The organism is Amycolatopsis sp. NPDC114478 (assembly GCF_055633805.1).
In genome coordinates this window covers 1-55,200 of record NZ_JBVKDO010000036.1, presented here as the reverse complement: position 1 = coordinate 55,200, position 55,200 = coordinate 1, and the positions used below count along the sequence as shown (strand labels likewise).

The 55,200-nt window shown below is 71.1% G+C and carries 51 protein-coding genes, 2 tRNA genes, 1 rRNA gene, 1 other RNA gene and 1 pseudogene (1 of these 56 only partly in view); 20 read left to right on the top strand and 36 right to left on the bottom strand.

The genetic code is table 11. The features are described 5' to 3' along the window. Positions 1–207, bottom strand: partial view of an inorganic phosphate transporter gene (locus ACZ7OH_RS48575; RefSeq protein ID WP_470287149.1) — the beginning only. 918 nt of this gene lie to the left of the window's left edge; 207 of the gene's 1,125 nt are visible here — the first part of the coding sequence; it begins with the start codon at positions 205–207; its stop codon lies beyond the left edge, outside the window. Positions 208–408: 201 nt separating this feature from the next. Here ACZ7OH_RS48575 and ACZ7OH_RS48570 point away from each other — a divergent pair, with 201 nt between their 5' ends. Further along, positions 409–1,818, top strand: coding sequence for an acyltransferase (locus tag ACZ7OH_RS48570; RefSeq protein WP_470287148.1), 1,410 nt, complete (start codon positions 409–411; stop codon positions 1,816–1,818). On the opposite strand, the gene ACZ7OH_RS48565 is transcribed toward ACZ7OH_RS48570, so the two are convergent. Further along, the gene (locus ACZ7OH_RS48565; RefSeq protein ID WP_470287147.1) at positions 1,789–2,589 is read right to left on the bottom strand and encodes a poly(ethylene terephthalate) hydrolase family protein; all 801 of its coding nucleotides are present in this window, start codon (positions 2,587–2,589) and stop codon (positions 1,789–1,791) included. The genes ACZ7OH_RS48570 and ACZ7OH_RS48565 overlap by 30 nt on opposite strands. A gap of 184 nt (positions 2,590–2,773) precedes the next feature. Here ACZ7OH_RS48565 and ACZ7OH_RS48560 point away from each other — a divergent pair, with 184 nt between their 5' ends. Further along, on the top strand, positions 2,774–3,640 hold the full coding sequence (locus tag ACZ7OH_RS48560; RefSeq protein ID WP_470287146.1) for a lipase: 867 nt from the start codon (positions 2,774–2,776) through the stop codon (positions 3,638–3,640). Positions 3,641–3,760: 120 nt separating this feature from the next. Here ACZ7OH_RS48560 and hutI read toward each other — a convergent pair whose 3' ends face one another. The 5 genes from hutI to hutH all read right to left on the bottom strand — a co-directional run bounded on the left by hutI (position 3,761) and on the right by hutH (position 10,599). Further along, entirely contained in the window at positions 3,761–4,906 is a 1,146-nt protein-coding gene (gene hutI, locus ACZ7OH_RS48555) for an imidazolonepropionase (protein WP_470287145.1), read from the bottom strand. Beyond that, positions 4,894–6,126 carry a formimidoylglutamate deiminase gene (locus tag ACZ7OH_RS48550; protein WP_470287144.1) on the bottom strand — a complete coding sequence of 411 codons (1,233 nt, stop codon included), beginning with the start codon at positions 6,124–6,126 and terminating at the stop codon, positions 4,894–4,896. Before ACZ7OH_RS48550 ends, hutI begins: the two co-directional genes overlap by 13 nt. A gap of 101 nt (positions 6,127–6,227) precedes the next feature. After that, on the bottom strand, positions 6,228–7,424 hold the full coding sequence (locus tag ACZ7OH_RS48545) for an allantoate amidohydrolase (RefSeq protein ID WP_470287143.1): 1,197 nt from the start codon (positions 7,422–7,424) through the stop codon (positions 6,228–6,230). After that, complete coding sequence (gene hutU, locus ACZ7OH_RS48540; protein WP_470287142.1) at positions 7,421–9,073, bottom strand: urocanate hydratase; 1,653 nt, start codon at positions 9,071–9,073, stop codon at positions 7,421–7,423. The genes ACZ7OH_RS48545 and hutU overlap by 4 nt, the downstream gene beginning before the upstream one ends. Then, the gene (gene hutH, locus ACZ7OH_RS48535) at positions 9,073–10,599 is read right to left on the bottom strand and encodes a histidine ammonia-lyase (RefSeq protein ID WP_470287141.1); all 1,527 of its coding nucleotides are present in this window, start codon (positions 10,597–10,599) and stop codon (positions 9,073–9,075) included. The genes hutU and hutH overlap by 1 nt, the downstream gene beginning before the upstream one ends. Positions 10,600–10,682: 83 nt before the next feature. Here hutH and ACZ7OH_RS48530 point away from each other — a divergent pair, with 83 nt between their 5' ends. The 3 genes from ACZ7OH_RS48530 (at position 10,683) to ACZ7OH_RS48520 (ending at position 14,234) form a co-directional block, all read left to right on the top strand. Further along, complete coding sequence (locus ACZ7OH_RS48530) at positions 10,683–11,465, top strand: IclR family transcriptional regulator (RefSeq protein WP_470287140.1); 783 nt, start codon at positions 10,683–10,685, stop codon at positions 11,463–11,465. A 176-nt stretch (positions 11,466–11,641) separates the two neighbouring features. Beyond that, positions 11,642–12,859, top strand: coding sequence for an MFS transporter (locus tag ACZ7OH_RS48525; protein WP_470287139.1), 1,218 nt, complete (start codon positions 11,642–11,644; stop codon positions 12,857–12,859). 85 nt (positions 12,860–12,944) lie between these two features. Continuing rightward, a complete protein-coding gene (locus tag ACZ7OH_RS48520) occupies positions 12,945–14,234 on the top strand; it encodes a GGDEF domain-containing protein (protein ID WP_470287172.1) in 1,290 nt (429 codons plus the stop codon). Here the strand turns inward: ACZ7OH_RS48520 and ACZ7OH_RS48515 are convergent, their stop codons facing one another. From ACZ7OH_RS48515 to ssrA, 4 genes are all read right to left on the bottom strand, one after another. After that, on the bottom strand, positions 14,235–14,444 hold the full coding sequence (locus ACZ7OH_RS48515) for a hypothetical protein (protein ID WP_364369526.1): 210 nt from the start codon (positions 14,442–14,444) through the stop codon (positions 14,235–14,237). A 1,074-nt stretch (positions 14,445–15,518) separates the two neighbouring features. Then, a complete protein-coding gene (locus ACZ7OH_RS48510) occupies positions 15,519–15,878 on the bottom strand; it encodes a hypothetical protein (protein ID WP_470287138.1) in 360 nt (119 codons plus the stop codon). Positions 15,879–15,909: 31 nt separating this feature from the next. Further along, entirely contained in the window at positions 15,910–16,128 is a 219-nt protein-coding gene (locus ACZ7OH_RS48505; RefSeq protein WP_470287137.1) for a hypothetical protein, read from the bottom strand. Positions 16,129–16,383: 255 nt separating this feature from the next. Beyond that, positions 16,384–16,752, bottom strand: a transfer-messenger RNA (tmRNA) gene (ssrA, locus tag ACZ7OH_RS48500). Between the two features lie 153 nt (positions 16,753–16,905). Here ssrA and ACZ7OH_RS48495 point away from each other — a divergent pair. The 5 genes from ACZ7OH_RS48495 (at position 16,906) to ACZ7OH_RS48475 (ending at position 21,235) form a co-directional block, all read left to right on the top strand. Beyond that, the gene (locus ACZ7OH_RS48495; protein ID WP_470287136.1) at positions 16,906–17,580 is read left to right on the top strand and encodes a sensor domain-containing protein; all 675 of its coding nucleotides are present in this window, start codon (positions 16,906–16,908) and stop codon (positions 17,578–17,580) included. Then, complete coding sequence (locus ACZ7OH_RS48490) at positions 17,577–18,710, top strand: sensor histidine kinase (RefSeq protein ID WP_470287135.1); 1,134 nt, start codon at positions 17,577–17,579, stop codon at positions 18,708–18,710. The genes ACZ7OH_RS48495 and ACZ7OH_RS48490 overlap by 4 nt, the downstream gene beginning before the upstream one ends. 39 nt (positions 18,711–18,749) lie before the next feature. Continuing rightward, on the top strand, positions 18,750–19,391 hold the full coding sequence (locus ACZ7OH_RS48485; protein WP_470287134.1) for a response regulator transcription factor: 642 nt from the start codon (positions 18,750–18,752) through the stop codon (positions 19,389–19,391). 223 nt (positions 19,392–19,614) lie between these two features. Beyond that, on the top strand, positions 19,615–19,839 hold the full coding sequence (locus ACZ7OH_RS48480; RefSeq protein WP_400902050.1) for a hypothetical protein: 225 nt from the start codon (positions 19,615–19,617) through the stop codon (positions 19,837–19,839). A 94-nt stretch (positions 19,840–19,933) separates the two neighbouring features. Further along, positions 19,934–21,235 (top strand): acyltransferase family protein, encoded by a 1,302-nt coding sequence (locus ACZ7OH_RS48475; RefSeq protein WP_470287133.1) that lies wholly within the window; start codon positions 19,934–19,936, stop codon positions 21,233–21,235. On the opposite strand, the gene ACZ7OH_RS48470 is transcribed toward ACZ7OH_RS48475, so the two are convergent. From ACZ7OH_RS48470 to ACZ7OH_RS48435, 8 genes are all read right to left on the bottom strand, one after another. Next, complete coding sequence (locus tag ACZ7OH_RS48470; protein WP_400902046.1) at positions 21,225–22,121, bottom strand: amidohydrolase family protein; 897 nt, start codon at positions 22,119–22,121, stop codon at positions 21,225–21,227. The two genes, ACZ7OH_RS48475 and ACZ7OH_RS48470, sit on opposite strands and share 11 nt — an antisense overlap. After that, a complete protein-coding gene (smpB, locus tag ACZ7OH_RS48465; protein WP_086683555.1) occupies positions 22,118–22,600 on the bottom strand; it encodes an SsrA-binding protein SmpB in 483 nt (160 codons plus the stop codon). The genes ACZ7OH_RS48470 and smpB overlap by 4 nt, the downstream gene beginning before the upstream one ends. Before the next feature lie 48 nt (positions 22,601–22,648). Then, a complete protein-coding gene (gene ftsX, locus ACZ7OH_RS48460) occupies positions 22,649–23,542 on the bottom strand; it encodes a permease-like cell division protein FtsX (RefSeq protein WP_470287132.1) in 894 nt (297 codons plus the stop codon). Between the two features lie 42 nt (positions 23,543–23,584). Further along, positions 23,585–24,274, bottom strand: coding sequence for a cell division ATP-binding protein FtsE (gene ftsE, locus ACZ7OH_RS48455; protein WP_086683549.1), 690 nt, complete (start codon positions 24,272–24,274; stop codon positions 23,585–23,587). 114 nt (positions 24,275–24,388) lie between these two features. Next, positions 24,389–25,489, bottom strand: coding sequence for a peptide chain release factor 2 (gene prfB, locus ACZ7OH_RS48450; RefSeq protein WP_470287130.1), 1,101 nt, complete (start codon positions 25,487–25,489; stop codon positions 24,389–24,391). Between the two features lie 63 nt (positions 25,490–25,552). Continuing rightward, positions 25,553–26,053, bottom strand: a complete 501-nt coding sequence (locus ACZ7OH_RS48445) for a PadR family transcriptional regulator (RefSeq protein ID WP_400902039.1) — start codon at positions 26,051–26,053, stop codon at positions 25,553–25,555. Between the two features lie 380 nt (positions 26,054–26,433). Further along, positions 26,434–26,510: transfer RNA gene (locus tag ACZ7OH_RS48440), tRNA-Met, on the bottom strand. Between the two features lie 77 nt (positions 26,511–26,587). Then, the gene (locus tag ACZ7OH_RS48435) at positions 26,588–27,172 is read right to left on the bottom strand and encodes a TetR/AcrR family transcriptional regulator C-terminal domain-containing protein (RefSeq protein ID WP_470287129.1); all 585 of its coding nucleotides are present in this window, start codon (positions 27,170–27,172) and stop codon (positions 26,588–26,590) included. A 94-nt stretch (positions 27,173–27,266) separates the two neighbouring features. On the opposite strand from ACZ7OH_RS48435, the pseudogene ACZ7OH_RS48430 reads away from it, so the two are divergent. Together ACZ7OH_RS48430 and ACZ7OH_RS48425 are read left to right on the top strand one after the other, a co-directional pair. Further along, positions 27,267–27,854: pseudogene (locus tag ACZ7OH_RS48430) on the top strand (FAD-dependent monooxygenase); the annotation flags it as partial. A 91-nt stretch (positions 27,855–27,945) separates the two neighbouring features. After that, a complete protein-coding gene (locus ACZ7OH_RS48425) occupies positions 27,946–28,305 on the top strand; it encodes an FAD-dependent monooxygenase (RefSeq protein WP_470287171.1) in 360 nt (119 codons plus the stop codon). A gap of 156 nt (positions 28,306–28,461) precedes the next feature. Here the strand turns inward: ACZ7OH_RS48425 and ACZ7OH_RS48420 are convergent. Further along, positions 28,462–28,535: transfer RNA gene (locus ACZ7OH_RS48420), tRNA-Met, on the bottom strand. A 67-nt stretch (positions 28,536–28,602) separates the two neighbouring features. Then, entirely contained in the window at positions 28,603–31,617 is a 3,015-nt protein-coding gene (locus ACZ7OH_RS48415; RefSeq protein ID WP_470287128.1) for a UPF0182 family protein, read from the bottom strand. Between the two features lie 132 nt (positions 31,618–31,749). On the opposite strand from ACZ7OH_RS48415, the gene ACZ7OH_RS48410 reads away from it, so the two are divergent. Then, entirely contained in the window at positions 31,750–32,280 is a 531-nt protein-coding gene (locus ACZ7OH_RS48410; protein ID WP_470287127.1) for a PPA1309 family protein, read from the top strand. On the opposite strand, the gene ACZ7OH_RS48405 is transcribed toward ACZ7OH_RS48410, so the two are convergent. Next, positions 32,277–33,302, bottom strand: coding sequence for a YlbL family protein (locus ACZ7OH_RS48405; RefSeq protein WP_470287170.1), 1,026 nt, complete (start codon positions 33,300–33,302; stop codon positions 32,277–32,279). The genes ACZ7OH_RS48410 and ACZ7OH_RS48405 overlap by 4 nt on opposite strands. A gap of 182 nt (positions 33,303–33,484) precedes the next feature. Between ACZ7OH_RS48405 and ACZ7OH_RS48400 the strand changes: the two genes are divergently transcribed. Continuing rightward, complete coding sequence (locus ACZ7OH_RS48400; RefSeq protein ID WP_470287126.1) at positions 33,485–34,834, top strand: zinc-dependent metalloprotease; 1,350 nt, start codon at positions 33,485–33,487, stop codon at positions 34,832–34,834. A gap of 132 nt (positions 34,835–34,966) precedes the next feature. Here ACZ7OH_RS48400 and ACZ7OH_RS48395 read toward each other — a convergent pair whose 3' ends face one another. Next, on the bottom strand, positions 34,967–35,476 hold the full coding sequence (locus ACZ7OH_RS48395; RefSeq protein ID WP_470287125.1) for a M48 metallopeptidase family protein: 510 nt from the start codon (positions 35,474–35,476) through the stop codon (positions 34,967–34,969). Between the two features lie 230 nt (positions 35,477–35,706). Between ACZ7OH_RS48395 and ACZ7OH_RS48390 the strand changes: the two genes are divergently transcribed. The 3 genes from ACZ7OH_RS48390 (at position 35,707) to ACZ7OH_RS48380 (ending at position 39,201) form a co-directional block, all read left to right on the top strand. After that, positions 35,707–36,753 carry a hypothetical protein gene (locus ACZ7OH_RS48390; RefSeq protein ID WP_470287124.1) on the top strand — a complete coding sequence of 349 codons (1,047 nt, stop codon included), beginning with the start codon at positions 35,707–35,709 and terminating at the stop codon, positions 36,751–36,753. A 60-nt stretch (positions 36,754–36,813) separates the two neighbouring features. Next, positions 36,814–38,154 carry an ABC1 kinase family protein gene (locus ACZ7OH_RS48385; protein WP_470287123.1) on the top strand — a complete coding sequence of 447 codons (1,341 nt, stop codon included), beginning with the start codon at positions 36,814–36,816 and terminating at the stop codon, positions 38,152–38,154. Between the two features lie 162 nt (positions 38,155–38,316). Beyond that, positions 38,317–39,201: a hypothetical protein gene (locus ACZ7OH_RS48380; RefSeq protein ID WP_470287169.1), complete on the top strand. Its 885-nt coding sequence runs from the start codon at positions 38,317–38,319 to the stop codon at positions 39,199–39,201. Positions 39,202–39,386: 185 nt separating this feature from the next. On the opposite strand, the gene ACZ7OH_RS48375 is transcribed toward ACZ7OH_RS48380, so the two are convergent. From ACZ7OH_RS48375 to ACZ7OH_RS48350, 6 genes are all read right to left on the bottom strand, one after another. After that, entirely contained in the window at positions 39,387–39,572 is a 186-nt protein-coding gene (locus tag ACZ7OH_RS48375; RefSeq protein WP_470287122.1) for a hypothetical protein, read from the bottom strand. After that, positions 39,569–40,441, bottom strand: coding sequence for a class I SAM-dependent methyltransferase (locus tag ACZ7OH_RS48370; RefSeq protein ID WP_470287168.1), 873 nt, complete (start codon positions 40,439–40,441; stop codon positions 39,569–39,571). Before ACZ7OH_RS48370 ends, ACZ7OH_RS48375 begins: the two co-directional genes overlap by 4 nt. Before the next feature lie 898 nt (positions 40,442–41,339). Then, on the bottom strand, positions 41,340–41,597 hold the full coding sequence (locus ACZ7OH_RS48365) for a hypothetical protein (protein WP_470287121.1): 258 nt from the start codon (positions 41,595–41,597) through the stop codon (positions 41,340–41,342). Next, entirely contained in the window at positions 41,594–41,950 is a 357-nt protein-coding gene (locus tag ACZ7OH_RS48360) for a WhiB family transcriptional regulator (RefSeq protein ID WP_470287120.1), read from the bottom strand. Before ACZ7OH_RS48360 ends, ACZ7OH_RS48365 begins: the two co-directional genes overlap by 4 nt. A 150-nt stretch (positions 41,951–42,100) precedes the next feature. Then, a complete protein-coding gene (locus ACZ7OH_RS48355; RefSeq protein WP_400902016.1) occupies positions 42,101–42,358 on the bottom strand; it encodes a hypothetical protein in 258 nt (85 codons plus the stop codon). 666 nt (positions 42,359–43,024) lie between these two features. Then, positions 43,025–45,118, bottom strand: coding sequence for an ATP-dependent DNA helicase UvrD2 (locus ACZ7OH_RS48350; RefSeq protein ID WP_470287119.1), 2,094 nt, complete (start codon positions 45,116–45,118; stop codon positions 43,025–43,027). A gap of 56 nt (positions 45,119–45,174) precedes the next feature. On the opposite strand from ACZ7OH_RS48350, the gene ACZ7OH_RS48345 reads away from it, so the two are divergent. Next, positions 45,175–45,903, top strand: coding sequence for a DUF4191 domain-containing protein (locus ACZ7OH_RS48345; RefSeq protein ID WP_400902012.1), 729 nt, complete (start codon positions 45,175–45,177; stop codon positions 45,901–45,903). Positions 45,904–45,953: 50 nt separating this feature from the next. Here the strand turns inward: ACZ7OH_RS48345 and ACZ7OH_RS48340 are convergent, their stop codons facing one another. Continuing rightward, positions 45,954–46,343: an RDD family protein gene (locus ACZ7OH_RS48340; protein ID WP_470287167.1), complete on the bottom strand. Its 390-nt coding sequence runs from the start codon at positions 46,341–46,343 to the stop codon at positions 45,954–45,956. A gap of 270 nt (positions 46,344–46,613) precedes the next feature. On the opposite strand from ACZ7OH_RS48340, the gene glnA reads away from it, so the two are divergent. Then, the gene (gene glnA / locus ACZ7OH_RS48335; RefSeq protein WP_470287118.1) at positions 46,614–48,038 is read left to right on the top strand and encodes a type I glutamate--ammonia ligase; all 1,425 of its coding nucleotides are present in this window, start codon (positions 46,614–46,616) and stop codon (positions 48,036–48,038) included. Between the two features lie 554 nt (positions 48,039–48,592). On the opposite strand, the gene ACZ7OH_RS48330 is transcribed toward glnA, so the two are convergent. The 5 genes from ACZ7OH_RS48330 to ACZ7OH_RS48310 form a co-directional block, all read right to left on the bottom strand. Further along, positions 48,593–49,018 (bottom strand): acyl-CoA thioesterase, encoded by a 426-nt coding sequence (locus ACZ7OH_RS48330; RefSeq protein ID WP_400902008.1) that lies wholly within the window; start codon positions 49,016–49,018, stop codon positions 48,593–48,595. Positions 49,019–49,033: 15 nt separating this feature from the next. Further along, on the bottom strand, positions 49,034–52,009 hold the full coding sequence (locus ACZ7OH_RS48325; RefSeq protein ID WP_470287117.1) for a bifunctional [glutamine synthetase] adenylyltransferase/[glutamine synthetase]-adenylyl-L-tyrosine phosphorylase: 2,976 nt from the start codon (positions 52,007–52,009) through the stop codon (positions 49,034–49,036). Between the two features lie 30 nt (positions 52,010–52,039). Next, a complete protein-coding gene (locus tag ACZ7OH_RS48320; RefSeq protein WP_470287116.1) occupies positions 52,040–53,173 on the bottom strand; it encodes an inorganic phosphate transporter in 1,134 nt (377 codons plus the stop codon). A 95-nt stretch (positions 53,174–53,268) separates the two neighbouring features. Next, positions 53,269–54,018, bottom strand: a complete 750-nt coding sequence (locus tag ACZ7OH_RS48315; protein ID WP_470287115.1) for a type 1 glutamine amidotransferase — start codon at positions 54,016–54,018, stop codon at positions 53,269–53,271. Positions 54,019–54,033: 15 nt separating this feature from the next. Continuing rightward, complete coding sequence (locus ACZ7OH_RS48310) at positions 54,034–54,462, bottom strand: rhodanese-like domain-containing protein (RefSeq protein ID WP_470287114.1); 429 nt, start codon at positions 54,460–54,462, stop codon at positions 54,034–54,036. Positions 54,463–54,573: 111 nt separating this feature from the next. Between ACZ7OH_RS48310 and ACZ7OH_RS48305 the strand changes: the two genes are divergently transcribed. Beyond that, a complete protein-coding gene (locus ACZ7OH_RS48305; protein ID WP_470287113.1) occupies positions 54,574–55,017 on the top strand; it encodes an Lrp/AsnC family transcriptional regulator in 444 nt (147 codons plus the stop codon). A 91-nt stretch (positions 55,018–55,108) separates the two neighbouring features. Here ACZ7OH_RS48305 and rrf read toward each other — a convergent pair. Further along, a 5S ribosomal RNA gene (gene rrf / locus ACZ7OH_RS48300) occupies positions 55,109–55,200 on the bottom strand; the annotation flags it as partial.

The following is a 55,200-nucleotide window of genomic DNA, read 5'->3' as shown; positions in this document are numbered from 1 at the left end:
CCCGCCGGAGATCGTCTTCGCGACCTCGACCGAGAGGAACGCGCCGACGAGGTTCAGCACCGCGGACACGGCGACCGCGATCCGCGGTTTCAGCGCGCCGGTGGCGATCGAGGTGGCCATCGCGTTGGCCGTGTCGTGGAAGCCGTTGGTGAAGTCGAAGGCGAGCGCCGCGACGATCACCACCAGCACGATCAGTGAGAAGTCCATGGCGGCCCTCTTCCGAAGCCGGAGACTGTTCGTTAGCAACGCTACTGACCGACAAGACAGCCTCCGATCCCTGTCGTGTGACGGCTGCCTGAACTCTCGATGAACCGGGGTGGGGACAGCCCCACCGCGAACCCGGTGGTCTGGCCCAGTGCCGTGGCCCGGTTCGCCTGGGAGCGTCGATGCCGGTCGAAAGGGGCAGCGATGAACAAGCTGGGCTGGGCGGTCGCCGCGACGGTGGCGTCGGCGGTGTTGTTCTTCTTCGGGACCGGTCTGGACCCCGTCCCCGAGCTGGCCTGGGTGGCGCCGCTGCCGATCCTGCTGCTGGCGCCCCGGGTGCCCGGGGCCGCCGCGCTCGCCTGCGCGTTCGTCGCCTACCTCGCGGGCAGCGCCGGCAGCTGGAGCTACTTCTGGCATTCCCTGGCGGTCCCGCGCCCGGCGGCGCTCGCGATCCTCGGCGGCAGCGCGCTGCTGTTCGCGTTCTCCACCAGCCTCTTCCGGCTCCTGGTCCGCCGCGGGAACCGCTTTCTCGCCGCGCTCGCCGCGCCCGCGTTGTGGACCGTCGTGCTCTACGGCGTCTCGCTGCTCAACCCGACCGGCCTGATGGACACCCTGATGACGACCCAGGCCGACCGGCCGGCCGTGCTGCGGCTCGCCGCGGTCACCGGCGGCTGGGGCGTCGAGTTCCTCGTGCTGTTCGTCCCGGCCGCGGTCGCCGCCGCCCTCTCGCCGGGGGTCCGCGGGACCGCCCGGCTGACCGGGCTGGTCGCCGTCGCCGTCGCGCTCGGCGCGCTGGTGTTCTGGAGCACGCCGGCTCGCACCGGGCCGGCGACCCGGGTCGCTCTGGTCGCGCCCGGGCAGAGCCGCTGGGCGGTCGACGTCGCCACGCCGGACGGCCAGGCGCTCATCCGGTCCTATGTGGACCGGATGAGCCGGCTGCCGGACGGAGTCCAGGCCGTCGTGCTCCCCGAAGCCGCCTTCGCGGTGGACCAGGCCAGCCGGCCCCGGCTCGTCGAAGCCTTCGCCGAGGTGGCCCGCACGCGCGACCTCGACGTCGTGACCGGCGTCCTCGACACCACCCCGGAGGGCCGGTTCAACGCGGCGCTCGCCGTGCCGCCGTCGGGCGCGCCGGTCGAATACCGCAAGTGGCACAACGGGGATTCGCCGAACATCGCCTCCGGCACGCAGCTCGCGCACCTCGCCGGGATCGGGCTGATGGTGTGCATGGACGTCAACTTCGCCGACCCCGGCAGCGATTACGGCGAGGCCGGCACGGGCCTGGTGCTCATCCCGGCCTCCGACGAGGACGCCGACGGCTGGGCGCACAGCCGCACGGCGCTGATCCGCGGCGTCGAAAACGGTTTCTCGGTGGCGTGGAGCGCGGCCCGCGGGACGCCGATGCTGGCGGACGCCCAGGGCCACGTGCTGGCCGACGCCCACACCGGCGGCGGCCCGTTCACGGTGGTCGTCGCCGACGTCCCGATCGGGCCGGGGAAGACGCCGTACGCCCGGTTCGGCGACTGGTTCGCGTGGCTCTGCGGCCTGGTCGCGCTGACGGGGATCGCGGTCGGCGTCCGCAAGGCGTCAGACTTCGAGCGCCTTCGCGTTGCGTAGCACCTTCGACCACGCCGGGTCGGCGCACAACGTGCAGCCCGGCCCGAAGAAGACACCGCGCGCCTGCTCGTCGCCCGCCAGCCAGTAGCGGAACCACGCGGTGATCGCGCCGCGGAAGCCGCCGCCGTCGCCGGCCGGGGTGAAGTGGGTGGCGCCGGCGAGCTCGCCGTAGACCGCGGGGACCTGCGACGCGGCGTTGTAGCGCGGGATCACCAGCAGCGCCGGCGGCACGACGACGTCGAGCTGGCCGCCGAGGAAGAGCACCGGGCCGTGCAGCGCTTCGACGGACCCGAGCGGTCCTGGCTCGATCGGGACGGTGGTGGTGACGAGCGGGTCGGCGCCCGCGGCGATGGCCCCACCACCGCCCTGGGAGTGCCCGGTCGCGCCGATGTGCGCGGTGTCGATCCGGCCGAAGTACGCGCTGCCCGGCCGGGAGTTTTCCGCGACGAGCGTGCGCGCGCCGTCGAGCATCTCGCGGCCGGTGCCGGAGTTCACCGTGTCGGCGGCCGCCACGACGAAGCCGTAGGACGCGAGGTGCCGCAACAGCCCCGCGTAGACGGCGGGCACCGCGCCGGTGCCGTTGCCCCAGACGAGCACCGGGTGCTTGGCGCCGCCGAGATCGGCCGGGCGGAAGACGGTGTGGGTGGCGTCGAGGGCCTCGCTGACGACGGGGTAGGGACCTGGCTGGTCCCAGTGCACCGCCGCGGCTTGCGCGGGTTGCGGAGTCACGAAAAGGACCGTCAAGAGCGCCACGAGCCAGAGCCGTCGCATGTCTTCTCCCCTGTCACGTCGTCGGAACGGTCGAAGAGATGATCGGCCGGGAACGCACTCAGCCTGATTGTGACCTGACACAAAGAACCGATGCCATCTCTGAGCGTTCTCCCAGGTCGCCTCCAACGACATGTGACCGATCATGATCTGCATCACGTACTGACGGGTAACTGGAGGCAACGGAATGCGGGTCACCAACGGCGGTGTCAAGCGAACCCTGGCCGTGCTCGCCGCGGCGCTCACCTTCGGCGCGGTCGCGCCGGCGGTCGCCGACGCGGCGCCGAACAGCGGCTGGAACGACTGGGGGTGCCGCCCGACGGCCGCGCACCCGGAGCCCGTCGTGCTCGTGCATGGGCTCGGCGCGAACGACTCCGTCAACTGGTTCTTCCACGCCCCGAAGATCGCCGCCCAGGGCTACTGCGTCTTCTCGCTGACCTACGGCACCGGCGTCCTCGGCCCCGGCGTCGGCGGGCTTGCGTCCATGCGGGACAGCGCCGCGCAGCTCGGCCGGTTCGTGGACGAGGTCCGGTCCGCCACCGGCGCCGCGAAGGTCGACATCGTCGGCCACTCCGAGGGCAGCACGATGCCCGCGTACTACCTGAAGTTCGGCGGCGGCGCGGCGAAGGTCGCGCACTTCGTCGGCTTCGGCGCGAACTACCGCGGCACCACGCTCGGCGGCCTCGACGCGCTGGCCAAGGCCCTGCTGACGACCGTGCCCGGCCTCGGCGCGATCCTGAAGACGGCATGCGGCGCGTGCACCGAGTACCTGGCGCCCTCGGCGTTCCTCGACGACCTCGCCCGCGGCGGCGTCCACGTGGCCGGACCCACGTACACGAGCATCGTGAGCAAGTACGACGAGGTCGTGACGCCGTACACGAGCGGCATCATGAACGAGCCGGGCACCACGGACATCGTGCTGCAGGACTTCTGCGGCTCGGACGCGTCGGGCCACCTGAGCCAGGCGATCGACCCGAACGTCACCGGGCTGATCCTGCACGCCCTCGACTCGTCCTACTCGCCGAAGTGCACGCCGTTCACGCTCCCGCTCTGAGCGGGTTCCGCCCGAGGAACCGGCGTCCGTCCTCGGCACCCTCGCGCAACGCGGTGCTGGCGCCCGGGTTTCCGGTGTGAGCGGGATCCGGCCGTAGAGGTGCACGAGCCCCGGTAAGCGTTAGCGCACCCGATCTCCGGCGCGCCACACCATTTTCGTCAGTGGCACTCCCGGCCGGTAGGCCAGGTGCGTCACCGAAGGCGCGTCGAGGACGTGGACGTCGGCCCGCGCGCCGGGCCGCAGCACGCCGACGTCGTCGCGCCGCAAGGCCCGCGCCCCGCCCGCCGTTGCCGCCCAGACCGCTTCCTCGATCGTCATCCGCATCTGCAGGACCGCCGTCGCGACGCAGAACGCCATCGACGTCGTGTACGAGCTGCCCGGGTTGGCGTTGCTGGCCAGCGCGACCGTCGCGCCCGCGTCGAGCAGCCGCCGTGCCGGGGCCAACGGCTGCCGCGTCGACAAGTCGCACGCGGGCAGCAAAGTCGCCACGGTCTCCGACGCGGCCAAGGCTTCGACATCGGCGTCGCTCAAGAACGTGCAGTGGTCGACGCTCGCCGCGCCGAGCTCCACCGCCAACCGCACACCCGGGCCTTCGCCGAGCTGGTTGCCGTGCACACGCAGGCCGAGCCCGCGCTCGGCCGCGGCCTTCAGCACCCGCGCCGACTGGGCCTCGTCGAACGCTCCCGTTTCGCAGAAGACGTCGGCCCAGCGCACGCTTCCCGCGACGGCGTCGAGCATCTCACCGCAGACCAGGTCCACATAGGACTCCGCGTCGGCGCCCGGCGGCACCAGGTGCGCGCCGAGGAACGTCACCTCGTCGGCGACCTCCCCGGCGATCCGGGCGCTGCGGGCTTCGTCCGCGACGGTCAGCCCGTAGCCCGTCTTCGTCTCCAGGCACGTCGTGCCCTGCCGGGCCGCCTCGTCGACGTGGCGGCGCAGGTTCGCGGCCAGCTGCTCGTCGGACGCCTCCCGCGTCGCGTCGACCGTTATCGCGATTCCGCCTGCCGTGTAGGGCTTTCCGGCCATTCGCGCTTCGAACTCGGCCGTGCGGTCGCCGGCGAAGACGAGGTGCGTGTGGCTGTCGACCCAGCCGGGGAGCACCGCGCGGCCTTCGACGTCGACGCGCTCGTCGGCGGCCGGCGCCTGACCGGCGGCCCCCACCCAGGCGACGCCCGAGCCGTCCAGCACCAGGGCCGCGTCGGTCAGCCGACCCAGCGCGGGGTCGTTGGTGGTGAGTTCGCCGATGCCCGTGATCAGGACTGCCACAGTGCCTCGATCTCCTTCGCCAGCAGGGTTTCCGGTCGGTCGATGAGCAGGTGCGCGCCGTCCCGCACGACCTCGCGGCCCGCGACGACGACGTGCCGTACGTCGGCGCCCGAAGCCGCGAACAGGACCCCGGACGGCTCGATCCCGGCCGTCCGGACCGAGTCCAGGGCCACGGTGACGAAGTCCGCGCCCGCCCCCTCGGCGAGCGCGCCGACCCCGTCCCACCCGATCGCCGCGTGGTCCGTGCCCGCTTCCAGGAGCTCCTCGGCGGTGAACCGGCCGCGTTCCTCACTGGCCAGCCGGTCGTCCAGCTCCAGCGCGCGCGTTTCTTCGAAGGCGTCGACGACGGCGTTGCTGTCGCTGCCGATGCCCAGTCGCACCCCCGCGTCCCGCAGGGCGCGGGCCGGGCCGATGCCGTCGCCGAGGTCGCGTTCGGTGGTCGGGCAGAAGCACGCCCGCGCGCCACTCAGCCGGTCGATGTCCGACGCGGTGAGGTGCGTGGCGTGCACGGCGACCAGCCGGTCGGTCAGCACCCCGTGCTCGTCGAGCAGTTCGGTGGGCGTGCGGCCGTAGGCGGCCTGGCACTGCTCGTTCTCGGCCCGTTGCTCCGACAGGTGGACGTGCACGACCCGCTTGCTGTCCACAAGCGACAGTTCGGCTGCCGGGACCGCCCGCACCGAGTGGATGGCCGCCCCGACGCGGAACAGGTCGTCTTCCTCGAGCGCGGCGACCCGCGAGGCCCACGCCGAAGCCGAGCCGTCGGAGAACCGGCGCTGCACCTCGTCCGGTTCGACGCCGATGCCGCCCGCGAGGTAGCACGTGTCGAGCAGCGTCAGCCGGATCCCGGCGTCGGCCGCCGCCTGGCGCAGGGCCTCCCCCATCGCGTTCGGGTCGGCGTACGGCTTCCCGCCGGGTGCGTGGTGCAGGTAGTGGAACTCCCCCACGCTCGTGTACCCGCCGAGCACCATCTCGGCGTAGACCCCGCGGGCCAGCCGGTAGTAGGCGTCCGGGTCGAGCCGGGACGCCAGGGCGTACATCCGCTCGCGCCACGTCCAGAACGTGCCGCGCTCGTGGTGCGTCCGGCCCCGCAGCGCCCGGTGGAAGGCGTGCGAGTGCCCGTTCGCGAAGCCGGGCAACGTCAGGCCGTCGAGGACGACGCCGGTCCGCGGTGACCCGGGAGCCACGCCCGTGACCCGGCCGCCGGCGACGTCGATCCGCACGCCGGACGCGATCCCGGCCGGCAGCCAGGCCTGTTCGCACCAGAAAACTGTCGGTGCCGGGCGATAGGCTGGAAACGGGGGGCGCCCCCGCGGGCCGGAGGTCATCGCGCCAGCCGTTCCAGGACCGTGGCCAGCGCCGCCGCGCCGGCCTCGACGTCGTCGGCCTCGGCGAACTCCTCCGGCGAGTGGCTGATCCCCGTCGGGTTGCGCACGTACAGCATCCCGGCCGGGACGAACCCCGCGAGGATCGCGGCGTCGTGCCCGGCGCCGGTCGGCAGCTCCGGCGGCCCGCCGAGCCACCCGCCGAGGTCGTCGCGCAGCCGATCGTCGAACACCACATCGTCCGAATAGGACTCCCGGGTCACCTCGACCCGGCAGCCTTCCTCCTCGGCGGCGGCCGCGGCGGCGCGGCTGATCTCGCCGACCAGCCCGGGCGTGCCCGCGCCCGGCACCCGCGCGTCGAGCCAGAGGTCCACAGTGGACGCGATGACGTTGGTGCCGCCCGGCGTCGGGACCAGCCGGCCGACGGTCGCCCGGGCGTCCGGCACCGCGCGCGCCAGCCGCCGGACGGCGGTGACCGTCGCGGCGGCAGGCAGCATCGGGTCGGCCCGGTCGGCCAGCAGCGTCGCGCCGGCGTGGTTGCCCTGGCCGGTGAAGGAAAACCGCCAGCGGCCGTGCGCGATCACGGTGCTGCCGACGGCCACGGGCGCGCCGAGGTCGATCAGCCCGCGCCCCTGCTCGACGTGCAGTTCGACGAACCGGCCGATCCGGTCGAGCCGCTCCGCGTCCGGCCCGATCCGGGCCGCGTCGAAGCCGGCCTTCTCGGCCGCTTCGGCGAACGTGACGCCGTCGGCGTCCCGCAGGTTGCGCGCTTTGTCGGCGTCGATAGTGCCGGTGAGCAGCCGCGAGCCGAGGCACGGGACGCCGAACCGGCCACCTTCCTCCTCGACGAACACCACGACGGCGAGCGGCTTGCGCGGCCGGAACCCCTTGGCCCGCAAGGCTTCCACCGCGGCCAACGCGCTCGCGACCCCGAGCGGGCCGTCGAACGCACCCCCGCCGGGCACCGAATCGAGGTGGCTGCCGGTGACCACGGCGCTCCGCCCCGGCGGGCCCCACCACGCCCAGATGTTGCCGTTGCGGTCGGTCTCGACGTCGAGTTCGAGGCCCAGCGCGCGCTCGACGAACCACGCGCGCAGGTCCTGTTCCGGCCCGTCGAAGGCGTGCCGGGAGTAGCCGCCCCGCTGGGGGTCGCGCCCGACGTCGCCGATCTCGTCGAGGAACCCGGAAGCGGTCACGCGTCCTCCCGCATCGGCACCCGCACGCCGCGCTCGTCCGCCACTTCGGCCGCGCGGTCGTACCCCGCGTCGACGTGCCGGATGACGCCCATGCCCGGGTCGTTGGTGAGCACGCGCTCCAGCTTCTGCGCGGCCAGCTCCGTCCCGTCGGCGACGCTGACCTGGCCGGCGTGTATGGACCGGCCCATGCCGACGCCGCCACCGTGGTGGATCGACACCCAGCTGGCGCCGGACGAGGTGTTGACCAGCGCGTTGAGCAGCGGCCAGTCGGCGATCGCGTCGGAGCCGTCGGCCATGCCCTCGGTCTCGCGGTACGGCGAGGCGACGCTGCCGGAGTCGAGGTGGTCGCGGCCGATGACGACCGGCGCCTTCAGCTCGCCGCTGGCGACCATCTCGTTGAACCGCAGGCCGGCCAGGTGCCGCTCGCCGTAGCCGAGCCAGCAGATCCGGGCGGGCAGGCCCTGGAACGCCACGCGCTCGCCGGCCAGCCGGATCCAGCGGGCCAGGGATTCGTTCTCCGGGAACAGTTCCAGCATCGCCCGGTCGGTCGCGGCGATGTCCTCGGGGTCGCCCGAGAGCGCGGCCCAGCGGAACGGGCCGTTGCCCTCGCAGAACAGCGGGCGGATGTAGGCGGGCACGAAACCCGGGAAGTCGAACGCGCGCTCGCAGCCGCCGAGCTTGGCCTCGCCGCGCAGCGAGTTGCCGTAGTCGAAGACCTCGGCGCCCTTGTCGAGGAAGCCCAGCATCGCGTCGACGTGCTCGGCCATCGACTCGCGCGAGCGGTCGGTGAACTCGTCGGGCTTCTTGGCCGCGTAGTCGTGCCAGTCGTCGACACTGATGCCCTTGGGCAGGTAGGACAGCGGGTCGTGCGCCGACGTCTGGTCGGTGACGATGTCGACCTCGACGCCCCGGCGCAGCAGCTCCGGCAGCACCTCGGCGGCGTTGCCGACGACACCGACGGACAGCGCCCGCTTCTCCTGCTTGGCCTTCGTGACGCGGGCGATGGCGTCGTCGAGGTCGTCGGCCACCTCGTCGAGGTAGCGCGTCTCGACGCGGCGGTGCGCGCGCTGCGGGTCGCACTCGATGACCAGCGCGACGCCGTCGTTCATGGTCACGGCGAGCGGCTGCGCGCCACCCATGCCGCCGAGGCCCGCGGTGACGGTCAACGTTCCGCGAAGGGACCCGCCGAACTTCTTCTTCGCGACGGCCGCGAAGGTCTCGTAGGTGCCCTGGAGGATGCCCTGCGTGCCGATGTAGATCCACGATCCCGCGGTCATCTGCCCGTACATCGTCAGGCCCTGCTGCTCGAGGCGGCGGAACTCGGGCCAGGTCGCCCAGTCGCCCACGAGGTTCGAGTTGGCGATGAGCACGCGCGGCGCCCACTCGTGCGTGCGGAACACGCCGACCGGCTTGCCGGACTGGACGAGCAGCGTCTCGTCGATGTCCAAAGTGGTCAGTTCGCGGGTGATGGCGTCGAAGCTGGCCCAGTTGCGGGCGGCCTTGCCGGTGCCGCCGTAGACGACCAGGTCTTCGGGGCGCTCGGCGACGTCGGGGTCGAGGTTGTTGTGGAACATCCGCAACGCGGCTTCGGTTTGCCACGACTTGGCGGTGAGCTGGGTGCCGCGGGCGGCACGGACGACGCGGGACATCAGACCTCCAGACGGGCGGCGTCGAGGACGGCGCCGGAGCGGACGAGTTCTTCGGCGGCCGCGATCTCGGGCGCCAGGTGCCGGTCGGGGCCGGGGCCCGCGACCTTCGTGCGGAGCAGGTCCCGGACGCGGCCGGTGACCGGCGACGGCTCCAGCGGCGCCCGGAAGTCCAGCGCCCGGGCCGCCGTCAGCAGCTCGATGGCCAGCACGGTGGTCAAGCCGTCGACGGCCTTGCGCAGCTTCCGCGCGGCCGACCAGCCCATGGAGACGTGGTCCTCCTGCATGGCGCTGCTCGGGATGGAGTCGACGGACGCGGGCACGGCGAGCCGCTTCAGCTCGCTGACCACGGCGGCCTGCGTGTACTGGGCGATCATGTGGCCCGAGTCGACGCCCGGGTCGTGCGCGAGGAACGGCGGCAGGCCGTGCGAGCGCGCCTTGTCGAGCATCCGGTCGGTGCGGCGCTCGGCGATGCTGGCGACGTCGGCGACCGGGATGGCCAGGAAGTCCAGCACGTACGCGACGGGCGCGCCGTGGAAGTTGCCGTTGGACTCGACGCGGCCGTCGGCGAGAACGACGGGATTGTCCACAGCGGACATCAGCTCCCGCTCGCCGACCAGCTCGGCGTGGGCGAGGCTGTCGCGCGCGGCGCCGTGCACCTGCGGGGCGCAGCGCAGCGAATAGGCGTCCTGGACGCGGTTGCAGTCCGGGCCGCGGTGGCTTTCCACGATCTTCGAGCCCTGCAGCGCCTGCCACATCCGGGCGGCGGACGTGGCCTGCCCGGGGTGCGGCCGGAGGGCCTGGAGGTCGGCGGCGAACGCGCGGTCGGTGCCGAGCAGCGCCTCGACGCTCATCGCGGCGGTGAGGTCGGCGATGTCGAAGAGCTTGTGCAGGTCGGCGGCGGCGAGCAGGAGCATCCCGAGCATGCCGTCGGTGCCGTTGGTGAGGGCGAGGCCCTCCTTCTCGGCGAGGACGACCGGCTCGATCCCGGCCTGCTTCAACGCTTCCGCGGCGGGCTTCAGCTGACCGGCGTGGATCACTTCGCCCTCACCCATGAGCGCGAGCGCGACGGCGGCCAAGGGCGCGAGGTCGCCGGAGCAGCCGAGCGAGCCGTACTCGTGGACGATCGGCGTGATGTCGGCGTTGAGCAGGGCCGCAAGCGTTTGCGCGGTGCCCGGGCGGACGCCGGTGTAGCCGCTGGCGAGGGTCCGCAGCCGCAGCAGCATGAGCGCGCGGACGACCTCGGGCTCGACGGCGGGCCCGGCGCCGGCGGCGTGCGAGCGGATCAGGCTGCGCTGCAGCGCGGTCCGGCTCTCGACGGGGATGTGACGGGTGGCGAGGGCGCCGAAGCCGGTCGAGACGCCGTAGGTGGGCGTGACGGCGTGGGCGAGGTTCTCGATGTGCTGGCGGGTCGCGGCGAGGTTCTTCTCGGCGGCGTCCGTGAGCCCGACGGGTGCGTACCCGCGGACGACGTCGACGACCCGGGCGGCGGTCAGCGGTTCCGGGCCCAGGAGCACTTTTTCCGGCATGGGCCCATTGGACATCGTCCTTCCCGCTGGTGGGATGCCCCACGGAGTGGTTCCGTCTGGGATCCCAGACCTAGACTCGGCTCATGGGTGACAGCAGCGAAGTCCCGGCGTTGCGCCGCGGCCTCGCGGTCCTGAGCCTCCTGGCCACGCGTCCCGGTCCGGTGACCGCGGCGGCGATCGCGCGCGAAGCCGGTCTCCCCCGTTCCACGACGTACCACCTGCTCAGCGAGCTGGAAGCGGCCGGTTTCGTCGTCCACCTGCCCGCCGAACGCCGCTACGGCCTGGGCATCGCGGCCTTCGAGCTGGGCTCGGCCTACCTGCGCCACGACCCCCTCGAACGGCTGGCCGGCCCGTTGCTGCGCAAGCTCGTCGACCGCGTCGGCCACACCGCGCACCTGGGCGTCCTGCACGGCAACGAGTCGCTGTACCTCATCAAGGAACGCCCGGCGCGCCCGGAAACGCTCGTCACCGAGGTCGGGGTCCGGTTGCCGGCCCAGCTGACCGCGTCCGGCCGCGCGATCCTGCGGCACCTGCCCGCCCCGCACGTCCGCGCGTTGTTCCCGTCGGCGTCGGCGTTCGTGCTCCGCACCGGTCGCGGTCCGCGCACGCTCGCCGAGCTGCGGCGCGTCCTCACCGCGGAGCGCCGGCTCGGCTGGTCGATCGAGGACGGCCACGTCACGGCCGGGTTCGCGTCGGTGGCGGCGCCGGTCTTCGACCACGGCTCCCGGCCGCTGGCCGCGATCAGCGTGACCCTGCGCCACCACTGCGCGGCCGAGCCGTGCGACGAGACGTGGCCGGAGCTGGCGGCCGAAGTGGCGGCGACGGCGGCCGAGCTGACCAGCCGGATCGGCGGCCACCCGGGCTGACGCGCTGCGGCGATCGGGGCAACTGTCACCGAACGGCTCGATTCCACTCCGCTCGGTTATTACCGTTGCCTGAAGCTCATTCCGGTAAGGCCGCCGCTCGTCGGCCGCCGCACGGCCTAGCCACTGATCGACGGCTGAATGAGCTTCACCGGATAGCGGTTTGAGGGGCGCCGGCGATGGATGACGCACGGGTGACGCGGGTGGGGTTCGGCGCGGTGCTCGCCGTCGCCGAGTTCCGGGCGATGTGGCTAGCCGAGCTGCTGTCCGTCTGCGGCGACCAGCTCGCCCGCGTCGCGCTCGCGGTCCTCGTCTACCAGCGCACTTCGTCGGCGGCGCTGACCGGCCTGACCTACGCCCTGACGTACGTGCCTTCGCTGCTCGGCGGCATCCTCCTGGCCGGCGCGGGCGACCGGTGGCCGCGCCGCGACGTGATGGTCGCGGCCGACGTAGCCCGCGCCGCCCTGGTCGGCGTCATCGCGGTTCCCGGCGTCCCGCTGTGGGTGCTGTGCGTGCTGGTCGCGGTGATGACGGCGCTGGGCGGCCCGTTCAAGGCGGCGCAGCAGGCCCTGCTGCCGACGGTGCTCGAAGGCGAGCGGTACCTGGTCGGGATGGCCCTGCGGAACGTGACGATCCAGGCCGCGCAGCTGGCCGGGTTCGCCGGCGGCGGTCTGCTGATCGCCGCGCTCACGCCGTCCGCCGCACTGGCACTCGACGCCGTGACGTTCGTGCTCTCGGCGTTGTTCCTGGTCACCGGCGTCCGGCGGCGCGCCGCGATCGCCCAAGCGGTGCGGCCGGCCTGGCTGGCGACGACCGGCGTCGGCGTCCGGCTGATCTGGCGCGACCCGGCGTTGCGGACGCTGGTGGCGCTCAACTGGCTGGCGGGGTTCTACGTCGTGCCGGAGGCGCTGGCGGCACCGTACGCGGCGGGGATCGGCGCGGGCGCGACGCTGGTGGGGCTGCTGATGGCGGCCGACCCGGCGGGCAGCGTGCTCGGCGGCGTCGTGTTCGGCAAGTGGATCCCGGAGCACGCGCAGGTCCGCGTGCTCGGCTGGCTGGGGATCGCGGCGGGGCTGCCGCTGGTGGTGTTCGCCTTCCGGCCGGGCCTGGTGGCGTCGGTGCTGCTGCTGGCGGCGTCCGGCCTGCTGGCGACGGGCTACAACATCACCGGCACGGTGACGTTCATGCGGCGCGTGCCGGACGAGCACCGCGCGCAGTGCGCCGGGGTGAACTCGGCCGGGCTGATCACCGTGCAGGGCGTCGGCGCGGCCGCGGCGGGTGCGCTCGCCGACGTGCTGAGCCCGGCGCTCACCATCGCGGTCGCCGGGGCGGCGGGCGCCGCGGTGGCCGTGCCGATCGCGAGGGCGTGGCGCCGGGCCGGGCTGGAGGAACCATGACCTCAGTTGTCGCGTCCGCACATGGCGCGCCTCCCTTCGCCACCTCGGACCGGACCGGTTCCGTCACCGGCCGGACACCATGAGTATGCGGACCGGCGCCGGAGCCCCGCGCGGCGTACCGCACTTTCGTGACGCGCTCGTGCCACGGCGCTGGGCGCTGTGGCGCCAGAGCCCGCGCGTGATCGTCTACTGCCTGCTGACGGAGGCGTCGGCGGTGGCCCTGACGCTGCGCCCGTTCCCGGTGGCGATCGACCGCCGCACGGTGCTGATCCTGCTGGTGCTGCTGCTCCTCGGCGTCGCGCAGTCGGAGACGGGCCGCCGGGTCGAGCGCGTCCGCCGGCGCGTGTCGGGGACGCCGCACATCAACATGACGTCGGTCTGGACGTTCGCCGGCGTGCTGGTGCTCCCGCCGCCGCTGCTGGCCGTGCTGGTCGGCGGCCTGTACGGGCACCTGGCGGTCCGCAGCTGGTACCGCCTGCAGCGGGTGCCGGCGTCGCGGACGGTCAGCAACGCGGCCATCATCCTGCTGTCGTGCTACGCGGCCCAGGCGGTCATGCGCGTTTCGGGCTCCCCCGACGTGCGCGCGGCGCTCTCGCGCGGCTGGGCGGGCACGTTCGCGATCGCGGCCGCGGGAGTGACGTTCTTCGTGGTGAACGCCCTGCTGGTGCTCCCGGCCCGCCCCGAGGTCGGCCGGACCCCGGAGGCGCTGTTCGGCACGTGGTGGGACAACGGCCTGGAGGTCGCGACGCTCTGCCTGGGCGCGCTGAACGCGCTGGCGCTGGCGGTGCTGCCGGGCCTGGTGGTGCTGGTGCTCCCGCCGTTGCTGCTGCTGCACCGGACGGTGCTGGTGAAGCAGCTGGAGGTGGCGGCCCACCGCGACGCGAAGACAGGGTTGTACAACTCCAGCGGCTGGCACGCGCTGGCGGAGCGAACGTTGGCGGCCGCCACCCGCCAGCGGTCGACGTTCGGCCTGCTGATGCTGGATCTGGACCACTTCAAGCAGGTGAACGACACGTACGGCCACTTGGCGGGCGACGCGGTGCTACGGGCAGTAGCGGAAGCGATCATCGCCGCCGTCCGAGGCCGCGGCGACGCGGTCGGGCGCTTCGGCGGCGAAGAGTTCGTGGTGCTGCTGCCGGGCATCGCCCACCCGGACATCGGAGCGGTGGCCGAGCGCATCCGCCGAGCGGTGGCGGCGCTGAAGGTCCCGGTGGGCAAGCTGTCGATCACAGGCCTGTCGACCTCGATCGGCATGGCGGTCTACCCGAACGCGGGGACATCGTTGCAACGCCTGCTCGACGCGGCGGATACGGCGCTGTACCACGCGAAAGCGACGGGCCGGAACAAGGTGGTCCACGCAGCGGACCTGGGGTGATCAGGCGATCTTGTGCCGCCGCCCGGCATCCAGCCCGAGCATGGCAAGCAGTTCAGCGCATTCCCCGACGTTCGAGGAGTGACCGGCAACGGTGATGACGGCTCGATCGTTCTGTTCGGCGAGCCGAACGGCCTCTTCAGCCCGGATAACACCCATCCGGCTGTCTTCGTCGTTGGCGGTGGAACTGCCATTGGAACGGGCCCAGGTCATCTGGCCACCTACTTCCGACTCCACGGGTGCGGAGCCATGGTCGGGGCTTCAGCATGACACTCACGAGAATTTCACCCGCAAGTGGGCCCCATCACTAGCTAAAAGCTGCGGAGAGTAGCAGAGGTTTGGGTGGTGGAGGGGGTTGGAGGCTGGGCCTTCTCTGGACCGTACTTTCGGTACCTGTCGCTGGCGTCCTCTTGCTGCGGGCAGCTTCCCGATTTCGACCCCCATCCGTCCCTGGCCTGCGGTTTGTGCCCGTTGCCGTCGCTCTCTTGCCGTGGGCGGCTCCCCGACTCCGCCCCTGGCTCGCGCCCTGTGCGCCCGTCGCCCTTGCCCTCTTACCGCAGGCGGCTCCCCGACCCCCGCTCCTGGCACGCGCCCTGTGCGCTCGCCTCCTCGCCCCCTCGCCGCGGTCGGTATCTCGATTCCGCACCCGTCAGCCCCTGGCCCGTGGCGAGGCGAGGGCAGTTCCCGTAGCCCCTTTCCGGCACCCGAAGCTGTCATTGTGACTACGGCCGGCCGTGTTCTGGCTTCGGATCGGGGTGGATGGCAGACCGAACAGGCAGGCGACACGACGGTGTATTTCGCCGTTTGCGGTGCCCGGTGCGTTCTCCCGGCTGACGACGAACCCGATCTAGCACGACCCGAACTTGAACGGTGTCCTGAGTGCAGTCAGAGCGCGTGGTGGTAGGCGCCGGACTACCCACCGGCGAGGGCCCGCGCGGTGTCGTTGAGCGTCTTGACGATCTCGCGGGGCGTTCCTGGCGTCACAGCACCGAGGCAGGCAGTGGATTCGGCACCTTCGGAGCACCAGCGAACGGCAACCAGGCGGTTGCGGGTCGCTCATGCCGTCCCTGGTCCCCTCTAGCCCCTCCACCAGCGCCGCGCCCGGGTGATGGGCGCGGCTGAACACGGCATGATCGACTAGACCGACTAGCCGCGCCCTCACCGTAGCCGATCAGTCACCTCGGGTGGAACGAAACACCACAAACGCCCATCGCAAGCACGCGAGCGCAGCAGGGACCGCACCACGTTAAGAGCGGCAGCGACCGTGATCGCGAGTCGCCCGCCTATTCATCGTCCGCTCGGCTGCGGGTACTCCACGGGACCAGTGGTGTCGTAGCGGATCATTGCCGCACGGGTAGCTGCCACGTAACCCCAGGTAACCAATACGAACAGGACCGCAGCGATGGCGAGGGTGATCCATATAGCCGGCCGGCCCCGATCCACGCCGAACGCGATGAGCACCGCGATGCCGCCGGTGGCAAGCACAAAGACGAACAGCGACAACGCCGCCCAGAGCAACTCGACCAGCAAGTCCGGGCCGAAGCCAGTGGGATGGCTGCGGAGAGCCAACTGGAGCGCCCCCAGCCCCCACACGCAACACAGGACGAGCGCGACGACCGTCCACACGGTCCCGGCCATGATGCGCATCCAGACTCGCCGCCCCGACATGGCTCTCTGTCTAGCCGAGGCACCACACGATCACGGCCGGCCTCCGCGTTCGTGATCGATCCGTCATGTCGTCGGCGGCGAGAACCGACAGATGGTTCTCGCCGAGTTTGACCCGCGTCGCCGAGCTGGCCAATGCCGCTAGCGCGAAGACGTCCTCCTCACCTCTCAAGTGACGGACGAACGCATGCCCGCGCACGCCACCGAGAAAGCAGCCCGTCACGGAATCCATCGCGCAATCTGACGGATCCGACGTACGTCCAGCGACGGCGCGTGACGACGTGAGGTGAAACACGGTCCGGATCGGGTGTGGTCCACCCGACACGATGCGCTGGTCGGCCCACCGCCCCCACCGTGTCACAGACGAGCCACCGGCTGGTCGGGCTCGTCTGTGCATCCGTCTTAAGTAACGGGGGTTCGACCCCCAGAGAACACGAGCGAAACCGAAGAGAAGGCCCAAGCTCCGAAGGAGCGAGGGCCTTCTCGAAGGTGGAGGTGCCGGGAATTGAACCCGGGTCCTCTGGCGTATCAACAGGACTTCTCCGTGCGCAGTCCGCTACGTCTCTACTTGGCTCCCTCAGTCACGCGAACAAGCTGAGGTGACGAGCCCAGCCACTGTTTGCTTCACGACAGTTCCCCGTGGCCGGGACTGCCGCTGAGCCTCCTAGCTGATGCCGGTACCCGGGCCGGAGGCGAACCCGGGCCGACAGAGACGCACTCGCTCAGGCGGCGAGGGCGTACTCGCGCTGACTGGAGTCGGCGCTTATTTGGTTGCGATGACGCTTAACGGTGGTCTCTCGCCTGCACCGGCACGCTTCTCCTGAATCAACGTCCAAAGTCGAAACCGTTCACCCCCTCGGTGGGAACACAACCTGTACATCATAACGCGGGGGGCCACCGCTTTACTCCAGGTGGGTAGGGCCAGCCCTACCGCGGGGATGCCCGCGCGCACCATGTCGTCCGCGGCCCCGAACGACGACCCTGGACTCCAGCAGAAGGGAGCCCGGTGATGGGTAGCGTGAGGCGGGATCCGCCGTTCGGTGGCTCGGTGGTGTTCTTGCTGATGAACCTGCCGGTGGGGGTGCTGGCGTTCGTCTTCTTGACGGCGTTCTCGGCGGCCGGGCTGGGAACCGCCGTCGTGTGGGTTGGCGTCGGCTTGCTCGCGCTGATGGTCTTGGCCGTGAGGGGGGCCGGACGGCTGGAACGGGCCCGGGTCTACGCCCTGCTGGACCGGTACATCGACCTCCCCTACCTGCCGCTGCCCGCGCACGGGCAGAAGGACCGGTGGAAGGCCCGGCTGAAGGACCCCTCGACGTGGCGGGACCTCGCCTACTTCTTCTTGCTCTTCCCGCTCGGCATCATCGAGTTCGTGCTGGTGACGACGTTCTGGTCGACGAGCCTGGCGCTGGCCGGCCTGCCGATCTACTTCCGGTGGCTGCCGGGTGGTGCGTACTACTTCCCGTCGGACGACCTGCGGTGGCTGACCGTGGATTCGACGGTGGAAGCGCTACCGTGGGCAGCGCTGGGGGTGTTGTTCATCGCGTTGTCGGTGGCGCTGACCAAGGCGCTCGCCGGGATGCACGCCCGGCTGGCGAACGCGCTGCTGGGGACGACCGTGGCCCAGCGCCGTCGGATGGAGCGCTGGTGGGAAGACGCGGAAGAGAAGAACCTGGTGGCGGGATGACCGAGGCGCAACCCCTGGAGCACCCGCGGCCGCACCCGGCTCGCACGATCGTGTACATGATCGTCAGCTTCTTCTTCCGGATCCTGCAGTTCGTGCTGATCGTGACGGGCATCGCGGTGGGGGTCGCGACGGCGGTGGTGTGGATCGGGTTCCCGATCCTGCTGGCGACGACGAGCTTCATCCGCTGGTCGGGCGATCGCGAGCGGAACTGGCTGGGGACGATGCTGCTGGTGCCGCTGCCGCCGGTGCAGCGGCGGCCCTACGAAGAGGGCCAGCCGCTGCTGCGGCGGTGGATGGTGCGGCTGAGCGATGCGACGACGTGGCGTGACCTCGCGTACCTGATGGCGGCGTTCCCGCTGGCGTGCGCCGAGGTCGGGATCGCGCTGGCGTCGATCGTGCTGCTGCCGATGGCGGTCTGGGTGACGCCGTGGCTGGGCTGGCTGCACGGCGAGCTGGGTATCGCGCTGCTGGGCCCGGACCGCACGAAACGGCTCGAGCAGAAGGCCGAGCGGCTGCAGGCTTCGCGTGCTCGGGGCGTGGACGCCGCCGAGGCGGAGCGGCGCCGCATCGAGCGTGACCTGCACGACGGCGCGCAGCAGCGGCTGGTCGCGGTCGCGATGAGCCTCGGGCGGGCCAAGTCGAAGTTCGACCACGACCCGGCCGCGGTGCGGGAGCTGATCGACGAGGCGCATTCGGACGCGAAGCTCGCCGTGTCGGAGCTGCGGGACCTCGCGCGCGGCATCTACCCGGCCGTGCTCGGCGACCGCGGGCTGGACGCGGCGCTGTCGGCGCAGGCGGCGAAGTCGCCGATCCCGGTGGACGTCCACGTGGACGTCGAGCCGCGGCCGCCGGCGGCGGTGGAGACGACGGCGTACTTCATCGTCGGCGAGACGCTGACGAACATCGCGAAGCACTCCGGAGCGTCCGAAGCGGGTGTGAAGGTGTGGCGGACCGACGACCACGTCGTCGTCGAGATCACCGACAACGGTCACGGCGGCGCCGAGGTGCGTCCGGGCGGCGGCCTGGCCGGCCTGGCCGACCGCGCCGCGACGATCGACGGCGTGATCACCGTCGTCAGCCCGGTCGGCGGGCCGACCGTGATCCGGGCTGACCTCCCCTGCCAGTGGTGAATAGGCTGGACCCCGTTCATCCACGAGCTTGGGGGCCGGATGCGGGTAGTCATCGCCGAAGACGCCGTGCTGTTGCGGGCCGGGGTGACCCGCCTGCTCGCCGACGAGGGCATCGAGACGGCCGCGGCCGTCGACAACGGGGACGACCTGCTCGGCGCGATCAAAGAACACCGTCCCGACCTGGCCATCGTGGACGTCCGGATGCCCCCGACGTTCACCGACGAGGGCCTGCGCGCGGCCCTGGCGGCCCGCAAGGAGGTTCCCGGGCTGCCGGTGCTGGTGCTGTCGCAGTACGTCGAGGAGTCGTACGCGGTGGAGCTGCTCTCGGGCGGCGCCGGTGGGGTCGGCTACCTGCTGAAGGAGCGCGTGGCGGACGTCGACGAGTTCCTGGACGCGGTCCGCCGCGTGGCGAACGGCGGCACGGCGATCGACCCGGACGTGATCGCCCAGCTGATGGCCCGCGGCCGCCGCAACCCGCTGGACGCGCTGACGGCGCGCGAGTCCGAGGTGCTGGGCCTGATGGCGCAGGGTCTGTCGAACACGGCGATCGCGAACTCCCTGGTCGTTTCGCACGGCGCGGTGGAGAAGCACATCGGCAACATCTTCTCGAAGCTCGGCCTCGAAGCGAGCGCGGAGGAACACCGCCGCGTCCGGGCCGTGCTGACGTACCTGGGCCGCTGAGCCCGCCACTGCTCGACGGCGGCCTGCTCGTCTTCACGCGCGTGCGCGCGGTGCGGGCCTTGGCCACGGCGATCCGGCTGGTCATGGGCATCATGGAACCGAGACCAGCGACGGAAAGTGACCGCAAGTCCCGTAGGGTGGACGTAGGGTCACCCGTTCCGCGGGCGGCACCTCGCACATCGCTCACCTACCATGAGCGGACCCGTCGGGAAGGAGCGCGCAGATGACCGACGAGACCCGCTGCGTCCGCTTCTTCGGCGGCCCGCTCGACGGCCGCGTCCAGGAGCTCGGGGACGCCGAACCGGTGCCCGGCACCGTCATCCGGCACATCCACCTGCACGGTGGCCCGAAGATCGAGACCCGCTACGAACTCGGCCTCACCGAGAACGGCTGGGAGTACCGCGTCGCCGCGACGCAGCACGAACCCGAGCCCGACGGCCTGAGGTAGGGAGAACCCCCGTACCCCCCTGGGGTTGGCAGGACCCCCAAGACGCGGGTCAGCACCGCTGTTCCGGCGGCCCGGAGCCGCCAAGCTCGACAGCATGCAAACGAGCCGGGACCGCTTCCTCGACGTCGTCCGGGCGGGGGCCATCCTCGCCGTCATCGGCCAGCACTGGATCATGCCGGTGCTCTCCTACTCCGACGGCCACCTCGCCACGGGCAACGCGCTCGCGACGCCCGGCTGGTGGGTCGTCACCTGGCTGTCCCAGGTCATGCCGCTCGTATTCTTCGCCGGCGGCGCGGCCAACCTGATCTCCTTCCGCCGCGCGCCATCGACGCGGACCTGGCTCGGCGCGCGGCTCAAGCGCCTGATGCTGCCCGTGCTGCCGCTGATGGCCGTCTGGCTCGTCATGCCGGACTTCCTGCGCGGCCTCGGCGTCCCACCCCAGCCGCTGCAGGTCGGCAGCGCGATCGCCGCGCAGCTGCTGTGGTTCCTCGCCGTCTACGTCCTGGTCGTGCTCCTCACCCCGCTGATGGTCGCCGCGCACCGGCGCTGGGGCCTCAAGGTCCCACTCGTCATGGGGGTCGCCGGGGTCCTCGTCGACGTCGCCCGCTTCAACGACCTCGGCTACATCGGTTACGCCAACGCGATCTTCGTCTGGGTCGCCGTCCACCAGCTCGGCTTCCACTACGTCGAAGGCCGCCTCGGCACGCTCACCCGCCGCGCCGCCCTTTCGCTCTCGGCCGCCGGTTTCGGCGTCACCGCGCTGATGGTCGCCTTCGGCCCGTACCCGGCCAGCATGATCGGCATGCCCGGCGCGCCGGTGTCGAACATGAGCCCGCCCACCGTGCTGCTCGCCTTCCTCGCCGTCGGCCAGATCGGCCTGCTTCTCGCCTTCCGCCCGCAGCTCAACGCCCTCGCCGAACGCCCCGGCGTCGGTACCGCGCTCAGCTGGCTCGGCGCGCGGTTCATGAGCGTGTACCTCTGGCACATGCCGGCGCTGATCGTGGTGGCGGGCGTGACCGTCTACGGCCTCGGCTACGAAACGCCCGAGCCCGGCACGCTGCTCTGGCTCGTCATGGCGCCCGCGTGGTTCGCCGTGTGCGGCATGGTGCTGCTGGGCCTGCTGCGGCTGTTCGCGCACTTCGAGATGCAGCGCGACACCGCCGGCGTCACCGCGCGGATGCCGCAGCTCGTCGTCGCCGGCCTGATGATCTCCGGTGGACTGCTCGGCCTGGCCGCCCACGGTTTCGCACCGCTGTCAGACGGCTTCGCGCACGGCCCGGTGCCGTGGGTGGTCCTGGCGACGGCCGGCTTCCTGCTGGCGAGCAAGCCCGTGCCGGTGGTCGACCTGCTGGGCCGCGCGGTCGTCGTGAGCGAGCGGGCAGTCGTCAAGCGTTGAGCAGCCGCAACGGGGTGTCGTGCAGGACGGCTCGCAGGAACGGCTCCCCCAGGCGATCGTCGGCCGCCCAGCCGGCGATCGCCTGCAGCTGCGTCGCGTACGAGTACGGGATGTTGGGGAAGTCCGTGCCGAGCACGACCCGGTCGGCGAACTCCGCCAGCCGCGCGGTCCAGTCCGGCGGCAGCGGCGACATCCGCTCCGCGAACGGGACGCCGACCATCGTCGTGTCCAGGTGCACCCGCGGGTACTTCTCGAGCAGCTCGAACGCCGTCCCGAACTCCGGCATCGCCGCGTGCGCGAGCACCGCCGTCAGGTCCGGGTGCGCGGCGAGGACCTCTTCGAAGACCGACAACCCGGTGAAGTCGCCCCGCAACGGACCGTGTCCACAGTGGACGACTACGGGCACGCCGGCGTCGGCCAGCGCGCCCCACACCGGCTTCAGCAGCTCGTCACGCGGGTCGTACGCGCCGACCTGCACGTGCGCCTTGAACACCCGGGCGCCGGCGCGCAGCGCACCGTCCACAGCGGACCCGGCGCCGGGTTCGGGGTAGAACGTCCCGGTCGGCACCGCGTCCGGAACCCGCGAAGCGAACTCCAGCGCCCAGTCCGTCAGCCACTCGGCCATCCCCGGCTTGTGCGGGTAGACCAGCGGCGCGAAGCGCGTCACGCCCAGCGAACGCAGCGTCGCCAGCCTGTCCTCTTCGGACGTCCGGTAGAACACCGGCCAGTCGGTGCCGTAGTGCGTCGAGGCCCGGTCGAAGTACGCCCAGACCTTGTCCATCACCGGTTTCGGCAGGAAGTGGACGTGCAGGTCGACCAGGCCGGGCAGGCCCAGTGACGCCGTCCAGCGCGCGACATCGCTGTCGGAGGCCGGGCCCGGCGTCACTCCGTGAACCGGCCCTTCAGCGCGCGGCCCATGGCCTTCCTGATGTCGCGGTCCGCGTCGCGCTTGGCGAGCGCCTGCCGCTTGTCGTAGGCCTTCTTGCCCTGGGCCAGCGCGATCTCGACCTTGACCTTGCCGTCCTTGAAGTACATCGACAGCGGGACCAGGGAGAGCCCGCTCTCCTTGGTCTTGCCGATCAGCTTCTCGATCTCGCGCCGGTGCAGCAGCAGCTTCCGGGTCCGCCGCGGCGTGTGGTTGGTCCACGTGCCCTGCGTGTACTCCGGGATGTGCACGTTGCGCAGCCACACTTCGCCGTCGTCGACCGTCGCGAACGCGTCCGCCAGGGACGCCTTGCCCTCGCGCAGGCTCTTCACCTCGGTGCCGACGAGCACGAGACCGCACTCGTAGGTGTCGAGGATGGAGTAATCGTGCCGCGCCTTGCGGTTCGACACGATCACCTTCTGGCCACGTTCCTTGGGCATACGACCACTCTACGTGATTCCGGAAACTACCAGCAGCTGGTTAAACGACTAGTGCCGCACGTACAGGCGCAGCGTGACGTACCCGGTGATGGCGGAAATCACCACGGACACCCCGAGCAGGATCGGCGCGACCGGGAACAGCAGCTCCAGCGTGGTGATCTTCGGGAACACGTCCCCGGTGAACACCGAATCGAGGAAGCCGGCCTTGGTGATGATCAGCATGATGATCCCGATGATCGCACCGAAGGCGCCGGCGACCACCGCCTCCAGCAGGAACGGCAGCTGTGTGTACCACCGCGTCGCGCCGACCAGCCGCATGATGCCGACCTCGGTGCGCCGGGTGAACGCGGACACCTGGATCGTGTTGGCGATCAGCAGCAGCGCCGCGATGGCCATGATGAGCGCGGCGCCGAACGCCATGTTCCGGACACCGTTGAAGGCGTTGAAGACGCGGTCCAGGAACTTCTTCTGGTCGTCGACCTTCCGCACGCCCGGCTTGGTGCTGTACTCCTGCACGATCGACTCGCTGCGGTCCGGGTCCTTCAGCTTCACGTGCAGCGACGCGGGCAGCGACTCCGGGCCCGTCAGCTGGATGAGCTCCGGCTGGCTCTCGAAGATCTTCTTGAAGCGGTCGAAGGCCTGGTCGCGGTTCTCGAACACGACCGACTCGACGCCGTCGTTGCTTTGCAGGGACGAGCGAAGCGACTGGCACAGCGACTGCGTGCAGTTCTTGTCGTTCGCACTGATGTCGTCGGTGAGGTAGACCGAAACCTCGACGTCGGCGAGGAAGTTGGACTTCATCTTGTCGATCGTGCGCACGGCGAGGAGGCCGCCGCCGAGCATGGCGAGCGACACGGCCGTGGTCAGGATCATCGCGATGGTCATCGTGACGTTCCGGCGCAGGCCGGTGATTACCTCACTGAAGACGAAACTGGCGCGCATGTCGGGGTCAGGTCCTTGATGTCGGGGGCTGGGGCGGGAAGGTCAGCGACCGATGCCGTAGACGCCGCGGGCGTCGTCGCGGATCACCCGGCCGAGCTGGAGCTCGACGACGCGGCGCCGCATGGAGTCCACGATGGAGTGATCGTGGGTCGCCATCAGGACGGTCGTGCCGGTGCGGTTGATCCGCTCCAGCAGCAGCATGATGTCCTGGCTGGTGTCGGGGTCCAGGTTCCCGGTCGGTTCGTCGGCGAGCAGCACCAGCGGCCGGTTCACGAACGCGCGCGCGATCGCGACGCGCTGCTGCTCACCACCGGAGAGCTCGTTGGGCAGCCGGTCCGCCTTGCCGTCGAGGCCGACGAGCTCGAGCACCTCGGGGACGACCTTCTTGATGGTCGGGGCGGGCTTGCCGATGACCTCGAGGGCGAACGCGACGTTCTCCGCGACGGTCTTGTTGGCCAGCAGGCGGAAGTCCTGGAAGACGCAGCCGATGGTCTGCCGCAGGCGGGGGACCCGGCGGCGGGCCAGTTTGGCGACGTCGAAGTTGGACACCATCACACGGCCCTTGCTGGGCGTCTCTTCGCGCAGCAGCAGCCGGAGGAAGGTCGACTTCCCCGATCCCGAGGGACCGATGAGGAAGACGAACTCACCCTTGTCGATGTTGACGGACACCCGCTCGAGCGCGGGCCGCGTCGAGGTCTTGTAGACCTTGGAAACCTCTTCGAGCCGGATCACGATTCGGCATACTACCCACCGGTGTCGTGAAGCCCCGGTTGCCCGGTCCACCCGGGTGGAGCAAGGGGCGTTTGCGCACGGTGAGCGGTCGAGCGGACACCCCTTGCGCCCGGATCAGGCCCCCGACTGCTTCCGCCACCGGATGCCGGCGTCGAGGAACCCGTCGATCTCGCCGTCGAGCACCGCCGACGGGTTGCCGACCTCGTAGTCGGTCCGCAGGTCCTTCACCATCTGGTACGGGTGCAGCACGTAGGAGCGCATCTGGTTGCCCCAGCTGGACCCGCCGTCCTTGAGAGCGTCCATCTCGGCGCGCTCCTCTTCCTTCTTGCGCAGCATCAGCCGCGCCTGGAGGACCTTCAGCGCGGCCGCCTTGTTCTGCAGCTGCGACTTCTCGTTCTGGCAGGAGACGACGATGCCGGTCGGCAGGTGTGTGATGCGCACCGCGGAGTCGGTCGTGTTGACGCTCTGGCCGCCGGGACCCGACGAGCGGTAGACGTCGACCCGGATGTCCTTTTCCGCGATGTCGACGTGGTCGACCTCTTCGACCTCGGGCAGCACCTCGACGTGCGCGAACGACGTCTGGCGGCGGCTCTGGTTGTCGAACGGCGAGATCCGGACGAGCCGGTGGGTGCCCTGCTCGACCGAGAGGGTGCCGTAGACGTAGGGGGCGGTCACCTTGAACGTCGCCGACTTGATGCCCGCCTCTTCGGCGTAGGAGATGTCGTAGACGTCGGTCGGGTAGCCGTGGCGCTCGGCCCAGCGCAGGTACATGCGCAGCAGCATCTCGGCGAAGTCGGCCGCGTCGACGCCGCCGGCCTCGGAACGGATGGTGACGACGGCGTTGCGGTCGTCGTACTCGCCCGAGAGCAGGGTGCGGACCTCGAGGCCGTCGATGGCCTTGCCGAGGTCGGCGAGCTCGCTCTCGGCCTCGGCCATGCTCCCGGAGTCACCCTCGGCCTCGGCGAGTTCGTACAGCACGCCGAGGTCGTCGAGCCGCTGGCGCAGGTCGGAGACCCGGCGCAGCTCGCCCTGCCGGTGGGACAGCTGGCTGGTGACCTTCTGCGCCGCCTCCGGGTCGTCCCAGAGGTTCGGGCTCGAAGCCTGCTGTTCCAGGTCGGCCACCTGGGCACGCAGCGCGTCCAGGTCCATCACCGACTCGATCTGCGTCAGCTTGCCGGTCAGGTCCCTCAGTGCCGCGTCGAACTCATCACTCACGTTTGTCAAGGTTACGGCAAAACCCACGACCGGTTGCGAGGACCGGTCGTGGGCGCGCGAACCTCAGGCCGCGGGGATGGCGTCGAGCAGCTTCAGCGCGGCCTTGGCCTGAGCCTGGGCGAACTCGCCGACAGCCTTTTCGTACGGCCCGTCGGCCGCCTTGGTGGCCGCCTTCGCGTCGTCGAGCTGCTGGCTGTAGCTCGTCCGAGCAGACTCGAGCAGCGACTGGCGCTGCTTCGCGGTCAGCGACCCCGCGTGCACGAGCCGCAGGATGAGCGGGCTGCGCAGGTGGTCGGGGCCGGCCTCGGACGTCAGCCAGGCCTTGAAGGCCTTCTTGCCGGCGGCCGTGATCAGGTACTGCTGGCTGGAGCGCGGGCCCTGCTTGCCGAGCCGGACGAGGCCTTCCTTGGACAGCGCCGGGAGCTCCCGGTACACCTGGCTGCGGGTGACGCTGAAGAAGGCGCCGAAACGCTCACCGGCTCCGGCGACGAGCTGCCCGCCCGTGGCGGGACCGTCGTGGAGCAGACCGAGCAGGGCGGCGGCTGTTGCATTCAATTCGGACACGTCCCCTAGATTCCCACTTATCGGCCGCTGTGTCCACAGTGGTCAGCGGATCTGTCCATTGTGGCTAGTGAGATCCCCTCGTTCGGCCCAATGCGACCAGGTCCACTGTGGACCGCGGACACGCTGTGCAACCACCGGGGCCGGAACTTTGGTCCAACCAGCCGCACGCGAGCCCCGCCGACGCCGCCAGGCAGGTGAGTTCGGCAGGGCGCTTTCCCCGGCTTGGCGCACTCCGGACACGCACCGCAACCACCCGGAAACGGGGTTCACATCGTGGGATCCGCAGTCATTCGAAGGTTTCACGGAAAAGTCGGCAGTGAAAGCCGCGCGCGCATGACAAAAGAGGCACGTTCCCGGATTTCCGAGAACGTGCCTCTTCGTGGTAGCGGGGACAGGATTTGAACCTGCGACCTCTGGGTTATGAGCCCAGCGAGCTACCGAGCTGCTCCACCCCGCGCCGTTGTGGTACTTGAATAGATTACACGGGGTGGCCACCGGGTTTTCACCGGGGTCCTCTAACGGGCTGACCAGGCGTTACGCCCCGCCGAGCCACTGGCGTGCTCCACTGAGGACCATCTCCAGGCCGTCCTCGAAGCGCGCGTCGACGTCGGCGAGCAGGTCACCGGCCTCGGCACCGCGGTACCGCTCGTCCAGCTGACCCGGCACGGGGTAGACCGCCTGCTCTTCGATGGTGAAGCCGACGACGTAGCTGTAGACGGTGAACAGCGCGTGGCCGGCGCGCCGTTCGTCCACACCGGCGTCGATGCTGCGCCGCAGCGGGCTCGGCCCGGCCAATCCGGTGTCGCCGAGGTACGTGCCCGCGAAAACCTTGCCGCCGTCGCGGTAGGACAGCATCATCCGCCGCAGCGCCCGCGCGCCGTGCGCGACGGCGTCCCACTCCCCCAGCCCCTCCGGCGGCCGCCGGTCCTCGGCCGAATCGGCGTACATCTGCGTCGCCATCTCGTCGAGCAGTTCCTGCTTGCTCTTCAGGTGCCAGTACAGCGCCGGCGCCTTGACGCCGAGATCCGCGGCGATCAACCGCAGCGTGAGCCCGTTGAGGCCGACCTCGTTGAGCAGCTTCAGGCCCGAACGCGCGATGTCCTGCCTGTTCAGGGCCATGTTCTCGGTTCTCCTCAGGTACCCGGCTTGACAGTTTAACGATGTTAAGGGCATCCTCTGGTCAGGTCAATTTAACCTTGTTAAGGAGCTGGGGATGAACGAGCTGACCGCGGAGGTGGTCGTCGCCGGGGCGGGGCCGACCGGGCTGATGCTGGCGAACGAGCTGGCACTGGCCGGAGTGGACACCGCTGTGCTCAAGCGGATGCACGAGCGGACGGGCTTGTCGAAGGCGCTGAACCTGCAGCCGCGCACGGCGGAGGTGCTCGACCTGCGGGGCCTGCTGGGCCGGGCGGAACAGCGGTCGTTCGCGACCGTCGCGGACGGACACTTCGCGGTGATCCCGGTGCCCTACACCGGCTGGGACACGCGCCACCCCTACCAGGTCGGCATCCCGCAGGCGCTCCGCGGCCACGAGCTGACCGGCTTCGAGCAGGACGCCGCCGGCGTGACGGTCACGGCGGGCGACCTCCGCGTGCGGGCGGCGTACCTGGTGGGCTGCGACGGCGGCCGCAGCGCGGTGCGCAAGGCCCTGCAACTGCCGTTCGAAGGGATCCCGGGCCGCGGCCACGGCGTCTCGGCGGACGTCCTGTTCCGGACGGCCCCGCCGGGCGCGCCGACGCAGTGGCGGTCGATGGGCGGCATGGTGACGTCGCTCAGCCCGGGCAAGTTCATCGGCCTGATCCCCCTGGGCGAACCGAACCTGTACCGCCTGAGCTACGGCGACCGGCTGAACCGCCCGGAAGACGTCCGGGCCGAGGTGCTTCGGCGACGAGGTGGAGATCGAGGAGATCCGCTGGGTGTCCCGCTTCTCGGACGACAGCCGGCTCGCGGAGAAGTACCGGGTGGGCCGGGTGTTCCTGGCCGGCGACGCGGCGCACGTCCACTTCCCCGCGGGCGGCCAGGGGCTGAACCTGGGTGTCCAGGACGCTGTGAGCCTGGGCTGGAAGGCGGCGGCTGTCGGGCATGGTCTCGGGGCTGGACATCCGTTACGCACCGGAGGAAACCCACCCGGCGGCGGGCGCCCGCCTCCCGGATTTCCCCCTGGGCAACGGCTTCGCGAGCGACTTGTTCCACAGTGGAAAGTTCGTCCTGCTGACGAAAACCCCGGCGCCGGGCCCCGCATCCGGAGGTAGTCGTGGCGGAGGTGCCGGAACTGCCGTGGCCCGACCTGACGAAGGTGCTGGTCCGCCCGGACGGTTACATCGCCTCGACGACGGGATCCACGGACGGCTGGCTGGTCTGATGCAAAAAAGAAGAGGCGCGGCCATCGGCCACGCCTCTTCTTCCAGTAGCGGGGACAGGATTTGAACCTGCGACCTCTGGGTTATGAGCCCAGCGAGCTACCGAGCTGCTCCACCCCGCGTCGTGACACCTACCTTACGCCCTCGTTTCCGATGGGTGCAAAGCAGGTGCCCTCTAGGTAAGCGACGTCACCCTCCCGGCTGCGAACTCGGCGGCGGAGTGCTGGTCCCCGGCGCCGCGGTCTTGGCCGACTCGTACTCCTTGGCCGCCGCGTCGAGCGCCGCCAGCGCCGCACCCTGGTCCGTGAAGTTCCCGGACTGCTGAGCCGCCCGCAGCTTCGCGAGCGCCGCCTGGATGTCCGTCACGGCCTTATCGAGCGCTGCGTTGCCGCCGCTCGAGTTGGGTGGCGTCGTCGTGGCCGGCGGGGTCGTCGTCGGTGGCGTGGTCGTGGGCTGGCCGGCCTGCGGTGGCGTGGTCGTCGCCGCGCCGGTGCCCGCGCCGAAGATCTGGTCGAGGGCCTCCTGCAGCGTCGCGCCGTAGCCGACCTTCGGCCCGTAAGAGACCAGTACCCGCGCGAGCTGGGGGTAGCTGTTCTGGTTGCGCTGGCGGATGTACACGGGCTCGACGTAGAGGAAGCCCTGTGCCACCGGCAACGTGATCAGGTTGCCGTAGATCGGGATGACGTTGGGGTTGTTGAACAACGTCCGGTCCTGCGCCACCCGTGGATCGCTCTGGAACCGGTTCTGCACCTGCACCGGACCGTCGACCTGGGTCGCTCCGGTCGCCGCGCTGGGTAGCTGGAGGACGCGGATCTTCCCGTAGTCGGCCGGATCGGCGGACACCGACATCCAGGACGCGAGGTACTGCCGCTGCAGACCGGTGAGCGAGCTGGTCAGCTGGAACGTCGGCTTGCTCTGGCCCGGGGTGTCGGCGAGGACGTAGTAGCCCGGCTGGTTGGCCGCGCCGGCCGCGGCCGGGTTGGCGCCGCCTTCGGCCGTCGGGTCCTGGGGGACGCTCCAGAACGCCTGCTGCGAGTAGAACTCCTGCGGGTTGCTGACGTGGTAGCGCGACAGCAGCTCACGCTGGATCTTGAACAGGTCCTCCGGGTAGCGGAAGTGCGACCGCAGGTCCGGCGAGATCTCGGAGCTCGGCTTCACGAGCCCGGGGAAGACCTTCTCCCAGGCGTTGAGGACCGGTTCCTTGTCGTCGATCGAGTACAGCGTCACGGTGCCGTTGAAGGCGTCGACGGTAGCCTTGACCGAGTTCCGGATGTAGTTGATCGAGCTGTTCGCCTGCCGGGCGACGCCGTTGAGCGAGTCGTTGGTCGCCGCGCCGAGCTGGGTCTGCTGCGAGTACGGGAAGTTGTTGATCGTCGTATAGCCGTCGACGATCCACTGGATCTTGCCGTCGACGACCGCGGGGTACGGGTCGCCGTCGAGGGTCAGCCACGGCGCGACCTTGCTGACGCGATCGCGCGGGTCGCGGTTGTACATGATCTTCGAGTTGTCGCCGATGGCGTCGGAGAACAGGATGTTGCGTTCGCCGTACTCGGCCGCGAAGGCCAGGCGGTTGAACCAGTTGTCGACCGAGACGCCGCCGGTGCCCTTGTAGTTGTAGCGGTCGGTGGCGGTGTCGTACTCCCCCGGCGCGCCGTTGCCGCCGACGATGGCGTAGTCGGAGTCCGCGGCGGACAGCTCGCCGTAGTAGATCCGCGGTTCCTTGACCTCGATGCCGGGCTGGCCCGGGCCGGGCGAGCCCGCGCCGGACGGGTTCTGCGTGTCGCTGGTGGTGGCGATCGGGTAGCCGCCGTCGGAGTTGGCGTCCTTGACCGCGCGGTCGATCGTGTTGGCCGGCGCGGCGACGAAGCCGTTGCCGTGGGTGTAGACGAGGTGCTTGTTGATCCAGCTGGTCTGGTTGCCGGTCAGGCCCTCGGTCTTGATCTCCTTGGCCGCGACGATGTAGTCCTGCGTCACGCCGCCGACGGTGTAGCGGTCGACGTCGAGCTTCGCGGGGAAGCCGTAGAAGTTCTCGCGCCCGACGCGCTGGGTGAAGGTGTCGGAGAGGATGTTCGGGTCGAGCAGCCGGATGTTCGACATCGTCCCGGCGTCGGCCTTGAGCTGGTCCTGCGTCGCCGACGAACTGCCCGTGTAGGGCTGGTACTGGACGTCGGTGAGGCCGAAGGCGCGGCGGGTGGCGTCCATGTTGCGCTGGATGGACGTGGCTTCCTTCTCGTTCGCGTTGGGCTTGACCGAGAACTGGTCGAGGATCGCGGGCCACGCGACGCCGACGAGGATGCTCGACAGGATCAGCAGCACGAGGGCGATGGCCGGTAGCTGCAGGTTCCGCAGGAAGGCACCGGCGAAGAACGCGATCGCGCAGATCACCGAGATGCAGAGCAGGATCAGTTTTGCGGGCAGCACCGCGTTCAGGTCGGTGTAGGTGGCGCCGATGAACAGCGGCATGTTCCGGTCGGACAGCAGCAGGTTGTACCGGTCGAAGAAGTACTCGGCCGCCTTCAGCAGCACGAAGATGCCGATGGTGACGGCGAGCTGCGCGCGGGTCGGGCCGGCGAGCTGGCCGCCCTTGCCCGCCAGCCGGATGCCGCCGAAGACGTAGTGCGCGATCAGCGCGCCGAAGAAGGAGACGACGACGGTGATGAACAGCCAGCCCAGCAGCCAGTTGAAGAACGGCAGGTCGAAGGCGTAGAAGCCGACGTCGTTGCCGAACTCGGGGTCGGTCTGGCCGAACGAGGTGCCGTTGAGGAACAGCTGCACGACCTGCCAGTCGCCCTGGGCGGACAGGCCGGCGATGAGGCCGGTGAGCACCGGGATGCCGACGCCGAAGAGCCGGATCCGGGCGACGATCGCGGACCGGTAGCGGGCCAGCGGGTCGTCGGCGCCGGAGATCGGCACGAACACCGGGCGCGTCCGGTAGGCGATCATCAGGCTGATCGCGAGCGCGCCGCCGACGAGCAGCCCGACGGCGAAGAACAGGATGATCCTCGTGACCACCTGGGTGGTGAACACCGAGCGGGCACCGACTTCACCGAACCACAACCAGTCGACGTACGTGTCGAGCAAGCGGGCCCCGAGCAGGAGCGCCAGCACGATCACCGCGGCGATGATGAGGAGGATCCGGCTCCGCCGGGACAGCTTCGGCAGGCTCACCGGGGGCCGAGTCGCCACGGTGCACGCTCCTGTCATTCGTCAGCACTTGAGCAGGGGCGCACGCGCCCCCTGATTCCCTAACTCTACGGATGCCGGGAGAAGTTCCCGGGACCCGCCCAAACCGGACTCGCGGCGTGGTCGCCAGGACCGGCCTGACACGATGTGCGCATGGAATCGCAGCAAGCCGGAGTGGCCGCTCTCGCCCGCGAGATCGAGGAGTTCATGGCCGCGGGCGGCTGGGACCAGCCGCCGCAGCTGTTCGCGCTGGTGCCGACGGCGGCGCTGCTGGACGAGCAGCCGGAGCTGGCCGGGCAGCTCGACCGGGCGAACCCGCTGACGCCGGTGGCGCAGGAAGCGCTGCCCGACGGCGACATCGCCGAGGCCCTGGCCCGGATCGCGTGGCCCGATCTGGTGATCGGGTGCGCGCTCGCCCAGGAGATCATCGTGCTCCCGCCGGGCTCGGAGTCCGAGCTGCCGGACGTCGCCGAAGCCGACGCGGAAAGCCTGCGCCGCGCGGCCGCCGACCACCCGCAGCGCACGGAGGCCCGCCTGGTGGCCGCGGTCCTGCGCGACGGCGAGGGCGCGTGCGCCATGCGGCTGCGCGGCATGGGCGGCGACGAGCAGGTCGACGAGATCGTCGAGAGCCCGGACCTGGCGCCGAACCTCATCGAAGCCCTCAAGGCGACCCTCCTGCCCTAGCAGGAGGTCGTCGGGCGGCCCGCCTTCAGGTTGGCCAGCTGGGCGAGCGCGTCGTCCAGTGTGGACACCTTGATGAGGTTGAGCCCCTCGGGCGCGCTGGTCTTGGCCTCGGCGCAGTTGTGCTCGGGCACCAGGAAGTCCGTGGCGCCGGCCTCGCGGGCGCCGACGACCTTGAACGAGATCCCGCCGATCGGGTCGACCTCGCCGGTCTCGGTGATCTCGCCGGTGCCGGCGATGTGCCGCCCGCCCGCGAGGTCGCCGGGCTGCAGCCGGTCGATGATCGCGAGGGTGAACATCAGGCCGGCCGACGGGCCGCCGACGTCTTGCAGCGAGATGTTGACGGTGAAGGGCGCGTCGGCCCGGTCGACCGCGGTGAGGCCGATGAAGCCTTCCTTGCGGTCGGGCCGCGAAGCGAGCGTCAGCGGCACGGTCCGTTCGGGCTGGCCGTCCGACTGGAAGGTGATCTGCACGGTCTGGCCGGGCAGCGTGCCGGCCAGCGCGTTGCGGACGTCGGCGGCCTCGACGATCTTCTTGCCGTTGACGGTGATCAGCTTGTCGCCGGGCGAGAGCACGTGGTCGGCGGGGCTGCCGGAGACGATCTGCTTCGCCAGCACCTTGATCGGGTAGCCGAGCTTGCGCAGCGCGGCGACCTGCGCGTTCGTCTGCGAGTCCTGCAGCTGCTGGATGTTCTCCTGCTTGACCTGCTCGTTCGTCTCACCGGGCTTGAAGTACTCCTCGCGCGGCGCGAGCGCGTAGCGGCCGCTGGCCCAGAAGCCGAGGCCCTGGAAGAGCGTGACGCCGTCGTGCAGCGAAACGGTCGTCATCCGGAGCTCGCCGGTGGTCTGCTGGGTCTCGTGCCCGGTGACCTGGATGACGGGGTTTCCCGCGGCGTCGCGACCCAGGGTGTCGTAGGTCGGGCCGGGGCTGATGGCCACGAACGGCACCGGCACGACCAGGCCGAGCACCACGAAGACGAGGAACAGCGCGCCGCTGACCACGAGCGTCCAGCCGCGGCGGGTCATCCGCCCGGCCTCGCCGGCGGGCTCGGCGCCGGGGTCCGGGCTGCTCTTCGCGGGCGCGGTCTGCTCGGAGGACTTGGTCACGCGTGACAGCGTACGGTGACCGTGTTCGCTTGTCGGTGAAGGCCACGCACATCGGTCCGGTTGACGCGCTCAGGGGGGTCCGACCCGCGTACGGTGGACACATGAGCAAACCCCCGTTCGGCTTCGGACCGTCCGATCCCGACAAACGAGGTGAGAACGAGCCTTCGGAGCCTTCCGGTGCCGAGGCCTTCAACCAGCTCGGGCAGATGCTGAGCCAGCTGGGCCAGATGCTCAGCCAGGCCGGCAGCTCCAGCGGGCCGGTGAACTACGACCTCGCCAAGCAGATCGCCCTGCAGAACCTGGGCAGTTCCGGCAACACCGGCGAGAGCCGCCTCGGCTTCCGCGGCGGCGACGACGCGAACGCCGCGGTCCGTGACGCCGCCCACCTCGCCGAGCTGTGGCTCGACGCGGCCACGGTGTTCCCGGCCGGCGCGACGTCCGCGGTCGCCTGGTCGCCGCGCACCTGGGTCGAGAAGACGCTCCCGACGTGGCAGCGCCTCTGCGACCCGGTCGCGCAGCAGATCTCGGGCGCGTGGATGCAGGCGCTGCCGGAGGAGGCCAAGCAGGCCGCCGGCCCGCTGCTGCAGATGATGGGCCAGATGGGCGGGATGGCGTTCGGCTCCCAGCTCGGCCAGGCCCTGGCGCAGCTGGCGTCGGAGATGCTGACGGCGTCCGAGATCGGCCTCCCGCTCGCCCCGGCCGGCACGTCGGCGCTGCTGCCCGCGAACATCGAGAAGTTCGCCGAAGGCCTGGAGCTGCCGAACAGCGAGATCCTGGTGTTCCTGGCCGCCCGCGAGGCGGCGCACCAGCGGCTGTTCACGCACGTGCCGTGGCTGCGCCAGCGCCTGCTGGCCACGGTCGAGGAGTTCGCGCACGGGATTTCGGTCGACACGTCGGCCCTGGAGTCCCTGGCTGGCCGCATCGACCCGGCCAACCCGGCGAGCATCGAGGAAGCGATGTCGTCCGGGCTGCTGGAGCCCCAGACGACGGAGGAGCAGAAGGGCGCGCTGCGGCGCCTGGAAACGCTGCTCGCCCTGGTAGAGGGCTGGGTGGACGTGGTGGTGGCCGAGGCGGTCGGCGATCGGCTGCCGGGAGCGGACGCCCTGCGCGAGACGCTCCGCCGCCGCCGCGCGACGGGCGGCCCGGCCGAGCAGACGTTCGCCACGCTGGTCGGCCTGGAGCTGCGCCCCCGCCGCATGAGGGACGCCTCCAACCTGTGGAAGCTGGTAGGCGACCGCCACGGCCTCGAGAAGCGCGACAGCCTGTGGTCCCACCCGGATCTGATGCCGACGGCGGAGGACCTGGACGAGCCGATCGACTTCGCGGACCGCGTAGGCGAGACGGGCTCCCTGGACGACCTGGACCCGATCGCGGAACTGGAGCGCACGGAGCAGGCCGAGCGGTCGGAGAAGAAGGACACCCCGCCCGAGGAGGGCGAGACGCAGGCGTAAGGCCTGGTCGTCTTCGGAAAGCCGGTGGTCCGCGGAAGCGGCCACCGGCTTTCTGCGTGTCAGCCTTGTGGCGACGCTTCAAAGAGCAGCCGGGGCAACCCGAAACCGCAGGTCACCCCGGCTACCCATCATTCACTCTTCGGTATCGATCCCCCACCCGGCGGCAGCGGCCAACCCCTCGAGGTACCCCATCGCCCGGTCCATCTTCGGGTACCGCCGCACCAGCGACCAGAACGCCGCGTCATGCCCGGGCTCGCGCAGGTGCGCCAGCTCGTGGACCAGCACGTAGTCCAGCACCCAAGGAGGGACCTTCCGCAGCCGGTCGCTGACCCGGATCGTCGCGTCGACCGGCGTGCAGGACGCCCACCGCGTGCGCATCGGCGGCACCCAGCGGACGCTCGCCGGCACCGCGGCGCCGTCCAGGTACTTCCCCGACAGCAGCGTGCAGCGCGCCAGCAGGACTTCGTCCGACGTCTTCGGGGGCGCCGGCCGACGTGGTTCCGCGCGCTGCAGCTTGCGCTCCATCTCGGCGACCCAGTGTTTCTCCTCCGCCCTGGTCATCCGCGCGGGGATGAGCACGACCAGCGTGTCGTCCTTCCAATACGCGGTGACCGTCCGGTGCCGGCGCTGGCTGCGCCGCACTTCGACCTTGTGTCCAGGTGTGTCCGACGGGGGGTTCGTATCCCCCCTGCCTCTCAGCGAGGGCGTCCGTGCTTCGACCACCCGACAACGGTAAGGCCAGGCACCGACAACTCCGAGCGCGTTGAGGTCACAGACACGAGTTGTCCACAGGCTTCTTCACTTGTGGACAACTCGGCCGATCCGGCGCCTTCCGGGGCTCGACGGACGCCCTCGGATGCCATCCTGCGGACATGATCCTCTCCACCGCGGACATGCCACCGGTGCTCCTGCCGGCCCATCCCGCCCTGCTCCCGGGCATCACCGTGCTCGAACGCGGGCCGCGGGAGATCCAGCTCGGGCTCGACCCGCGTCACGGCGTGATCGTCGAAGGGCTGCCACCCGACCTCGTCGAGCGGGTGCGCGAACTGGACGGCAGCAAGCCCGTCGAACGGCTTTTGCTCGCCGAGAGCGAACACCGTGATCAGCTGCTGACCCTCCTCCGGCAGCTGACCGCGCTCGGCCTGGTCACCGACGCGGGTGATCCGCACGGCCCGGGCTTCCGCGGCGAAACCGGCCTCTGGTCCCTGCGCGCCCGCCACCACCACCCCGCGCTGGCGGACCGGCGCCGCGCCGCAGCGATCACGGTGCACGGCGACGGCCGGGTGGCGGTCGCGGTCGCCGTCCTGCTGGCCAACGCCGGAATCGGCCACGTCGAGCTCGAACTACCCGGCACCGTGACCGAGCACGACCTGGGCACCGGCTTCACCGACGCCGACCTGGGCCGGCCGCGGCGGCAGGCCCTCGGCGACCTGCTCCGCCGCGTCGACCCCGACGTACGCGTCACCCGCCTGCACGACCGGTACCCCGAGCTGGCGCTGCTCACCGACGCCGTCGTCCCCGCGCCGGAGGTCGTCGCCGAGCTGATGGCGGACGGCGTCACGCACCTGCTCGCCCGGGTCCGCGACGGCACGGCCATCGTCGGCCCGCTCGTGGTGCCGGGCCGCAGCTCCTGCCTGCGGTGTGCCGACCTGCACCGGACCGACCTCGACCCGTGCTGGCCCCGCGTCGCCGGCCAGCTGACCGGCCGGCACCAGCGGCCCGACCTCGGCGCGGTTCACGCCTGCGCGTCGCTGGCCGTCGCCCAGGCCATGCGGCTGCTCTCGCCCGCGGAACCACCGCCGCCGACGTGGAACGCCACCCTCGAGATCGACGCCTTCGACGGCCGCATCCGCCACCGCGGCTGGCCCCCGCACGCCCGGTGCGGGTGCGGCGCCCCGGCGGTGCGACAGGAGACGTAGACCACTAACTCGCCGCGAGCAGGCTGCGCGCCGCCGAGGACGCAAGGCAGAATCGCGAGGGTGACCGACTTCCGCGACCCAGGCGATCGTGACACCGCGATGCCGCGCAAGGGTGCCGCCCGCACGGCCAAGCTCGCCAGTCTTCCGCTCGGGATCGCCGGGCGCGCCGTCGGCGGGTGGGGCAAGCGGCTGGCCGGCCAGAGCGCGGAGCAGGTCAACGCGACCCTGTCGGCGAAGGCCGCCGAGCAGCTGTTCGAGGTGCTCGGCACGCTCAAGGGCGGCGCGATGAAGTTCGGCCAGGCCTTGAGCGTGTTCGAGGCGGCGGTGCCGGACGACATGGCGAAGCCCTACCGCGAGGCGCTGACGAAGCTGCAGGCCGCGGCGCCGCCGATGCCGGCCCGGCAGACCCAGCGCGTGCTCGCCGAGCAGCTGGGCCGCACCTGGACCAGCCGGTTCGCCTCGTTCGACGACGAGCCGGCGGCGGCCGCGAGCATCGGCCAGGTGCACCGCGCGGTCTGGCACGACGGCCGCGAGGTCGCGGTCAAGGTCCAGTACCCCGGCGCCGACGAGGCGTTGCGCAGCGACCTGCGGCAGCTGCAGCGGTTCAGCAGGCTGTTCCAGGCGTTCGTGCCCGGCACCGAGGTCAAGCCGCTGCTGGCCGAGCTCGCCGAGCGGATGAACGAGGAGCTCGACTACCAGGCCGAGGCCGAGCACCAGCGCGCTTTCGCGAAGGCGTTCGACGGCGATCCCGGCATCCTGGTGCCGCGCGTGGTGGCCAGCGCGCCGAAGGTCGTCGTGACCGAGTGGGCGACCGGCACCCCGTTGTCCAAGGTCATCGCGGACGGCGACCGCGAGACGCGGAACCTGGCGGGCCGGCTGCTGGCCGAGTTCCACTACTCGTCCCCCGAGCGCGTCCACCTGCTGCACTCGGACCCGCACCCGGGCAACTTCATGATCACCGGGGACGACCGGCTGTGCGTCATCGACTTCGGCGGCGTGGCCCGGCTGCCCGACGGCATCCCCCGCCACCTGGGCGAGATGACGCGGCTGGCCCTCGACGGCGAGTCCGCCGAGCTCATGCGCGTGCTGCGGGAGAACCGGTTCATCCGGCCCGACAGCGACCTGACCGCGGACGAGGTGCTCACGTACCTGGCGCCGTTCACCGAGCCGCTGGCCGAGCCGACCTTCCACTTCACGCGCAAGTGGATGCAGAGGCAGGCCTGGCGGGTCGGCGACAGCCGCGGCAACGACTTCCGGGTCGGGCGGTCGCTCAACCTGCCGCCCGAGTACCTGATGATCCACCGCGTCACGGCCGGGTCGACGGGCATCCTCTGCCAGCTCGACGCGGAGATCCCGGCGCGAGGCATCGTGGAACGCTGGCAGCCCGGATTCGCCGCCTGAGTTGTCCACAGGCCGGGCCGTGAACGGACGGATTCCGGCGAGTTGTCCACAGCTGCGGGGAACGGGGTTCCACCCGGTTGGCCGAGCCGTCATGCTCGGTTCATGACTGCTACTCAGTGCACCGATCCACTGGCCCTCAGTAACCCCGGCGCGTGCGAGGTGATGAACCTCGAACAACTGCGAAAAGCCGGGGTCTCCGACCGAAGAACCCGGCGGCTCTGCGGCCCCGGCGGGCCGTGGCGCCGCCTGCACCCCGGTGTCGTCCTGCTGCGCAACAGCACCCCGACGCGGCAGCAGCGGCTGCACGCGGCGCTGGTGCGCTACGGCCCGCGGGTGGTGATCACGGGCGCCGACGCGTTGCGGGCCCACGGCGTGCAGTGCCCGGCGGACGGCGAGATCCGGCTGCTGGTGCCCGACCACTGCCGGGTGGCGCCCTGCGAAGGCGTCAGCGCGACGCGCACGGCCCGGATGCCGGAGCCGGTCGTGGTCGACCGGCTGTCGTTCGCCCCGCCGGCGCGCGCCGCACTCGACCTGGCGAGGGCCGAGCCCGACCCCGCGCGGATCCGGCACCTGCTGACGCTCCCGCTCTACTGGGGCCTGTGCGACCGCGAGGAACTGCTGACCGAGCTGGCGGAGGGGCCCCAGCGCGGCACGGCGTCGGTCCGGAAGGTGCTCCGCGAGCTCGACGAGGGGCCGATCCAGGCCCACGGCCTGGCGGCGCAGGTCATGGACATGGCCCGCCTGCCCGCGCCGACCTGGGACGTGACGATCTGCGACCGCCGCGGCCGTCGCATCGGCGACGCGGACGCGTGGTGGGACGAGCTCGGCCTGGCCTGGCAGTACCGCTGCAGCCCGGGCACCGGCGGGTTCTCCCACCTGGCCCTGGCGGCGACGGGGATCGTCCTGGTCCGTTGCACGGTCCGCCAGCTGAGGCAGGTCCCCCGCGAGGTGGCCCAAGAGCTGGCGAAGGCATTCGGCGACGCGTCCCGCACCCCGCGTCCCAAGGTCCGAGCGGTCCCGATGACCCCGATCGGAGACGCGGCATGACGAGCAGCCCACCGCACCAACCGGCAGCCCCAAGAACGCACCCGCCCGCGCGCGCCACCCGTCCGGCCGCCAGAACACCCGCCAATTCGCGCGCAGTCAGCCCGGTCGCTCAGCGGGCGCGCACCAGCCGTCCGGCAGCCGAACGCGCGACCGCTCAAACCGTCAGGAGCGTCCGCGGCGACCGATCACCAGTATTCGTCGGGCAGCTTGCCCTCGATGTCGCGCACGTGCTGCCGCGCGCAGCCCGGGCACAGCCAGGTGAGCGCACCCCGCTCGCGGCTGGACACCCAGGCGAGCGCCGTAGCGGGGTCGTCGTCGGCGCCGCGGGTCCGGCCGCAGCGCGTGCACACGACCGGCTCCGGCGCGCTCACGGCAACCGTCCACAGTGGATCGCCTTGGCACCGAACAGGAACAGGTCGTCACGCCGGCCGAGAAAGTCCGGCCCGTCCGGATCGATCAGCGCGGCGACGGCCGCGCGATCATCGGCGTCGAGCCGGTCCCCGGCCCACTCGGCAAGCCACCCGATCCGGTGCACGACGTACTCACGCAACAGGTCCGAGCCCGGCATGGGGTGATCGATGAGCGCACCGAACGACTCGACGTCCTCGAGCCCGGCCTCGCGAAGAGCCCGCGGCCAGCCGTAGGGCATGGCAACGCTGCCGGGCAGCCCGGCCCGCATCCCGGCGAACCATTCACCTCGCGCGGCGAGCAACCGCTGCTCCAGCCCGGGCCGCGCCACCCCGACATCCCAAGGGAGGCACCGCATTTCAAGCCCACCCTCGCCGACGGCAAGCACCCCACCGGGCCGCAAGAGCCCGGCCAGAGCGCACAAGGCGGCCTGCTGATCACCAACGTGGTGCACAACGCCCGACGCCCACACCAGGTCGGGAGCAGGCACGCGCCCGGCCAGCCGAGAATCGGCAAGGTCCCCGTGCACACCAACAACCTCGACGTCCCCACCGGCAGCCTCCCGCACGGCCCGCTGAGCCTCGCCGAGCAGCGCAGAGGTGGCATCAAGCAGCACAACGGTGCCCCCGCCCCGACGGGCAAGCTCACGCGCGAAGAGAACGCTCATCCCCCCGGCCCCACACCCGACATCAAGAACGGTAGGCGCCCCGGCCACACGCTCAAGCAACCGCCGAGCAACAGGCGCGAGAGCCCCAGCATCGAGGGCATCGGCCATGCGCAGCTGAGCAAGCCGGCCAGCCCAGTCGATGTCGTCATGGGTATGTGCGGACATCACCCCATTGAACACCAGCAACCCCACACGAACGGCACCTAAGGCAGCCAGCCCAAGCCCGCCCAGTGACCACCGTTCCGCAAGGCCGCGGGCCATCCCAGCAGCAACCCCGCCCGGCCACAGGCCACCCCCGCCGCAGCCCCGGTCGGCGACCCCGCACGGCCACAGGTCACCCCCGCTGGCAGCCCGGTCGACGACCCTGCATGGCCACAAGCCGCTCCCGCCGCAGCCCGTCCGGCGACCCCGCACGGCCACAGGCTGCTCCCGCCGCAGCCCCGTCCGGCCCCAGTCCCCGGCGTACCCAGGCACCGCTAACCAACGCAAGCCACCAGTCTCTGTAGCCGCAGCGACAGAGACCGGCCGCCCCACCGACAACCACCGGCCGCGGGGCGTCACCAGCGCTCCCTTTGACCGCCGGAAGCCCCGCTGGCGATGCCCGCGACCGGATCACCGACACAACGCCCCGCCGCTCAGTTGCAAGAACAGCGGCAGCGCTCAGCAACCACCACGCGGTCGGCGACCATGAGCAGCCCCCGCCCCGGTCGCCGAATCCCCGCTGGCCGGCCGGTAGGGCGGCAGTACCCGGCTGGCCATCGCACGGCCGCCGGCCGCGAGCGCCGCCATCGCTCCCCTGGCCGTCGAAAGGCCCGCTGGCGGCAGCCACGTGCCGCTGACCGACACAAGGCCCCACCGCTCAGTTGCGAGCACAGCGGCAGCGCCCGGCCGACCCACGGCAGAGCGCTGGCCGTTGCCCGCGTACCCGCCGACCACCGCAAGCGCCCGCCCGAGTTGCACGCAGAGCACCGGCGGCCGCATGGCCAGCCCCCGCTGGCGCACCCGAGAAACCGGCTGACCAGCACAAAGCCCCCGCCGCCCGGAGGGCGGCAGGGGCCTGCGCTCAGTCCTGGTCCAGCTGGTACCGCTCCGCGCGGCGACTCGCCCATCGGGCTACCCGCGTCCACCGGCGTACAGCACGCGCGTTACCTCGGGCCCGCTGGGCGCGGACCCCTTCCTCCAGATCCCGTATTCGGGCCCTGGACAGTTCTTCGTAAAGCAACATCTCGCTGATCTCCTCGATCTCGGTCTTCGTCAGTTGCAGCTGCGGACGGCAAATCCGCGCTTCGTAGTCCTTCGCGGTGACCGGTTCGACGCTCATGCGGCGGCGCTCCGGTGATCGCCGCGGGCCTTGGCCGCGGCGGGCTCGACTGCGGTGTTCTTGCGCGGGCGGCCACGGGGCCGCTTGCGCGCGATCACGACGCCGCGCTCGAAGATCTCGCCGCCCCAGACGCCCCAGGGCTCGCGCCGGGCCAGGGCACCCGCGAGGCAGGCCTCGCGGACCGGGCAGTCGGCGCACTGCGCCTTCGCGCGCTCGAGCTCGGCCGGGGACTCGGCGAACCACAGGTCCGCGTCGCCCGAACGGCAGGGCAGAGCCGCGTCCGGCACGGCGATGGGGTCGAGCAGGTCGGCGAATATTGCCTCACCCGAGGTGTAGGCGATGGCCGAAGACATGGCAGTTCCTCCTTGTGTCGTACGGGTTTTCGGTTGGGAGATGGAGCTGGGCAATGCTGGTCCTCTTGGGTTGTGCAGCCAAAAACACGAAGGCCGCGGATCCGGGGTTTCCGGTTCCGCGGCCTTCGTGAGCCTCGTGTCCTGACTAGGTCAGGAACTTCGCTCCCGTATCGACAACGGAACACGGAACTGCTTGATGGTCGGCAGATCGGCCTGCGGGTACGCGGCGAGAACGCCCTGCGTCCCGAAGACGACAACACCGGTGGCCCAACGCCGCTCGACGCGACGCATGCCACGGATCTCGTGCGCGCTCACGGACACACCGGTGCCCGGGCGCTGAGCAGCCGAGACTTCCGCGGCGCAGGACAGACGGGTGCCCGGGTTCGTGAGCGTCATGTTGCTGATCATTTCACCGGCACCTCCTTCTGTACTCTGCACACACGGCCGCCGAGCGGCGCTGTCACGTGGATCCCCAGCCGAGCCCTTCGGGCTCGGTACTGGCAGGTTATTGCCCCCCACCACACCGGGGCAACTCAATTAACGGGAAAATCCTCGAAGATACGAAGATCGCCCCTGAGCAGCGGGTTCGCCGCGTGGATCATGGCCCGGACGCGGTCAACACAGCACGGGCGCCCCCGAACGACACGGCCGCCGCCGACGGCTCCACCCACCCGGAACGCCGGCGCGGCCGAGCCGCGCACAACGACCCCACCGCGCGCACGAACGCCCGAGCCGAACCGCGCGCCGACCCCGGCGACCGCCAGGCTGCCGCGAGACCGCCAGCCGATCGCGCGCCGCGACCCCGCCACGATCGCCAGGGTCCAACCAGATCGGCCATCCGACCACGTACCGGCCCGGCGCGGCTGCTCGGACCAGGCACCACCGGGACCGAACCGGACCGCCCCGACCCCACGAGGACCCAGCCGGCCCTGCGCACGACCGCCCGGGGCGAGCCCACTGCCGGCCGCTCCCACGCGCCCAGCTCGGTGCGGCCAAGTAACCCCAAGGCCAGCGAGCCACCGGGCCCAGCCGACCGGCACGACTACGAACCGTGCCGGACCGAGCCGAACCGGCTCAGGGCTGCGCCGCGGCTCGGACCACCCCGAGGATCTCCTCACCGAACCGCTCGAGCTTCGTCGCTCCGATCCCCGAGATCGACACCAGCGCCGCCTCGTCCGTCGGGCGTTGCTCGGCTATCGCCATCAACGTCGCGTCCGTGAAAACCACGAACGCCGGCACCTTCAGCTCCCTCGCCCGATCCCCACGCCACGACTTCAGGCGCTCCAACAGCCCCTCGTCCACAGTGGACGGGCACCGCCCGCACCGGCCCAGCTTGACGTCGATCGTCTCCAGCAGGGGGCCGCCGCACACTCGGCAGCGCGTCTTGACCGGCGTCGAGGGCTTCTGCTGGGTTCGGGCCGCACGGGCGGCCGGGTGGTCCTCCGGGATCAGGCCGTACAAGAACCGGCTGCGCCGGCGGTTGCGGCGGCCGCCCGGCGTCCTCGCCAGCGCCCATGACAGCCACAAGTGCTCGCGCGCCCGCGTCACGCCGACGTAGAACAGCCGGCGCTCCTCCTCGATCGCCGCCTCGTCGTCGCCCGCGTGGAGGATCGGCATCGTTCCCTCGGCCAGGCCGACCAGGAACACCGCGTCCCACTCCAGGCCCTTCGCCGCGTGCAGCGACGCCAGCGTCACGCCCTCGACCGTCGGCGGGTGCTGGGCCGCCGCGCGCTGGTCCAGCTCCGCGCAGAAGCGCGGCAGGTCCGCGTCCTCGACCGTCGACGCCAGCTCCTCCGCCAGCTCGACGATCGCCAGGAGCGCGTCCCACCGTTCCTTCGCCGCGCCACCGGCCGGCGGCGACTCCGTGAGCCCGACTCGGGCGAGCACCGACCGGACCGTCGTGACCAGGTCGGAGCTGCCGTCGCCGCTCGCCGCGCGCAGGGCCGACATCGCCTGGCGGACCTCGGTCCGGTTGAAGAACCGCTCGCCGCCGCGGACCAGGTACGGGATGCCGGCCTCGGCCAGCGCCGACTCGTACGCCTCCGACTGCGCGTTCACCCGGTACAGCACCGCGATCTCGCTCGCCGCGACGCCGCCGTCCAGCAGCTCGCGCACCCGCCGGGCGACGGCTTCGGCCTCGACCGCCTCGTCGTCGAACTCGGCGAACCGCGGTTCCGGCCCGGACGGCCGCTGGCCGATCAGCTTCAGCCGCGACCCCGCCGGCCGCCCGCGCGCCGCGCCGATCACCCGGTTGGCCAGCGAGACGACCTCGGGCGTCGACCGGTAGTCGCGCTCGAGCCGGACGACGGTGGCGTCCGGGTAGCGCCGCGTGAACTCGAGCAGCGACTTCGGCGACGCGCCGCCGAAGGAGTAGATGGTCTGGTTGGCGTCGCCGACGACAGTCAGATCGTCGCGCCCGCCGAGCCACGCGTCGAGCAGGCGCTGCTGCAGCGGCGTCACGTCCTGGTACTCGTCGACGACGAAGCAGCGGTACCGGTCGCGGAACTCCTCGGCGACGACGCCGTGCTCCTCGAGGACCGCCGTCGTGTGCAGCAGGAGGTCGTCGAAGTCGAGCACCTGCGCCGCGTTCTTCAGCTCTTCGTACGTCCGGTAGACCTCGGCGATCTGCGCCGCCGGCGCCGCGATGTCGCGCTGGGCGCGCGCGGTGACGGCCGGGTAGTCCTCCGGGCTGACGAGGGACGCCTTCGCCCACTCGATCTCGCTCGCCAGGTCGCGCAGGACCTCGACCTCGGTGCCGAGCCGGTGCCGGTTCGCGGCCTGGCCGACGAACCGAAGCTTGTTGTCCATCAGGTCCCACGGCCGGTCGCCGACCACGCGCGGCCAGAAGTAGCGCAGCTGGCGGCGGGCGGCGGCGTGGAACGTCAGCGCCTGCGCCGCCTCGACGCCGAGGCCGCGCAGCCGGGTCCGCATCTCCCCCGCGGCGCGCGTCGTGAACGTGACGGCGAGCACCTGACCGGCGGAAACGTGCCCGGACCGGACGAGGTGGGCGATCCGGTGGGTGATCGTCCGGGTCTTGCCCGTGCCGGCGCCGGCGAGCACGCAGACCGGCCCCCGCGGGGCACTGGCGGCGGCGCGCTGCTCGGGGTCGAGACCATCCAGCAGACGGGTCACGCTCTTGGGGGGAAGTACGCCGGTCACGTCCCGCATCCTCGCAGAGGGGGACGGGGAATCGGGGCAGGGGCACGCGGCCGTATCCTGGTCATATGGCGGGACAGCAGGACAAGGAAGCGGCCAAGCAGGCCAAGAAGGAGAAGCGCGCGGCGAGCAAGGCACGCCGTGGCCAGCTCTTCGAGGCCTTCAAGATGCAGCGCAAGGAAGACCCGTGGCTCATCCCGTGGATGGTCGGGTCGATCGTCGTCGTCGCGGGCGTCTTGTTCGGGATCGGGTTCTTCTTCAACGCGCAGTGGGTGCTGTTGCCGCTGGGCCTGGTGCTCGGCGGCCTCCTCGCCATGATCATCTTCGGCCGGCGCGTCCAGAAGACGGTCTACTCGAAGGCCGACGGCCAGCCCGGCGCCGCGGCGTGGGCGCTGGAGAACCTGCGCGGCCGCTGGAAGGTGACGCCGACCGTCGCGGCGACGACGCAGCTCGACGCCGTGCACCGCGTGCTCGGCGGCCCGGGTGTGGTGCTCGTCGCCGAAGGCGCGTCGCACCGCGTCAAGACGCTGCTCGCCCAGGAGAAGAAGCGCGTCTCCCGCCTGGTCGGCGACACGCCGATCTACGACGTGACGATCGGCCACGAAGAGGGCCAGATCCCGCTGAAGAAGCTGCAGGGCTTCCTGATGAAGCTGCCGCGCAACCTCAAGCCGGCCCAGGTCGACGCGCTGGAGGCGAAGCTGGCCGCGCTCGGCAACCGCGGCGCGGCGATGCCGAAGGGCCCGATGCCGGCCGGCGCGAAGATGCGCAACGTCCAGCGCACGATCCGCCGTCGCTGACCCGCACGCACGACGAAGGCCCCGTCCGGTCCGGACGGGGCCTTCGTCGTTCAGCGCATCTTGATGACGACGGTGCCGGTGAGCCGGTCGAGCCAGCTGCGGCCGTCGGCGTTGCGGACCGCCGCGGGGATGATCACGAACGTCAGCACCGCCCGGACCAGCGCGCGGGGCGGGCCGACCAGCGCCGCGCCGTCGAGGCGGGCGACGCGGATGCCGACGACGCCCATACCGGGAGTGAAGCCGAAGAAGCCGGCGGAGATCACCGAGATGACCGCCCACACGCCGCCGGACCAGAGGTTGAAGGCCTGCATCGCGGCCGGGTCCTGCAGGCTGGGGTGCAGGAAAATGGCCGTGACCAGGGCGGCGATGACGAGGTCGACGATCAGTCCCAGCAGCCGAGCGCCACCGCTCGCCGCCGAGCCGACGCCGGATTCGGGCAAACCGAACTTCTCGCCGGGCCAGCGCGACTCGTGCTGATCAACGTCCTGCCGGCCCTCGCCGGTGCCGGGCAGCCATTCACCGGTCCATCTCGCCACCCATCCAGGGTATGCCGGTGGCGCGGACCACATCCGCCCTGGTCGGATAGCCGGTATCCACCCACCCGTTAACACCCGCGAAACATACGGGTGACGGTCGGGCAACACCGCCCTCTTAGCGTGAGCCGAAGAGAGCACTGCCGTACGAGCTCGAACGAGAAGGAGTCACCGAGGGTGCCCACTACTCCAGACGACATCCAGCGCCTCATCGCCGATGAGGACGTCGAAGTCATCGACGTCCAGTTCTGCGACCTGCCCGGCGTGATGCAGCACTTCACGGTCCCCGCCAAGGCCTTCACGGAAGAGGCTTTCGAAGAGGGTCTCGCGTTCGACGGCAGCTCGGTGCGCGGCTTCCAGTCCATCCACGAGTCCGACATGCTCCTCCTGCCGGACGCGGCGACCGCGCGGATCGACCCGTTCCGCAAGGCGAAGACGCTCGCGCTCAACTTCTTCGTGCACGACCCGTTCACCCGTGAGGCGTACAGCCGCGACCCGCGCAACATCGCGCGCAAGGCCGAGCAGTACATCGCCGAGTACGGCGTCGCCGACAACGTGTACTTCGGTCCCGAAGCCGAGTTCTACATCTTCGACTCGATCCGCTTCGACTCCGCGGAGCACGCCTCCTTCCACGAGATCGACTCGGTCGAAGGCTGGTGGAACACCGGCGCCGACGAGGTGGGCGGCAACCAGGGTTACAAGACGAAGTTCAAGGGCGGCTACTTCCCCGTCCCGCCGGTCGACCACTTCGCCGACCTGCGCGACGACATCGTCCGCAACCTGACGAACATCGGTTTCGAGATCGAGCGCGCGCACCACGAGGTGGGCACCGCCGGCCAGACCGAGATCAACTACAAGTTCAACACGCTGCTGCACGCGGCCGACGACCTGCAGCTGTTCAAGTACGTCGTGAAGAACACGGTGTTCGCGGCGGGCAAGACGGCGACGTTCATGCCGAAGCCCCTCGCCGGCGACAACGGCTCGGGCATGCACTGCCACCAGTCGCTGTGGAAGGACGGCCAGCCGCTGTTCCACGACGAGTCGGGCTACGCCGGCCTGTCGGACACCGCGCGCCACTACATCGGCGGCCTGCTCAAGCACGCCCCGAGCCTGCTGGCCTTCACGAACCCGACGGTGAACTCCTACCACCGCCTGGTCCCGGGCTTCGAGGCCCCGGTTTCGCTGGTCTACTCGCAGCGCAACCGCTCGGCCTGCGTCCGCATCCCGATCACGGGCAACAACCCGAAGGCCAAGCGCGCCGAGTTCCGCTGCCCGGACTCCTCGGGCAACCCGTACCTGGCGTTCTCGGCGATGATGATGGCCGGCCTCGACGGCATCAAGAACAAGATCGAGCCGCCGGAGCCGATCGACAAGGACCTGTACGAGCTCCCGCCGGAGGAGGCCAAGGACGTCAAGCTCGTCCCGGGCGACCTGGGCACGGTGCTGGACACGCTGGAAGCGGACCACGAGTACCTGCTCGAGGGCGGCGTGTTCACGCCGGACGTGATCGAGACGTGGATCTCGTACAAGCGCGAGAACGAGATCGACCCGCTGCGGCTGCGCCCGCACCCGTACGAGTTCAGCCTGTACTACGACGTGTGATCGGCGCGGGGCTTTGACCAGGGGTTTCACTGGTCGGAGCCCCGGCCAGGCCGTCACCAGGTGACGGCCCACCAGACACGGGACGGCGGTCGAGGGGAACACCCCGACCGCCGTCCCGTTCCTTATGCACTTGCCACCTCGCTCAGCCGTCTCGCGGAACCCTTCGACGTGGGTCAGTTGCCGTCGGCCACTTCAGACGACGCCGCAGGGAACTGACGCGCCTTCCTCAGCGATCTCGCGGCAAGGGCGAACCCCAAGGCCACACCGGGTATGTACCTGCTGCCTTCGCCCTCAGTGCGCCGCCGCCGATCGATCTGCCAGTTCACGTGTTCCAGGAGCTTCACCTGGGCAGCCGGACCCTCAGCAAGCTCTTTCGTGGTCTCCGCATCGTGACGAAGATCGGCTCGCAGTCGGCGCTGGCCATGCGTGGCGGCGAAGGCAGCAGTTAAGCCGGCTCCGGACCGTCAAGCGGGTGCCGGAGTTGACCAACAACTACCAACGGCGACGGACACGCCGGTGGCGAGGAGCGAAAAGCCCTCGCCACCGGCGTTTCTTCATTCCGACGTCGACATCAGCTTCAAGTCCGCGCCCGCGGCTTCGAAGTGGCCTCGTGGGTCCGGTACCAGCTTGCGGAGCTTCAGGTCCATCAGGCCCAGCGTGCAGGTGATCTCCGCCGCCAGTGTGCCGTCGGTCTTGTAGATGTTCGAGTCCATCGAGAACGTCTTGCCGCTGCCGAACTTCACGTCGCACGTCACGTCGACCTCGTCGCCCGCTCGCAGCTCGCGGCGGAACACCACGTGCGTTTCCAGCAGCACCGACGCCACTCCCGGAAGCCCCTCGAGCGCACCGGCCGCCTCCAGCAGCTCCAGGCGGGATACCTCGCCGTACGAGTGGTAGACGGCGTGGTTCAGGTGGCCCAGGGTGTCCAGCTCGTAGTGCCGGACCTTGATCCGGGTCCGGAACGGCTCTCGATCGGTCACCCGCCCCACTGTAGGTCACGCTTCGTAGAACAGGTGCTCCACCACCGTGTGCGCCCGGCGCGTGATGCGGCGGTAGGTGTCCAGGAACTCGCCCGGGTCGTCGGCCGCGGACTGGCCCAGGACCCTCGCCACCGCCGCCAGGTCGCGGCCCGAACCCGGGACCTCGTCGACCGCCTTGCCGCGCACCAGCATCCCCGCGTTGCGCACCCGCGTCGCCAGCAGCCACGCCTCCCGCAGCGAGTCCGCTTCGGACTCCGTCGCCAGCCCCGCCTCCGGCAGGCACGCCAGCGCGTCGAGCGTCGACGTCGTGCGCAGGCCCGGGATCGAGCCAGCGTGCTGCAGCTGCAGGAGCTGGACCGTCCACTCGACGTCGGCGAGGCCGCCGCGGCCCAGTTTCGTGTGACGCGTCGGGTCGGCGCCGCGCGGCATGCGCTCGGTCTCCACCCGCGCCTTGATGCGGCGGATCTCGCGCGCCTTCGTCCCGTCCAGCCCACCCTCCGGGTAGCGGATCGGGTCGATCATCGCGATGAACCGCTCGCCGAGCTCGTCGTCGCCCGCGACGAACCGGGCGCGCAGCAACGCCTGCGCCTCCCACACCTCGCCCCAGCGCGCGTAGTACGTGCGGTACGACTCCAGCGTCCGCACCAGCGGCCCGCTCCGCCCTTCCGGCCGCAGGTCGGCGTCGACCTCCAGGGCCAGGTCCGAGCTCGGCGCGCCCAGCATCTTCCGGACCGTCTCCGCGACCGAGGAAGCGAACTTCACCGCGTCGGCGTCCGAGACCCCTTCGGACGGCTCGCACACGAAGAGGACGTCGGCGTCGGAGCCGTAGCCGAGCTCGGCGCCGCCGAGGCGGCCCATCCCGATCACCGCGATGCGCGCGGGGGTCTTGCCCAGCTCCGCCTGGCGCTTGCGGAACGCCGCGGCCAGCGCGCCCTGCAGCACCGCGACCCAAACCGAAGACAGCGCTTCGCACACCGCGGGCACGTCGAGCAGGCCGAGCAGGTCCGCGCACGCGATCCGCAGCATTTCGTGCCGCCGCAGCGACCGCGCGGCGGCGACGGCGGCGTTCAACCCCGGCTGACGCCGGACGGCGGCCCGCAGCGACGTCGCCACCTCGGCCGGCGTGCGACCCAGCAGCCGGGCCGGGTCACCGAGCAGCCGCAGCACCTCCGGCGCGCGGACCAGCAGGTCGGGCACCAGCCGGGACGTGCCGAGCAGGAACGCGAGGTTCTCGACGACCGTGCCTTCGTCGCGCAGGACCCGCAGGTACCACGGCGTGTCCTCCAGGGCCTCGGACACCTTGCGGTACGACAGCAGCCCGCCGTCGGGGTCGGGCGTGTCGGCCAGGAGGTCGAGCAGCACCGGCAGCAGCGCCTGCTGGATCGCCGCGCGGCGCGAGACGCCGGACGTGAGGGCCTTGATGTGCTGCAGCGCGCCATCGGGCGCGGTGTAACCGAGCGCGGCCAGCCGGCTGGCGGCCTGCTTGGTCGTCAGGCGCAGCGCCTCGGTCGGCACGTTCGCGACGGACTGCAGCAGCGGCCGGTAGAAGATCTTCTCGTGCAGGCGGCGGATGCCCTTGCCGTGCTTGCGGAACTCCGCGAGCAGCGCTTCGCCCTGGCTCTTGCCGCCGCCGGCCTTGATCCCGCTGGCCCGGGCGAGAATTCGCAGCTCGGCGGTGTCGGACGTCGCGGGGAACAGGTGCGTCCGGCGCAGCCGCCGCAGCTGCAGCCGGTGCTCGAGCATCCGCAGGAACTCGTACGACGCGCCCAGCTCGGCCGCGTCCTGCCGGCCGACGTAGCCGCCTTCGCCGAGCGCGGCGAGCGCGTCCATCGTGGACGGTGAGCGCAGGTCCGCGTCGACGCGGCCGTGCACCAGCTGCAGCAGCTGGACGGCGAACTCGACGTCCCGCAGCCCGCCGCGGCCCAGCTTCAGCTCCCGCTCGGCGTGCTCGGACGGCACGTGCCCCTCGACGCGGCGGCGCATCTGCTGCACCTCGCCGACGAAGTTCTCGCGATCGGCCGCCGACCACACCAGCGGCGCGACCATCTCGGCGTACAGGCGCCCGAGCTCGGCGTCGCCGGCCACCGGACGCGCTTTGAGCAGCGCCTGGAACTCCCAGGTCTTGGCCCACTTCTTGTAGTAGCCCTGGTGGCTTTCCAGCGTGCGGACGAGCGCGCCGGCCTTGCCTTCGGGGCGCAGCGCGGCGTCGACCTCGAAGCACGCCTTGTCGACGACCCGCATCATCGTGCTGGCCAGCCGCGTCGAGACGCCGAGGTCGTCCGCGCCGACGAAGATGACGTCGACGTCGCTGACGTAGTTGAGCTCGCGCCCACCGCACTTGCCCATGGCGATGATCGCCAAGTTGCCTTCGGCGGACGCGCCGACCTCGGCCTCGGCGACGACGAGCCCGGCGGCGAGCGCGGCCTCGGCCAGCTCGGTCAGCTGGGCCGCGACCTCGGCGTAGTGCGGGTGCTCGAGCCCGGCCTCGACGAGGTGCCCCAGGTCAGCGGCGGCGATGCCGAGCAGCTGGCCGCGGTAGGCGACCTTCAGGGCCTGCTCGGCCTCGGTGCGGGTGAGCACCGAACCGTCGGCGCGCACGAGCGCCGTGCGCAGGTTTTCGCGGTAGCAGGCGGAATCCGTGCACTTGTCGCCGAGGAGCGACTGCCACTGCGCGGGGTTCGCGGCGAGGAAGTCGGCGAGTGCGCTCGACGTCCCGAGCACGCCGAAGAGACGGCCGCGCAACGTCCGGTTGGCGCGCAGCTGCTCGTCGAGCCGGGTCCACTCGCCGTCGTCGGCCTCGCGGATCCGGTCGATCCCGCGCAGCGCGAGGTCCGGGTCGGCGGCGCGGGACAACGCCGCGAGGACGTCGGCGGCGGCCTCGACCGGACCTGCGTCGTCCCACCAGCCGGCCGCGCGCAACTGACCCTCGGCACGGGAGTCGGTGAAGCCGTACCTCGCCGCCGAAGCGGTCGTTCGCGCGCGGTCTGCCATCACCGACCACCGTATCCCGCGGGGCCTGGCTCAGGCGGCCAGCCGACCCGGTTCGGTCCCGGCCGGCGTCGGCTCGGGCACCTGGAAGCTGTGCGCGGTGACGGGGTGCCGGCGGGAAAGCAGCCAGATCCCGCCCCCGACACCGATTCCGACGACCCCGACGGCGATCGTGCCCGCGGCGCCGAGCGAGGCGATCTTGCCGGAGATCGCGCCGACGATCGCGGCGGCCGGCAGCGTGAACAGCCACGCGATCACCATCCGGCCCGCCATCCGCCAGCGCACCGGGGCTTCGCGGCGGCCGACGCCGGAGCCGACGATCCCACCGGAGCACACGTGCGTCGTCGACAGCGGGAAACCGAGCCGCGACGAGATCAGGATGACCAGCGCCGAGCTCGTCTGGGCGGCGAAGCCCTGCGGGCCTTCGATGTCGGTCAGGCCCTTGCCGAGGGTGTGGGTGATGCGCCAGCCACCGAGGTAGGTGCCCGCCGCGAGGGCGCAGGCGGCGCTGATGATCACCCAGACGGGTGGTGCCGCGCCCGCGGGCAGGCTGCCGGCGCTGACGAGCGTCAGCGTGATGACGCCCATCGTCTTCTGCGCGTCGTTGGTGCCGTGCGCGAGCGAGACGAGCGACGCCGAGACGACCTGGCCGACCTTGAACCCGCGCGTGGCCGGGCGGCCGCGGACGAGGAAGCGGTAGACGAGGTACGTCACGACCATCGCGACGAGCCCGGCGATCACCGGGCTCGCGGCGGCCGGGAGGAGGACCTTCTCGACGATCTTTCCGAAGTGGACCGAGTCGGTGCCCGCCGAGATCCAGGTGGCGCCGATCAGGCCGCCGAACAGGGCGTGCGACGAGCTCGACGGCAAGCCGACGAACCACGTGACGAGGTTCCAGACGATCGCGCCGATCAGCCCGCCGAAGACGATCGACGGGCCGATCTTCGTGTCGTCCACCAGGCCGCTGGAGATCGTCTTGGCGACCTCCACCGACAGGAACGCGCCGACCAGGTTCAGCACCGCGGAGATCGCGACGGCGACGCGGGGTTTGAGGGCCCCGGTCGCGATCGACGTCGCCATCGAGTTCGCGGTGTCGTGGAACCCGTTCGTGAAATCGAAAACCAAGGCCGTGACGACGACGAGCACGACCAGCAACGAGGGCTCCACCCCGACCTCCGAACCCTTGTGGGGACTCCTCCCGCAAGGTACCTGAAGGGTGACGCCTGGCGTTAACAGGCCGTTGCTTATTGTGACACTTGCCGTTAAGCCAGCGGTAACGAACGTTGACTGTCGGCGGCGGGCTCGAGCTCCCCGGCGGCCAACCGGACGAACCGCTGCGCGAACGGGCGCCAGGTCTCCTCGATGTCGGTGTGGACGGTGATCAACGCGTCGTGCTCGAGTGAACCCGGACGGGCGAATTCCGCCATCTCGGGCTCGTCGGCGGCCCAGCTCTCGACGACGAGGGGCGTCGTCTCGATGTGGAACTGGACACCGTAGACACACCGGTTGAACCGGAACGCCTGGTTTTGGTACAGCGGCGCGGAAGCGAGCAGCTCGGCGCCGGGCGGGAGCCGGGTGATCGCGTCGTTGTGGAACTGCAGGACGTCCTGCATGAGCGGCAGGTCGGCGAAGAGCGGGTCGGTCCACGCCGCGTCCTTCTTGGCGACGAGGTGCGGCCCGACCTCGGGCCCGTCCGGCCCGACCTCGACGCGGCCCCCGGCCGCGACGGCCAGCAGCTGCGCGCCGAGGCAGATCCCCAGGGTCGGGATCCGCTTCGTCGCGGCTTTCGCCAGCAGCCGCCGGACGTCGGCGAGCCAGGGGTGCTTCGCGTCGTCTTCCGCGGCCATGCCGCCGCCGAGGCAGACGACCCCCTGGTAGCCGTCGGGGTCGGCGGGCAGTTCGTCGTTCGGCGGGAGCCGGACGACCAGCTCCGCGCCGGCGTCGGTGAGCCAGCCGCCGAGGGGGCCGAGCGGGTCCGACGCGTCCGGCTGGATGATGAGCAGTCGTGTCACGCTTTTCAGGGTAGGTCAGCAGACGCAGCGGATTCCCGGGGTGGCGGCTTGCCCTCCCTCGACGGGGTAGCCGGCCGCGATCCAGGCGGTGATGCCGCCGGAGAGCCGTTTGACCTGGAAGCCGAGCTGGGCGAGCTTGAGGGCGCCCTTGGTGGCGGCGTTGCAGTTGACGCTCTCGCAGTAGCAGACGTAGACGACGTCCCGGTCGAGGTGCTTCGTGCTCTCGGCCGTCATGTCCCGGTAGGGCAGGTTGACCGCGCCGGGGATGCGAGCCTGGGCGAAGGCCTCGGGCGCGCGCGTCTCGACGATCACGTAGCCGTCGGTGTGGCCGGCCTCGAGGTCGCGGACGAGGTCATCGGGGTCGACCTCGAAGGCGAGTTCGGCGCCGAAGTACTGCGTGGCGGCCTCCGGGGCCGGGGCGGGAACGGCGAGGATGCGTGTCATGGGGTAAATCCTGCTGGTGGCGAGGGTTCCGGCACAGGGCAGAATCGGGGTGGGAGCCCGGCCCGGCCGGGATTTCCTCTCTTCTGGCCCGGTTCGACTTGGAGAATCACGGTGGACCTCGACGACGTCGACTGGCACCTGCTGGAGCTCCTCCAGGAGGACGGCCGGCTGAGCTTTTCGGAGCTGGGCCGCCGGGTGTCGCTGTCCGGTTCGGCGGTGACGGAGCGGGTGCGCCGCCTCGAGGAGCGCGGGGTGATCACGGGCTACGCAGCTCGGGTGGACACGGCGAAGCTGGGGTTGCCGATCGAGGCGATGGTGCGCGCCCGGGTGCGGAGCCTCGACACGCCGCGGTTCCGGACGGCGGTGCTGCCGCTGCCGCAGGTCGTCGCCGCCGACCACATCACCGGGGACGAGTGCTGGATCCTGCGGGTGCTGTGCCGGGACACGGCAGAGCTGGAGTCGCTGGTGGAGAAGGTGCAGCGGTACGGCGAGACGACGACGTCGCTGGTGCTGTCGTCGCCGCTGCGGAACCGGCCGGCGCCGCGGCCGCGCTAGGTCTGACCGCTCGAGTGGATGCGGGCATAAGAAAAGGCCCTGGGCCGGGAGACTTGCGTCTCAACCGGGCCCAGGCCCTTCCCCAAAATAAGTTCGGCGGTGTCCTACTCTCCCACAACCCTTCGGTTGCAGTACCATCGGCGCTGTCAGGCTTAGCTTCCGGGTTCGGAATGGGACCGGGCG

Excerpts from the sequence above, each read along its gene's own strand:
- ACZ7OH_RS48570 (WP_470287148.1), top strand. The coding sequence starts at position 409 with ATGAACAAGCTGGGCTGGGCGGTCGCCGCGACGGTGGCGTCGGCGGTG.
- ACZ7OH_RS48565 (WP_470287147.1), bottom strand. The coding sequence starts at position 2,589 with ATGCGACGGCTCTGGCTCGTGGCGCTCTTGACGGTCCTTTTCGTGACT.
- ACZ7OH_RS48560 (WP_470287146.1), top strand. The coding sequence starts at position 2,774 with ATGCGGGTCACCAACGGCGGTGTCAAGCGAACCCTGGCCGTGCTCGCC.
- hutU (WP_470287142.1), bottom strand. The coding sequence starts at position 9,073 with ATGTCCCGCGTCGTCCGTGCCGCCCGCGGCACCCAGCTCACCGCCAAG.
- hutH (WP_470287141.1), bottom strand. The coding sequence starts at position 10,599 with ATGCCGGAAAAAGTGCTCCTGGGCCCGGAACCGCTGACCGCCGCCCGG.
- ACZ7OH_RS48530 (WP_470287140.1), top strand. The coding sequence starts at position 10,683 with ATGGGTGACAGCAGCGAAGTCCCGGCGTTGCGCCGCGGCCTCGCGGTC.
- ACZ7OH_RS48525 (WP_470287139.1), top strand. The coding sequence starts at position 11,642 with ATGGATGACGCACGGGTGACGCGGGTGGGGTTCGGCGCGGTGCTCGCC.
- ACZ7OH_RS48520 (WP_470287172.1), top strand. The coding sequence starts at position 12,945 with ATGCGGACCGGCGCCGGAGCCCCGCGCGGCGTACCGCACTTTCGTGAC.
- ACZ7OH_RS48515 (WP_364369526.1), bottom strand. The coding sequence starts at position 14,444 with ATGACCTGGGCCCGTTCCAATGGCAGTTCCACCGCCAACGACGAAGAC.
- ACZ7OH_RS48510 (WP_470287138.1), bottom strand. The coding sequence starts at position 15,878 with ATGCGCATCATGGCCGGGACCGTGTGGACGGTCGTCGCGCTCGTCCTG.
- ACZ7OH_RS48505 (WP_470287137.1), bottom strand. The coding sequence starts at position 16,128 with ATGGATTCCGTGACGGGCTGCTTTCTCGGTGGCGTGCGCGGGCATGCG.
- ACZ7OH_RS48495 (WP_470287136.1), top strand. The coding sequence starts at position 16,906 with ATGGGTAGCGTGAGGCGGGATCCGCCGTTCGGTGGCTCGGTGGTGTTC.
- ACZ7OH_RS48490 (WP_470287135.1), top strand. The coding sequence starts at position 17,577 with ATGACCGAGGCGCAACCCCTGGAGCACCCGCGGCCGCACCCGGCTCGC.
- ACZ7OH_RS48485 (WP_470287134.1), top strand. The coding sequence starts at position 18,750 with ATGCGGGTAGTCATCGCCGAAGACGCCGTGCTGTTGCGGGCCGGGGTG.
- ACZ7OH_RS48480 (WP_400902050.1), top strand. The coding sequence starts at position 19,615 with ATGACCGACGAGACCCGCTGCGTCCGCTTCTTCGGCGGCCCGCTCGAC.
- ACZ7OH_RS48475 (WP_470287133.1), top strand. The coding sequence starts at position 19,934 with ATGCAAACGAGCCGGGACCGCTTCCTCGACGTCGTCCGGGCGGGGGCC.
- smpB (WP_086683555.1), bottom strand. The coding sequence starts at position 22,600 with ATGCCCAAGGAACGTGGCCAGAAGGTGATCGTGTCGAACCGCAAGGCG.
- ftsX (WP_470287132.1), bottom strand. The coding sequence starts at position 23,542 with ATGCGCGCCAGTTTCGTCTTCAGTGAGGTAATCACCGGCCTGCGCCGG.
- ACZ7OH_RS48435 (WP_470287129.1), bottom strand. The coding sequence starts at position 27,172 with ATGGCCCTGAACAGGCAGGACATCGCGCGTTCGGGCCTGAAGCTGCTC.
- ACZ7OH_RS48415 (WP_470287128.1), bottom strand. The coding sequence starts at position 31,617 with ATGACAGGAGCGTGCACCGTGGCGACTCGGCCCCCGGTGAGCCTGCCG.
- ACZ7OH_RS48410 (WP_470287127.1), top strand. The coding sequence starts at position 31,750 with ATGGAATCGCAGCAAGCCGGAGTGGCCGCTCTCGCCCGCGAGATCGAG.
- ACZ7OH_RS48405 (WP_470287170.1), bottom strand. The coding sequence starts at position 33,302 with ATGACCCGCCGCGGCTGGACGCTCGTGGTCAGCGGCGCGCTGTTCCTC.
- ACZ7OH_RS48400 (WP_470287126.1), top strand. The coding sequence starts at position 33,485 with ATGAGCAAACCCCCGTTCGGCTTCGGACCGTCCGATCCCGACAAACGA.
- ACZ7OH_RS48390 (WP_470287124.1), top strand. The coding sequence starts at position 35,707 with ATGATCCTCTCCACCGCGGACATGCCACCGGTGCTCCTGCCGGCCCAT.
- ACZ7OH_RS48380 (WP_470287169.1), top strand. The coding sequence starts at position 38,317 with ATGAACCTCGAACAACTGCGAAAAGCCGGGGTCTCCGACCGAAGAACC.
- ACZ7OH_RS48370 (WP_470287168.1), bottom strand. The coding sequence starts at position 40,441 with ATGTCCGCACATACCCATGACGACATCGACTGGGCTGGCCGGCTTGCT.
- ACZ7OH_RS48365 (WP_470287121.1), bottom strand. The coding sequence starts at position 41,597 with ATGAGCGTCGAACCGGTCACCGCGAAGGACTACGAAGCGCGGATTTGC.
- ACZ7OH_RS48360 (WP_470287120.1), bottom strand. The coding sequence starts at position 41,950 with ATGTCTTCGGCCATCGCCTACACCTCGGGTGAGGCAATATTCGCCGAC.
- ACZ7OH_RS48355 (WP_400902016.1), bottom strand. The coding sequence starts at position 42,358 with ATGATCAGCAACATGACGCTCACGAACCCGGGCACCCGTCTGTCCTGC.
- ACZ7OH_RS48350 (WP_470287119.1), bottom strand. The coding sequence starts at position 45,118 with ATGCGGGACGTGACCGGCGTACTTCCCCCCAAGAGCGTGACCCGTCTG.
- ACZ7OH_RS48345 (WP_400902012.1), top strand. The coding sequence starts at position 45,175 with ATGGCGGGACAGCAGGACAAGGAAGCGGCCAAGCAGGCCAAGAAGGAG.
- ACZ7OH_RS48325 (WP_470287117.1), bottom strand. The coding sequence starts at position 52,009 with ATGGCAGACCGCGCGCGAACGACCGCTTCGGCGGCGAGGTACGGCTTC.
- ACZ7OH_RS48310 (WP_470287114.1), bottom strand. The coding sequence starts at position 54,462 with ATGACACGCATCCTCGCCGTTCCCGCCCCGGCCCCGGAGGCCGCCACG.